The 55,480-nt window shown below is 43.9% G+C and carries 68 protein-coding genes, 2 tRNA genes and 1 pseudogene (1 of these 71 only partly in view); 28 read left to right on the top strand and 43 right to left on the bottom strand.

All coding sequences use genetic code 11. The features are described 5' to 3' along the window. Together CP947_RS06400 and tnpA are read right to left on the bottom strand one after the other, a co-directional pair. On the bottom strand, positions 1-302 hold a 302-nt coding region (locus CP947_RS06400), incomplete at its 3' end, for a helix-turn-helix domain-containing protein (RefSeq protein WP_172425459.1). Then, positions 302-706 (bottom strand): IS200/IS605 family transposase, encoded by a 405-nt coding sequence (tnpA, locus tag CP947_RS06395; RefSeq protein ID WP_096712404.1) that lies wholly within the window; start codon positions 704-706, stop codon positions 302-304. The genes CP947_RS06400 and tnpA, both read right to left, overlap by 1 nt. A 489-nt stretch (positions 707-1,195) precedes the next feature. Between tnpA and CP947_RS06390 the strand changes: the two genes are divergently transcribed. Next, positions 1,196-2,254, top strand: coding sequence for a zinc metalloprotease (locus CP947_RS06390; protein ID WP_096712398.1), 1,059 nt, complete (start codon positions 1,196-1,198; stop codon positions 2,252-2,254). Between the two features lie 64 nt (positions 2,255-2,318). Next, on the top strand, positions 2,319-2,729 hold the full coding sequence (locus tag CP947_RS06385) for a hypothetical protein (RefSeq protein WP_096712397.1): 411 nt from the start codon (positions 2,319-2,321) through the stop codon (positions 2,727-2,729). 230 nt (positions 2,730-2,959) lie between these two features. On the opposite strand, the gene CP947_RS11045 is transcribed toward CP947_RS06385, so the two are convergent. Then, positions 2,960-3,142, bottom strand: a complete 183-nt coding sequence (locus CP947_RS11045; RefSeq protein ID WP_096712396.1) for a U32 family peptidase — start codon at positions 3,140-3,142, stop codon at positions 2,960-2,962. A gap of 324 nt (positions 3,143-3,466) precedes the next feature. Between CP947_RS11045 and CP947_RS06375 the strand changes: the two genes are divergently transcribed. The 5 genes from CP947_RS06375 to CP947_RS06360 all read left to right on the top strand — a co-directional run bounded on the left by CP947_RS06375 (position 3,467) and on the right by CP947_RS06360 (position 5,423). Next, a complete protein-coding gene (locus CP947_RS06375) occupies positions 3,467-3,667 on the top strand; it encodes a hypothetical protein (RefSeq protein ID WP_096712395.1) in 201 nt (66 codons plus the stop codon). After that, positions 3,660-4,121 (top strand): hypothetical protein, encoded by a 462-nt coding sequence (locus CP947_RS06370; protein WP_096712394.1) that lies wholly within the window; start codon positions 3,660-3,662, stop codon positions 4,119-4,121. The genes CP947_RS06375 and CP947_RS06370 overlap by 8 nt, the downstream gene beginning before the upstream one ends. 408 nt (positions 4,122-4,529) lie before the next feature. Continuing rightward, positions 4,530-4,709 (top strand): hypothetical protein, encoded by a 180-nt coding sequence (locus CP947_RS10395; RefSeq protein WP_123151420.1) that lies wholly within the window; start codon positions 4,530-4,532, stop codon positions 4,707-4,709. A gap of 8 nt (positions 4,710-4,717) precedes the next feature. Next, positions 4,718-5,212, top strand: a complete 495-nt coding sequence (locus CP947_RS06365; RefSeq protein ID WP_128754371.1) for a DUF6166 domain-containing protein — start codon at positions 4,718-4,720, stop codon at positions 5,210-5,212. Then, a complete protein-coding gene (locus tag CP947_RS06360; RefSeq protein WP_241645930.1) occupies positions 5,196-5,423 on the top strand; it encodes a hypothetical protein in 228 nt (75 codons plus the stop codon). Before CP947_RS06365 ends, CP947_RS06360 begins: the two co-directional genes overlap by 17 nt. A 118-nt stretch (positions 5,424-5,541) precedes the next feature. Here the strand turns inward: CP947_RS06360 and CP947_RS06355 are convergent, their stop codons facing one another. From CP947_RS06355 to glmU (CP947_RS06335), 5 genes are all read right to left on the bottom strand, one after another. Next, positions 5,542-5,892: a nucleotidyltransferase family protein gene (locus CP947_RS06355; protein WP_096712391.1), complete on the bottom strand. Its 351-nt coding sequence runs from the start codon at positions 5,890-5,892 to the stop codon at positions 5,542-5,544. 156 nt (positions 5,893-6,048) lie between these two features. Next, positions 6,049-7,239, bottom strand: a complete 1,191-nt coding sequence (glmU, locus tag CP947_RS06350; protein WP_096712390.1) for a bifunctional sugar-1-phosphate nucleotidylyltransferase/acetyltransferase — start codon at positions 7,237-7,239, stop codon at positions 6,049-6,051. Continuing rightward, positions 7,236-8,531 carry a phosphoglucosamine mutase gene (gene glmM / locus CP947_RS06345; protein WP_096712389.1) on the bottom strand — a complete coding sequence of 432 codons (1,296 nt, stop codon included), beginning with the start codon at positions 8,529-8,531 and terminating at the stop codon, positions 7,236-7,238. The genes glmU (CP947_RS06350) and glmM overlap by 4 nt, the downstream gene beginning before the upstream one ends. A gap of 13 nt (positions 8,532-8,544) precedes the next feature. Further along, positions 8,545-10,365, bottom strand: coding sequence for a glutamine--fructose-6-phosphate transaminase (isomerizing) (gene glmS / locus CP947_RS06340; RefSeq protein ID WP_096712388.1), 1,821 nt, complete (start codon positions 10,363-10,365; stop codon positions 8,545-8,547). A gap of 9 nt (positions 10,366-10,374) precedes the next feature. Beyond that, a complete protein-coding gene (glmU, locus tag CP947_RS06335) occupies positions 10,375-11,595 on the bottom strand; it encodes a bifunctional sugar-1-phosphate nucleotidylyltransferase/acetyltransferase (protein ID WP_096712387.1) in 1,221 nt (406 codons plus the stop codon). 245 nt (positions 11,596-11,840) lie between these two features. Here glmU (CP947_RS06335) and CP947_RS10775 point away from each other — a divergent pair. Then, positions 11,841-11,956, top strand: a pseudogene (locus CP947_RS10775) (IS5/IS1182 family transposase); the annotation flags it as partial. A gap of 291 nt (positions 11,957-12,247) precedes the next feature. On the opposite strand, the gene CP947_RS06325 reads toward CP947_RS10775, so the two are convergent. Continuing rightward, a tRNA-Gln gene (locus CP947_RS06325) sits at positions 12,248-12,320 on the bottom strand. 135 nt (positions 12,321-12,455) lie between these two features. On the opposite strand from CP947_RS06325, the gene CP947_RS10770 reads away from it, so the two are divergent. Genes CP947_RS10770 through CP947_RS10760 form a run of 3 tightly spaced genes read left to right on the top strand, consistent with a single transcriptional unit; the run spans position 12,456 to position 12,888 of the window. Then, a complete protein-coding gene (locus tag CP947_RS10770; RefSeq protein ID WP_243641492.1) occupies positions 12,456-12,575 on the top strand; it encodes a DUF61 family protein in 120 nt (39 codons plus the stop codon). Continuing rightward, positions 12,568-12,744, top strand: a complete 177-nt coding sequence (locus tag CP947_RS10765) for a DUF61 family protein (protein ID WP_243641491.1) — start codon at positions 12,568-12,570, stop codon at positions 12,742-12,744. The genes CP947_RS10770 and CP947_RS10765 overlap by 8 nt, the downstream gene beginning before the upstream one ends. Before the next feature lie 45 nt (positions 12,745-12,789). Further along, on the top strand, positions 12,790-12,888 hold the full coding sequence (locus CP947_RS10760; protein ID WP_241645933.1) for a DUF61 family protein: 99 nt from the start codon (positions 12,790-12,792) through the stop codon (positions 12,886-12,888). Between the two features lie 11 nt (positions 12,889-12,899). Here the strand turns inward: CP947_RS10760 and CP947_RS06315 are convergent, their stop codons facing one another. The 6 genes from CP947_RS06315 to ilvE form a co-directional block, all read right to left on the bottom strand. Continuing rightward, on the bottom strand, positions 12,900-13,991 hold the full coding sequence (locus tag CP947_RS06315; RefSeq protein ID WP_096712386.1) for an OBG GTPase family GTP-binding protein: 1,092 nt from the start codon (positions 13,989-13,991) through the stop codon (positions 12,900-12,902). Positions 13,992-14,075: 84 nt separating this feature from the next. Then, positions 14,076-15,188, bottom strand: coding sequence for an ABC transporter ATP-binding protein (locus CP947_RS06310; protein ID WP_096712385.1), 1,113 nt, complete (start codon positions 15,186-15,188; stop codon positions 14,076-14,078). Between the two features lie 3 nt (positions 15,189-15,191). After that, a complete protein-coding gene (modB, locus tag CP947_RS06305; protein WP_172425461.1) occupies positions 15,192-15,860 on the bottom strand; it encodes a molybdate ABC transporter permease subunit in 669 nt (222 codons plus the stop codon). 5 nt (positions 15,861-15,865) lie between these two features. Then, the gene (gene modA, locus CP947_RS06300) at positions 15,866-16,657 is read right to left on the bottom strand and encodes a molybdate ABC transporter substrate-binding protein (protein WP_096712383.1); all 792 of its coding nucleotides are present in this window, start codon (positions 16,655-16,657) and stop codon (positions 15,866-15,868) included. 100 nt (positions 16,658-16,757) lie between these two features. Beyond that, positions 16,758-17,954: a molybdopterin molybdotransferase MoeA gene (locus CP947_RS06295; RefSeq protein ID WP_096712382.1), complete on the bottom strand. Its 1,197-nt coding sequence runs from the start codon at positions 17,952-17,954 to the stop codon at positions 16,758-16,760. A gap of 24 nt (positions 17,955-17,978) precedes the next feature. Continuing rightward, positions 17,979-18,857 carry a branched-chain-amino-acid transaminase gene (gene ilvE, locus CP947_RS06290; protein ID WP_096712381.1) on the bottom strand — a complete coding sequence of 293 codons (879 nt, stop codon included), beginning with the start codon at positions 18,855-18,857 and terminating at the stop codon, positions 17,979-17,981. A gap of 142 nt (positions 18,858-18,999) precedes the next feature. On the opposite strand from ilvE, the gene CP947_RS06285 reads away from it, so the two are divergent. The 3 genes from CP947_RS06285 to CP947_RS06280 all read left to right on the top strand — a co-directional run bounded on the left by CP947_RS06285 (position 19,000) and on the right by CP947_RS06280 (position 19,848). After that, positions 19,000-19,074, top strand: a tRNA-Arg gene (locus CP947_RS06285). A 206-nt stretch (positions 19,075-19,280) separates the two neighbouring features. Then, positions 19,281-19,424, top strand: a complete 144-nt coding sequence (locus CP947_RS10540; protein ID WP_165868972.1) for a hypothetical protein — start codon at positions 19,281-19,283, stop codon at positions 19,422-19,424. A gap of 19 nt (positions 19,425-19,443) precedes the next feature. Beyond that, positions 19,444-19,848, top strand: coding sequence for a PaaI family thioesterase (locus CP947_RS06280; RefSeq protein WP_096712380.1), 405 nt, complete (start codon positions 19,444-19,446; stop codon positions 19,846-19,848). Between the two features lie 2 nt (positions 19,849-19,850). Here CP947_RS06280 and CP947_RS06275 read toward each other — a convergent pair whose 3' ends face one another. The 3 genes from CP947_RS06275 to tnpB form a co-directional block, all read right to left on the bottom strand. After that, on the bottom strand, positions 19,851-20,492 hold the full coding sequence (locus CP947_RS06275) for an HAD family hydrolase (RefSeq protein WP_096712379.1): 642 nt from the start codon (positions 20,490-20,492) through the stop codon (positions 19,851-19,853). Between the two features lie 21 nt (positions 20,493-20,513). After that, entirely contained in the window at positions 20,514-20,903 is a 390-nt protein-coding gene (locus CP947_RS06270; RefSeq protein WP_096712378.1) for a response regulator, read from the bottom strand. Positions 20,904-21,030: 127 nt separating this feature from the next. Further along, positions 21,031-22,143, bottom strand: a complete 1,113-nt coding sequence (gene tnpB, locus CP947_RS06265) for an IS200/IS605 family element RNA-guided endonuclease TnpB (protein WP_096712377.1) — start codon at positions 22,141-22,143, stop codon at positions 21,031-21,033. Between the two features lie 229 nt (positions 22,144-22,372). Here tnpB and gpmI point away from each other — a divergent pair, with 229 nt between their 5' ends. After that, a complete protein-coding gene (gpmI, locus tag CP947_RS06260; protein ID WP_096712376.1) occupies positions 22,373-23,917 on the top strand; it encodes a 2,3-bisphosphoglycerate-independent phosphoglycerate mutase in 1,545 nt (514 codons plus the stop codon). Here gpmI and fen read toward each other — a convergent pair. From fen to CP947_RS06245, 3 genes are all read right to left on the bottom strand, one after another. Beyond that, complete coding sequence (fen, locus tag CP947_RS06255) at positions 23,905-24,924, bottom strand: flap endonuclease-1 (RefSeq protein ID WP_096712375.1); 1,020 nt, start codon at positions 24,922-24,924, stop codon at positions 23,905-23,907. The genes gpmI and fen overlap by 13 nt on opposite strands. Continuing rightward, positions 24,925-25,248: a hypothetical protein gene (locus tag CP947_RS06250; protein ID WP_096712374.1), complete on the bottom strand. Its 324-nt coding sequence runs from the start codon at positions 25,246-25,248 to the stop codon at positions 24,925-24,927. Between the two features lie 110 nt (positions 25,249-25,358). Next, positions 25,359-25,682, bottom strand: coding sequence for a hypothetical protein (locus CP947_RS06245; protein ID WP_013038284.1), 324 nt, complete (start codon positions 25,680-25,682; stop codon positions 25,359-25,361). Positions 25,683-25,789: 107 nt separating this feature from the next. Here CP947_RS06245 and CP947_RS06240 point away from each other — a divergent pair, with 107 nt between their 5' ends. Next, positions 25,790-26,689, top strand: a complete 900-nt coding sequence (locus CP947_RS06240; protein WP_096712373.1) for a presenilin family intramembrane aspartyl protease PSH — start codon at positions 25,790-25,792, stop codon at positions 26,687-26,689. Between the two features lie 2 nt (positions 26,690-26,691). Here the strand turns inward: CP947_RS06240 and CP947_RS06235 are convergent, their stop codons facing one another. The 9 genes from CP947_RS06235 to CP947_RS06195 all read right to left on the bottom strand — a co-directional run bounded on the left by CP947_RS06235 (position 26,692) and on the right by CP947_RS06195 (position 35,075). After that, a complete protein-coding gene (locus CP947_RS06235; protein ID WP_096712372.1) occupies positions 26,692-27,144 on the bottom strand; it encodes a carboxymuconolactone decarboxylase family protein in 453 nt (150 codons plus the stop codon). A 15-nt stretch (positions 27,145-27,159) separates the two neighbouring features. Further along, positions 27,160-28,101, bottom strand: a complete 942-nt coding sequence (locus CP947_RS06230) for a methanogenesis marker 7 protein (protein ID WP_096712371.1) — start codon at positions 28,099-28,101, stop codon at positions 27,160-27,162. Continuing rightward, on the bottom strand, positions 28,079-28,690 hold the full coding sequence (locus CP947_RS06225) for a methanogenesis marker 17 protein (protein ID WP_096712370.1): 612 nt from the start codon (positions 28,688-28,690) through the stop codon (positions 28,079-28,081). Before CP947_RS06225 ends, CP947_RS06230 begins: the two co-directional genes overlap by 23 nt. Before the next feature lie 6 nt (positions 28,691-28,696). Further along, positions 28,697-29,941, bottom strand: a complete 1,245-nt coding sequence (locus CP947_RS06220; RefSeq protein WP_096712369.1) for a methanogenesis marker 15 protein — start codon at positions 29,939-29,941, stop codon at positions 28,697-28,699. Further along, the gene (locus CP947_RS06215; RefSeq protein ID WP_096712368.1) at positions 29,938-30,393 is read right to left on the bottom strand and encodes a methanogenesis marker 5 protein; all 456 of its coding nucleotides are present in this window, start codon (positions 30,391-30,393) and stop codon (positions 29,938-29,940) included. Before CP947_RS06215 ends, CP947_RS06220 begins: the two co-directional genes overlap by 4 nt. 9 nt (positions 30,394-30,402) lie before the next feature. Beyond that, positions 30,403-30,837, bottom strand: coding sequence for a methanogenesis marker 6 protein (locus tag CP947_RS06210; protein ID WP_096712367.1), 435 nt, complete (start codon positions 30,835-30,837; stop codon positions 30,403-30,405). After that, entirely contained in the window at positions 30,834-32,396 is a 1,563-nt protein-coding gene (mmp3, locus tag CP947_RS06205; RefSeq protein WP_096712366.1) for a methyl-coenzyme M reductase-associated protein Mmp3, read from the bottom strand. The genes CP947_RS06210 and mmp3 overlap by 4 nt, the downstream gene beginning before the upstream one ends. A 30-nt stretch (positions 32,397-32,426) precedes the next feature. Next, positions 32,427-34,040: a methyl coenzyme M reductase system, component A2 gene (gene atwA / locus CP947_RS06200; RefSeq protein WP_096712365.1), complete on the bottom strand. Its 1,614-nt coding sequence runs from the start codon at positions 34,038-34,040 to the stop codon at positions 32,427-32,429. Between the two features lie 225 nt (positions 34,041-34,265). Next, entirely contained in the window at positions 34,266-35,075 is an 810-nt protein-coding gene (locus tag CP947_RS06195) for an HAD family hydrolase (protein WP_096712364.1), read from the bottom strand. Between the two features lie 293 nt (positions 35,076-35,368). Between CP947_RS06195 and CP947_RS06190 the strand changes: the two genes are divergently transcribed. The 3 genes from CP947_RS06190 to CP947_RS06180 all read left to right on the top strand — a co-directional run bounded on the left by CP947_RS06190 (position 35,369) and on the right by CP947_RS06180 (position 38,296). Beyond that, complete coding sequence (locus CP947_RS06190) at positions 35,369-36,340, top strand: hypothetical protein (RefSeq protein ID WP_096712363.1); 972 nt, start codon at positions 35,369-35,371, stop codon at positions 36,338-36,340. A gap of 152 nt (positions 36,341-36,492) precedes the next feature. After that, positions 36,493-36,897 carry a hypothetical protein gene (locus tag CP947_RS06185; protein WP_128754388.1) on the top strand — a complete coding sequence of 135 codons (405 nt, stop codon included), beginning with the start codon at positions 36,493-36,495 and terminating at the stop codon, positions 36,895-36,897. Beyond that, positions 36,854-38,296, top strand: coding sequence for a hydantoinase/oxoprolinase family protein (locus CP947_RS06180; protein WP_243641490.1), 1,443 nt, complete (start codon positions 36,854-36,856; stop codon positions 38,294-38,296). Before CP947_RS06185 ends, CP947_RS06180 begins: the two co-directional genes overlap by 44 nt. A 218-nt stretch (positions 38,297-38,514) precedes the next feature. Here the strand turns inward: CP947_RS06180 and CP947_RS10535 are convergent, their stop codons facing one another. Then, positions 38,515-38,682 (bottom strand): hypothetical protein, encoded by a 168-nt coding sequence (locus CP947_RS10535; protein WP_164909033.1) that lies wholly within the window; start codon positions 38,680-38,682, stop codon positions 38,515-38,517. Positions 38,683-38,818: 136 nt separating this feature from the next. Between CP947_RS10535 and CP947_RS06175 the strand changes: the two genes are divergently transcribed. Next, complete coding sequence (locus CP947_RS06175) at positions 38,819-39,964, top strand: class II fructose-bisphosphate aldolase (RefSeq protein ID WP_096712361.1); 1,146 nt, start codon at positions 38,819-38,821, stop codon at positions 39,962-39,964. A 6-nt stretch (positions 39,965-39,970) separates the two neighbouring features. Here CP947_RS06175 and CP947_RS06170 read toward each other — a convergent pair whose 3' ends face one another. Together CP947_RS06170 and CP947_RS06165 are read right to left on the bottom strand one after the other, a co-directional pair. After that, positions 39,971-40,336: a DsrE/DsrF/DrsH-like family protein gene (locus CP947_RS06170; protein WP_096712360.1), complete on the bottom strand. Its 366-nt coding sequence runs from the start codon at positions 40,334-40,336 to the stop codon at positions 39,971-39,973. Positions 40,337-40,405: 69 nt separating this feature from the next. Beyond that, positions 40,406-40,657: a DUF167 domain-containing protein gene (locus CP947_RS06165; protein WP_096712359.1), complete on the bottom strand. Its 252-nt coding sequence runs from the start codon at positions 40,655-40,657 to the stop codon at positions 40,406-40,408. A gap of 279 nt (positions 40,658-40,936) precedes the next feature. Here CP947_RS06165 and CP947_RS06160 point away from each other — a divergent pair, with 279 nt between their 5' ends. Further along, entirely contained in the window at positions 40,937-41,674 is a 738-nt protein-coding gene (locus CP947_RS06160; protein ID WP_096712358.1) for an NAD(P)-binding domain-containing protein, read from the top strand. Between the two features lie 71 nt (positions 41,675-41,745). Here the strand turns inward: CP947_RS06160 and CP947_RS06155 are convergent, their stop codons facing one another. The 4 genes from CP947_RS06155 to CP947_RS06140 all read right to left on the bottom strand — a co-directional run bounded on the left by CP947_RS06155 (position 41,746) and on the right by CP947_RS06140 (position 45,936). Continuing rightward, entirely contained in the window at positions 41,746-43,338 is a 1,593-nt protein-coding gene (locus CP947_RS06155; protein WP_096712357.1) for a glutamate synthase-related protein, read from the bottom strand. Between the two features lie 227 nt (positions 43,339-43,565). Further along, positions 43,566-43,940, bottom strand: coding sequence for a hypothetical protein (locus CP947_RS06150; protein WP_253247329.1), 375 nt, complete (start codon positions 43,938-43,940; stop codon positions 43,566-43,568). A 237-nt stretch (positions 43,941-44,177) separates the two neighbouring features. Beyond that, a complete protein-coding gene (locus tag CP947_RS06145) occupies positions 44,178-44,516 on the bottom strand; it encodes a P-II family nitrogen regulator (protein WP_172425458.1) in 339 nt (112 codons plus the stop codon). A 10-nt stretch (positions 44,517-44,526) separates the two neighbouring features. After that, the gene (locus CP947_RS06140) at positions 44,527-45,936 is read right to left on the bottom strand and encodes an ammonium transporter (RefSeq protein ID WP_096712354.1); all 1,410 of its coding nucleotides are present in this window, start codon (positions 45,934-45,936) and stop codon (positions 44,527-44,529) included. A 231-nt stretch (positions 45,937-46,167) separates the two neighbouring features. On the opposite strand from CP947_RS06140, the gene CP947_RS06135 reads away from it, so the two are divergent. Both CP947_RS06135 and CP947_RS06130 read left to right on the top strand, forming a co-directional pair. Next, entirely contained in the window at positions 46,168-46,560 is a 393-nt protein-coding gene (locus CP947_RS06135) for a DUF2178 domain-containing protein (RefSeq protein ID WP_096712353.1), read from the top strand. 18 nt (positions 46,561-46,578) lie between these two features. Continuing rightward, a complete protein-coding gene (locus CP947_RS06130) occupies positions 46,579-46,773 on the top strand; it encodes a helix-turn-helix transcriptional regulator (RefSeq protein ID WP_096712352.1) in 195 nt (64 codons plus the stop codon). Between the two features lie 16 nt (positions 46,774-46,789). Here the strand turns inward: CP947_RS06130 and CP947_RS10530 are convergent, their stop codons facing one another. After that, the gene (locus CP947_RS10530) at positions 46,790-46,927 is read right to left on the bottom strand and encodes a hypothetical protein (protein ID WP_164909035.1); all 138 of its coding nucleotides are present in this window, start codon (positions 46,925-46,927) and stop codon (positions 46,790-46,792) included. A gap of 50 nt (positions 46,928-46,977) precedes the next feature. Next, entirely contained in the window at positions 46,978-47,676 is a 699-nt protein-coding gene (locus tag CP947_RS06125; protein ID WP_096712351.1) for a 4Fe-4S ferredoxin, read from the bottom strand. A gap of 109 nt (positions 47,677-47,785) precedes the next feature. Here CP947_RS06125 and glnA point away from each other — a divergent pair, with 109 nt between their 5' ends. From glnA to CP947_RS06105, 4 genes are all read left to right on the top strand, one after another. Next, positions 47,786-49,114, top strand: coding sequence for a type I glutamate--ammonia ligase (gene glnA / locus CP947_RS06120; RefSeq protein WP_096712350.1), 1,329 nt, complete (start codon positions 47,786-47,788; stop codon positions 49,112-49,114). A 44-nt stretch (positions 49,115-49,158) separates the two neighbouring features. Further along, positions 49,159-49,935 carry a PKD domain-containing protein gene (locus tag CP947_RS10925; RefSeq protein WP_279387829.1) on the top strand — a complete coding sequence of 259 codons (777 nt, stop codon included), beginning with the start codon at positions 49,159-49,161 and terminating at the stop codon, positions 49,933-49,935. A gap of 87 nt (positions 49,936-50,022) precedes the next feature. Next, the gene (locus CP947_RS06110) at positions 50,023-50,775 is read left to right on the top strand and encodes a hypothetical protein (RefSeq protein WP_143745134.1); all 753 of its coding nucleotides are present in this window, start codon (positions 50,023-50,025) and stop codon (positions 50,773-50,775) included. Positions 50,776-50,863: 88 nt separating this feature from the next. Continuing rightward, entirely contained in the window at positions 50,864-51,427 is a 564-nt protein-coding gene (locus CP947_RS06105) for a hypothetical protein (protein WP_096712348.1), read from the top strand. Here the strand turns inward: CP947_RS06105 and CP947_RS06100 are convergent, their stop codons facing one another. The 4 genes from CP947_RS06100 to CP947_RS06085 all read right to left on the bottom strand — a co-directional run bounded on the left by CP947_RS06100 (position 51,428) and on the right by CP947_RS06085 (position 55,382). Further along, positions 51,428-51,718, bottom strand: coding sequence for a DUF1894 domain-containing protein (locus CP947_RS06100; RefSeq protein WP_096712347.1), 291 nt, complete (start codon positions 51,716-51,718; stop codon positions 51,428-51,430). It lies immediately after the preceding gene. After that, positions 51,715-52,713 (bottom strand): phosphoribosylformylglycinamidine cyclo-ligase, encoded by a 999-nt coding sequence (purM, locus tag CP947_RS06095; RefSeq protein ID WP_096712346.1) that lies wholly within the window; start codon positions 52,711-52,713, stop codon positions 51,715-51,717. Before purM ends, CP947_RS06100 begins: the two co-directional genes overlap by 4 nt. A 14-nt stretch (positions 52,714-52,727) precedes the next feature. Then, complete coding sequence (locus CP947_RS06090; RefSeq protein WP_096712345.1) at positions 52,728-54,122, bottom strand: aspartate kinase; 1,395 nt, start codon at positions 54,120-54,122, stop codon at positions 52,728-52,730. A 69-nt stretch (positions 54,123-54,191) separates the two neighbouring features. Beyond that, positions 54,192-55,382: a hypothetical protein gene (locus CP947_RS06085; protein ID WP_096712344.1), complete on the bottom strand. Its 1,191-nt coding sequence runs from the start codon at positions 55,380-55,382 to the stop codon at positions 54,192-54,194. A gap of 85 nt (positions 55,383-55,467) precedes the next feature. Between CP947_RS06085 and CP947_RS06080 the strand changes: the two genes are divergently transcribed. Beyond that, a protein-coding gene (locus tag CP947_RS06080) for a cofactor-independent phosphoglycerate mutase (protein ID WP_096712343.1) crosses the window boundary here: on the top strand, positions 55,468-55,480 show its 5' end (the start). It continues 1,172 nt past the right edge of the window; only the first 13 of its 1,185 coding nucleotides appear in the window; its start codon is at positions 55,468-55,470; the stop codon falls past the right edge of the window.

Below are 55,480 nucleotides of genomic sequence, written 5' to 3'. Positions count from 1 at the left end.
CTTGCTTTTTTATCTCCATTTTTCCGAAGACCAAAGAATGATTTGTAATTGGCATCTAATTTACGCAAAACCATCTGACATGTTTTAGAATAAAGGATCTCTATAATAGGATATTCTTTTTTTATTTGTGGTAAATCATTCTGCTGTTTTGTATATGAAATGGATTTTTTATCATTTTTCCATGAGTCTTTTCTTTCGGATAATGCAATGTTATAAAGATATGTACATGCATTGGATAACTCCCAAAGCATATTCTTTTGTAATTCAGTTGGATGAATTTTGTATTTTTTTGTTAATTGCATTATTTCCCCTGATTATCAACATATCTTTTCAAAACATCCAGCGTAACCTGTCCGGTTGTAGCCAAAAAATATGACCTTGACCAAAAAGCATCTTTCCATAATTTCTCTTTTACTTCTGGAAAATTCCTTCTAATCTCTCTTGATGAAATTGTTTTAATTGAATTGATGTATTTAGGTATATCTAATGTTTGTTTTGCTTTGAATATCACGTGAAAATGGTCTTTATCACATTCAATATTTAGAATTTCCACTTCAAAGTTTGTACTTATATTATATACTATTTTTTTCAAACAATCGACTACAAGAGGATTCCCCAAAGCATCTCTTCTATATTTTACACATTGTACAAAATGATATTGCAGTGAATAAACAGAATGACTACCTGTATCCAGTTTAACAACTATAGATAGTTTATGCAATTATATTATTATAGCACGGCTTTCATCCCCCACCTTACGGAGGAGGACTTCCCGCCTGTTGAGTTAAAATCAGGATGTATCGAGATGTCAACAACTTTCCAACATCGTTCCAGTAAGAAGAAAATGAGGGCAAAGGGGTATGGAATCAATAAAAAGGAATCGTATTAAGGGTATTAGTATGCAATTTTGCCAAGTATGTCAAAGTCATCTATGCTATACAAATGATATATTCTACAAAGTCACTTTTCATTATTGCAGATCATACAGTTGGAGAATATGGTCACAATAGTTATATGGATTGAGAAACATTTTTGCAATGTCACATTATCATAATGTGAAAAGGGGGCCAAACTGAATTTGCAGAGTCGGCTTGGACCCCAAAACGCCCTAAGGCAAGGTTATTGTTAACTTTGATACTGTATAAGGTTTGCGGATCTTGCCTCAGAAGTAATTTGAAGTGAGGTAAAGAAAGAAATGAAAATAAATATGAAATCCGGGATTGGTTCACTACTTGCAGCAATATTGCTTGTGAGTGTGATGGCCATTCCAGCAATGAGTTCAAACAACAGCCAAGCAATTGAGAAGGAAAATGACATTGTTTATACTGAAGCAGAATTACAGTCTTTATACGATAAATATGATATCACGGAAAATGATCTCAAATTTGCAAAAGGTGAGTTGCCTAATTTTTTGGAAGGAACGATTCTGTGCAGTGATAAAAAAGTAGTCGTTACTGAAGACGGAAAACCGCTTGAGAATATGAAGCAAGGCATAGATTACGATATTATATTAACGGAACCTGAAATGCTTGGCATCATTGAAAAAGCGAAAAAAGACTATATTGAAAAATATGGTGTTGATCCAGAGAATCCAAAGATAGATATTGTGAATGATATAGCAATTCCAACTGAAGAAGTGGAAATACTTGTCAAAAATTATTCTATTGAACTAACTGGTTCTCCCATATCATCAATCATTGAAGAAAAGATGCTACGTGTATCTTTTAATCCCAAAGCAGTAGATGACAATGTATATGTGCATATATATCCAGCAGCAGACAATAACCATGAACCAAGTCAATCTTACGTTTCTGACTCCATAGACGCAAGTGGTAGATTTGAAGACTCTGGAAGTAATGTATACACGGTGTGGCATTACAACTGCTGGGACGCGAGTGATATTTCTCCAACAGATAGTTCATCAGCTGCTCTTTCCGATTTAAGACAGGATAGTGCATATATCAGAGACAGTTCCAACGATATTGTTCTTGGATGGGTGGATTACCTTGATAATAATGGCAGAGCATACATAGATGGGCCATACAGTGTTTGTGCAGTATCCGCTTCAGGAGTGGATTGGCCTCATGACAGCATTGTGCAGCATGAAATCTCACACAACTTTGGAGCCTTAGATCAAGGATGGTATGTATATGAACACCCGAAATGTATAATGAACTATATGTGGGCATATTCTGGGACGAACATTTGGTGTTCAGATTGTGAAGATGACGTCCAGTATGGAATAGACCATTAAATAAAGCATCATTAGGCTCTGTAGATAATCTACAGGGTCTTATGATAATTTTAGAAGATCAATTATGCCAACCCAAAAAAAAATAATAGCAGGTGGTTTGATTTGCCTAGTTTTACTCCTGATAGTTACCCTTGCCCCATTGATATTTATAAAAACAGAACCGCTTTATATTGTAGAGAACCATGACGAATATCCTCACAATGCAACTATAACAGTAACTGGCTATAATGGAGAATACACGGAAGTAACAAACTACCAGCTTGACCCCGGACAATCTGCTAGTGGTGAGAAACCAGACTATCTTTTACTGAAATGGTCAATCCCGTTTGTCTCCACCGGAGACTACAGCTATTACATCGAAGCTGAAAACATGTCTGCAACCTATAATTCAACTCCGCATCTCGTAAACGTCGTGATTTTTGAACTTGTCAATGAAAGCGAAAAGTTGAATATCTCAGTCATGGAGTCCTCATAATTGCATACGTTTCAGAATGATATCACAGATTAAAAATGCAGAACTCCTATCAAGTACCGGATAGTGTTTTGTGAAAGGACAAATATGACAAGACAATCCATCGTAATGGACAACGGACATAAAATCAGTTACTAGACCTACGGAACGGGGAGAATACAATCATATTCCTTCACAGCCTTCTGGGAAGCTCCTAGATGTTATACGGAAAATCCGGAGACTAGTAGGTGTTCCTACGGTGTATGAGGACTCAATACTGAAGCATTATACGATGGAAAAACCAGTTGCTTTACACCATATTGTTCCAGCAATTTCACTGACTCAGTGTTGTGTACTATCATCTGGGTACTGGCATGAACGGGCACTTGCGGGAGATGGCTACGGCAGGAGGAAAGGGGAAAGGGGTATGGAATCAATAAAAAGGAATCGTATTAAGGATATTAGTATACAATTTTGCCAAGTATGTCAAACCATCTATGCTATACAAATGATATATTCTACAAAGTCACTTTTTATTAGTGCAGATTATACAGTTGGAGAATATGGTCACAATAGTTATATAGAGTGACAAACAATTTTCCAATGTCACATTATCATAATGTGAAAAGGGGGCCAAACTGAATTTGCAGAGTCGGCTTGGACCCCAAAACGCCCTGAGGCAAGATTGTTGTTGGCTTTGATACAGTTTAAGGTTTGCGGGTCTTGCCTCAGGAGTAAATTAAAAGGAGGTGAAGAAAGAAATGAACAAAACAATAAATCGAACAATGGTAGTATCACTGGTTATCATGTTGATGATACTATTTGCAGGGGTGGGAAGTGCAAACTCAGATTCTGCCTCTATAACAGAGAAAGAAAGACTTGAACTTGCAAATAAATTGTGGGGTACAGATATTACATATGGAGAGTATATTGAACAGTTGTTCCCTGAAGCTTATGATTAAATCTCCAGATGCAACAACAGAGTCATATTATGACATGGAAGTATCTTGGATAAATCCTGCTGCAGAAGGGCCTGATTCTAAACAAACATTCACAGCTACCACTGGACTAACACGAAGTGTTTACTTCGGGGTCGTAAATTCTGAGTTGGACCATGATGGTTCAGAAATTACGTACAAAACCTGGCAACGAATGGTGTTACCTACCCCATATACAAGGATACCAAGTATGTCTGTTCTCACATATTTATGGCGTGATGATGGGGAAGAAGAGACCGTTGGTATTGAATTTGAGTCCGAAAACAATGTTTACGAACTTGAAGCAGAGGATACTTATGATTATTCATCTTCAGCATATTATCGTGTAATTGGCCAGTATTCTGGAGTTTATCCATCAGGCGTTACACAACCAAGTTACAATGGAATATGTTCCACTGACTGGGAATACGTAAGTTGAAAATAATTTCTGAGGTAGATGACTCCTTCTTTTTAATTCTGCAATCAGGAGTCATCCTAATACTAAAAATCAGAACTTATACCAGATTTACTTATAAATATTTTTATTGAATTCTCTGAAATACTGCTGCTGTTAACATGTATATATTAATTGAGCATAGTTCCCATATGAAAATCTTCAATATAATATTTTAGGCTTATTTTTAATTTGTATTACAGGCACAGTAGCAGCCGAATATTCCAATTCTGCAGCAGAGGACCACGAAGCCCTGGTAATTGAAATTGCACAGGAGTTTGAAGCCACCATGGATAATGGAGGGGTATGGTATGAGGGAGCCGATGATAGGTTGGGGCTTATGATCAACCTCCTGTTCGTTCACAGGTCGATTCACTTCTTTCTTGGTTTTATATGATGGGTACAGCTGCAGAACTGGCTCCCCATACAGAAAAGATTTTGATTCAGATGTATTCGGATGAGGAGCCTCTCTATGAAGTGGAGGCATATACTACCGACGTACAATCTCTGCTTAATTATGAGATAGATATGGATGAGTTGCGCTCAAAAGTGGTTGTTAAATCAATTGTATGAGGGATTGTATGGGATTGTTAGACAGGGTTTTGGACATTGTTACAGTTGGTCTTGACAAAATCATTGACGATAAGGCTGTCAATCACAGGAGAGTAATAGAACAGGGTCTTGAAATTAAAGGGAATTGGCAAACCGGGGAAATATTCCTTATGGCAAATCCCCTTACCCCTGAAGTACTGGAAAAAACCGGTAGCGAGTATGAAACCTTTAGCTGGGGAGATACTTCAGAAAAATCCCGGGTGACAGCACTGGCAATCCTGCTGTGGTTTCTGGATGAAAATGAAGCTTATGATTATCTGGATGCCTTTCTTAGAGATTTTGTTGCCAGGTTACCCAGGCAGGATTTCGAACAGAATTTTGGTTATGAGTTCTGGAGAAATGATATACTTTCTAAGCGGGGAAAAAAACTCACTTCAGATAAGTATCATCAGGCAGACCTGCATGGTGGTTACTATATGGGAGACGATGATGCAGATGAGAGAGGCGATGATGGAGAAGATTGAGGATACTATTCAAAATATGAATGAAAGTATAATATCTGTTGGTGAACTGAAAAGGAAGTTGCCCAAACAGATGAATCATAATGCGCTCAAGACCATTATGGAATATCTGGAAGAAAGTAACAAGATTACAGTGAGCATCAAAGGTATTACCTGGATACATAATGGCAACCATAGGCTCAATAAAGTAATATCCAGAGGCCTTGAATTATGAAACCGGTGCCGTATAGTCCGGGTTGACAAGAGGCTGATAGGTACCAATGGCTGCAGGAGAAGGCATCCGGTTCCAAAATGAAAATGGCTATTGTGGAAGTAATACAGAAACAATGGAATTATCCTTCACTATACAATTTCTGCAAATTTTCCTGAACATGAGGAATAATACAGGGACTCAATGAGTTTTCAGTAACCATATCAACTTTTGTCCCGAGCAAATCTTCCAGCTCTTCTTCCATCCTTATGTGATCAATCAAAATTTTCTTTTCAGAAAATCTAACAAGCAGATCAATATCACTACCTTTAGTTTGTTCTCCTCTGGAAAAGGAGCCAAACATTCCCAGAAAAGCAATATCGTTACGTCGGCAAAATGTTATGAGTTGCTCGCCCACACTTCTTTCAGGGTCCAGAGCCTGTGCAAGTTCAAATGGATCGTTTATTCCATGAGAATTTTCTTTGACTTCCATGTTCACTCAATATTTAAGTTACTATAATAGATATATTTTGTCAACTACTTTCCTTCATCACGGAAAGGGCATTATGATCTGTAGTTCTCACAGTCTTGAGAAAGCCTACATATCTCAAAAGAGTAGTCAGATTCATCTCTTCGTTTTGGCACATCATCACTTCACCACTTCCCCCAATCCCGTACACCTACCCGTTTTAAGCACACACCCCACATTGATACAGGTATTGACGCCGGTATGCACATCATCCCCCATTATAACTCCGAGTTTACGCCTACCTGAATCCACTTTTTTCCCCTTGACCATGACCCGGATAGTACGCCCGTCATGTCGGAGATTGGCAACCTTGGTACCGGCTCCGAAATTACAATCCTGCCCGATCACGCTATCGCCCACATAACTGAGGTGCCCGATATTGGTATTATCCATTACCACACAGTTCTTGATCTCCACTGCATTGCCGATACGCACATTATCCTCTATGGCAGTGGACGGCCGGATAAAACAGTTCGGTCCTATATCGCAGTTCTTCCCAATAACCACAGGGCCGATGATGTAGGCACCATTACGGATAACCGTACCTTCCCCCACGACCACTTCACCCTGTAGAGTAGCATTGGGTTCCACTTCTGCCTCAATATTGCCGGCAAGCCCGGACAACACATGCTTGTTGGCAGCAAGCAGATCCCAGGGTCTGCCGATATCGATCCATGCGTCCCTGAACACTTCATAACCCACACTGGCCCCTGCATCGATCAGCATCTGTATGGAATCCGTAATCTCGATCTCCCCGCGAGGTGATTCAGGAGTTTTACGGATATAATCAAAGATTGATTGGGGAAACAGATAGATTCCCGCATTGGCCAGATTGGTCGGGGGTTTTTCGGGTTTTTCCACAATCCGGCTCACTTTATCTCCGGCAGTACAAATAACTCCAAAATTACAGGGGTCATCCACTTCCTTGACCGTCAGGACCGCATCTTCCACTCTGTCGATCAAATTTTTAATCTGGACAGAACTTATCAGCATATCCCCGTTAAGCACGATAAACCTGTCATCCACATATTTTTCAGCACATCCGATGGCATGTCCCGTTCCATTCCGTTCTTCCTGGAGAACGTAATCGATACTCACACCTTTCTGCGAACCGTCGGCGAAATAGTCCTTTATACAATTCTCCATGTAGCCGGTAACTATCACAAATTCCCGGATACCGGCATCCACAGCCTCATCAATGATATGCTCCAGTATGGGTTTGTTCCCGACGGGCAGCATTACCTTGGGTCGCCTGTCCGTTAAAGGACGCATTCTTGTACCCTGCCCCGCTGCCAGAATAACCGCTTTCACTGTATTGCACCCCTTGCAATACTCACAACTCTATCAAATAAATCATCCACATCCTTCCTGGCCTCAGCAGTAATCCGGATCTTGGATTCGGTACCGGAGGGCCGCACAAGTACCCAGCCGTCCTCCAGATCCACCTGAATTCCATCAATGGCAGTAACTTCCCCCATCGCCTCCAGGGATTGTTTTATCTGCTGCATTGCATGTTCCTTCCGGGCCTCAGGACATTCAATCGTACTCCTGAGGGTGGGATAATGAGGCAGATCTGCAACCATCTTTGATAACGATCTGTCTGCAATCAAATTCACAATCCGGGTTGCTGCATAGATACCGTCGGGACAATACGATACATCCGGGAAAATCCAGCTGCCTGAAGGCTCGCCTCCAAAATAAGCACCTGAAGCCTTGATCTGTTCTGCCACATATACATCCCCAACCCTGCAGCGCAGCACCTCGGTATCCCCAAGCGCATCATCCACTATCATGGAAGTATCCACAGGCACCACAACTTTATCCTGTTTGTCCTGCAGGGCAAACAGGGCAAGCAATTCATCCCCCGACACAAAATTACCCTGCTCATCCACAACCATCATCCGATCCGCATCCCCGTCATGCGCAATCCCGATATCCGCCTCAAAAGCAACCACTGCCTTGATAAGTTGACCCAGGTTTTTTTCCACGGGTTCGGGATTGCGTGCCGGGAAATATCCATCTGGCTGGCAGTTCAATGTAATAACCTCGCAACCCAGTTCCCTGAGTAGATAGGGAGTGATCGTACTTCCGGCCCCGCAACCACAATCCACAACCACACGTTTGTGACTGGTATCTGTTTTGCTCAAGATCGCTCTGCAATGCCGTTCAACAAATCCTTCCCTGTACTTCACATTCCCCACTTCATTCCAGGCAACAGCCGAATAATCAGCATTTTCAATGATATGTTCAATCCGTTCTTGCTGCTGCGAATCAAAAGCCACGCCATCGGGATTCCATAACTTGATCCCCACGTCCTCTGCAGGGTTATGGGAAGCCGTAATCATAATCCCGCAATCATAATCCGCAGTGGCAAAAGCCAGAGTGGGCGTACTCATCAAACCCCCCAGGGTAACTTCACAGCCGGTGGCAGACAGCCCTGCGATCAAGGCCTGCTCGATCATATCCACAGCTATACGTGGATCCTTACCGATCACAACCGAATCGGCAACTGTACCCACGGCCATTCCCACATTCAATGCCAGTTCGGGACCGATTACCTTGTTGGCCGGTCCCCTGATTCCCGATGATCCGAAAAGTTTCAAAATACACACTCCTTCATTCCACAGTCACACTTTTGGCCAGATTACGCGGTTTATCGATCTCACAACCCTTTTCCAGGGCGGTATAATAAGCAAACAGCTGCAAAGCCACCGAGGACAGGACGGGTGATAGCAGGGGATTGGTGACAGGTACCGGGATTACAATATCAGCATACTTGCCTATCTCCCGATCCCCGGCATCGGCCACCGCAATCACTTCAGCCCCCCGTGCCTTGACTTCCTTGATATTACTCAACATTTTTTCATAGGTTCGCCCCTTTGTAACGATTGCCACCACGGGCGTGCCGTTCTCCAGCAGTGCCAGGGGTCCGTGTTTCAGTTCGCCTGCAGCATACCCTTCCGCATGGATGTAGGATATTTCCTTGAGTTTCAATGCCGCTTCCAGGGCTGCCGGGTAATTAAGTCCCCTGCCAATGAAATAATAATCCCGGTTGGCCGCATACCGGGCTGCATACTTGCGTATAATATCCCTCTGGTTCAATACCTGCTGCACATTGCCGGGTAGTTCCTTGAGATTTTTGATGATAGCCTTTGCCTCGTCCGGCAAAAGATAATTCCTGCGTCTGCCCAGGTGTACGGCCAGCAGGTACAGCGCTATTAATTGAGCCGTAAACGTTTTGGTCGCAGCCACTCCTATCTCAGGACCTGCATGGGTATACACTACATTATCCGCCTCCCGGGTAATGGTGCTGCCCACCACATTGGTTATCGCGATGGTACTTGATTCATACTGTGCCACATTGCGGATCGCAGCCAGCGTATCGGCCGTCTCTCCGGACTGGGTAATTGCAATTGTAAGGGTATTGCAATCCATCACCGGGTCCCGGTACCGAAACTCCGAGGCGGCACTGACATCGGTATGTATACCGGCCAGTCCTTCAAGCAAATATTTGCCAAACAACCCCGCATTCCAGGAAGTGCCACAGGCAATCATCTCCACCCTGCCAATATTTCTAATCTGTTCATCTGTAAGTTTGAGTTCAGGTAATTGGACATTGCCTTCAAGTTCTGATAACTTGCCTGCAAAGGTCTTCTGAAGGGAACGGGTCTGCTCATGGATCTCCTTGAGCATGAAATGTGCATAACCACTCTTTTCTGCCATCTCCACATCCCAGTCGATCGTGGAAACCTGCTTTTCCAGCAATTGGCCTTCCATATCATAAAACTCCACCTTCTCAGGAGTCAGTTTCACGAGTTCCCGGTCATCCACAAATACCACATTGCGGGTATGAGACATAAAAGCCGTCGCATCAGAGGACGTGAAAAATTCATTCTCTCCCAGACCCACTATCAGGGGACTGTCCTTCCTGGCAGCGATTAGGGTATCCGGATCATTCTTACTCATGACCGCGATCGCATAGGAGCCTTCCAGCACTGCCATGCTTTTGCGTACTGCCTCGAACAGGTCCAGGGAATTACTGTAAAAATGTACCAGATGGGCAATTACCTCGGTATCGGTATCGGATACAAATTCATAACCTTTATCTTCCAGCCATTCCTGCAATTTGAGGTAATTCTCAATAATCCCATTGTGTACGACCACGATATCCGAAGAACAGTGCGGATGAGCATTGACATCATTGGGTATCCCATGTGTGGCCCAACGTGTATGCCCGATCCCGACATTACCTTCGATCTCTGCAGGCAGCACTTTATTAAGTTCATCGATACTGCCGGCAGTCTTGTACGTTTGCAGATCACCGTTTAAGACACTTAACCCTGCAGAATCATAACCCCTGTACTCCAGCCGGCGCAGACAATCCATGATCACCGATGATGCACCGGCCTTTCCCACATATCCTACAATCCCACACATTATATCTCCTCAAAGCACTGTGGAATTTGCAGGCAGATGTCTATCCACCTTTGTACCTGATCTCACGGTACAGTTATTGCCCACAAGGTTGCCTGCCTCCGTAAGGGTCCTTGAACCAAATTTACAGTCATCCCCGATAACCACGCCGCTCTTTTCCACAGGTACAAGTTCATTATCGATCTCGATATTCACATCGTTGTCCGCTTCACAGATGGAGTAGGGACCTAAATTACAGTTAAATCCTATAATACTTTCAGAGATATGACTGTGGGATTCCACACGTACATTATCCATCAGGATACTGTCCTGGATATAGGAAAAGGGGCCCAGCGATACATTATTCCCTATACTGGTGGAAGGCAATATGGTCACCTGGGGTCCGATATCACAGTTATCTCCGATCTTTACCGGTCCTACGATATAGGACCCGGCACGGATGACTGTATTTCCCCCGATCTCCACATTCCCTGTCAGGGTAGCGGTATCATCAATTGTGGCAGTATCCTCGATAGCAGACTCACAACTTGCCAGTAACCTGGCATTGGTATCAAGCAGACCCCAGGCATATACCGAATCCATCCACAGGTTCTTAGTTACAGTGACCCTTACATCCCTGTTCCCTTTCACCATATTCTGCAGGGTATGGGTTATCTCATATTCCCCTCTCCCGGATATCTCGGTATTCTCTATCTCTGCAACAATATCCCGGTTAAAGATATAGATACCGGTATTTATCATATGACTTATCTGCCGTTTGGGTTTTTCAAAGATGCCTTTTACCTTTCCCGCAGCACTCATGACCACTCCATATCCACATACCTTCTCCCGGGGAGTGGTAAGCACGGTGGCATCCCCTGCATGATTTGCGATTAGTTTACTGATAGTCTCTTTTTCAATTATGTTATCCCCATTGAGTACCAGGAATGATCCATTACCATCTCCCAGTGCAGGGATGGCCAGACCGATCGCATGAGCGGTACCCAGCTGGGAAGTCTGGTCCACATAAGTAATCCTTGCCCCGAAATCATTCCCGTCTCCAAAATAATTCATCACCTTCTCCTTCTCATAACCGACAACAAGCACTAGATCCTCGATCCCGTTATCCACAAGCGCGGATATTACGTATTCCAGGATAGGACGATTGGCTACCGGTAACATGACCTTTGAGCGGGTGTTTGTGAGGGGTGTACATCTGACACCTTCCCCTGCGGCAAGAACAATGGCTTTCATGGAATTAACATGAAACGTGAAAGAATTTATAGGTTATCTTTGGGGAGTGGATTGCCCCTGAAGGAAATCATGGACTTCGTTCTAATATTGTCATGAAAGTGAGTCTTTCCAATTGAAAGTATAGAGATTTCTGATTAACTCCTCCCCTCACTCAAACTAAATAACAATATTTATATCCAAACAAGATAAATTTAATCATACGAGTACTTTCAGTAATTTCACCCTGAAACACAGAATATGACCGTTTGATAGCTGCTGGTGAAAACTATCTGAAATAGATAAGTTGATCGACTGGAAACCATTTCGTCCCATACTGGAATCAATGTATATCAACAGGACAGACAAAGGTGGTCGACCTGAAATGGTTTTATCGGAATCCTTGTGTATGACGGTGTCGCAGTCTTCAATGTACCGTACCTTGGAAAACAACACAACCATAAAAGACACACGATCTTAAACTCTTTAAGAATACTATCCATAGAGTCCCTATAAGGGAACATAAAGGCTTATTGTGGCTTTTCTGAAGGCTTACCGGTATTAAACTCATTCACCACATGTAATATAGGCTATATGGCCTTCTGTATAGTTAAACTTTGTAAAAATGATATTAGAAATAATTATTAAACGTTTAGGACTTTCCAAAATATTTTTATAGTCCCGCCCGGATTCGAACCAGGGTCTTCGGCTCCAAAGGCCGAAAGGATTGACCACTACCCTACGGGACTGCTACTGCTCACTGTGATAATCGCATAATCCTACTTAATTTTTATGTAAGGGGACCGGCTTATTTCCTGATATAAGGTTTAATTTGGGGCTATTCTGCCCGGCAGTTGCCAGCAGGTCATTGTTTTGGGGGATACATGACGGAAGATTGCCCGACTCGCTATAACCCGGTATTTGCCCGCTGGATGAAAGGGGAAATGGGCAAGATCAACAGGGCAATAGTGGCGCAGAGAAAGACCCTGGCCCGGTTTGCTTGAAAAAGAGGTGCCACACTCCAGAATCCGGGCAGGGGACAGGTACGTATTCGACAGACAGGTAATCGGGATGCTGGGAGAGGAACTGCCCTCAGAATTGCATGACAGGCTGAAACTTCCCATCCTCTTTTTCTTTGATTTGCCGTGTGGAAGACAGTTGCTTTTCCAATGACAGATATGCCCTCAGGGCCCTGCAAATACCCCCGGAAAGGGGGAAATGTACCGCATGCGTCAGGGAAAAGTCTGGGTTGGCAAAAGTATGGCCTACTCGATCATGCGCAAATATCCAACTGCCATCCAGATAACAATGGGATGAAAAAAATAAGTTCATGTCTGTATGATCACGGTCAGGATATCCTCATCCTCGAGCACATGGTCCAGCCCTGCACGCTGGCCCGGGTGTTTGGCCGATTCACCCCATACCTGGGCATACCTGAACTTATCCCGGAAATCACGATGCAGGTGATCACACACATCACCCACCGTGCTTCTTTTACGGATGATAAGCGGCTCCTCCATATCCGCAGCCTCACCCTGGGGTTTGAGGTATATTCGTATGAAATCCAGGGAATTGAAGATCATATCCTTTACCTCTTCCAGATGAGTGCCCTCATTGGCAGAGATCAGCAGGGAATCCGGGAACTTTTCCCTTACTTTAGCCAGGATATTTTCATCCGCCAGGTCCACCTTATTGATGACGGTCACATCGGGAATATAGACACGGTTGCCCATTATCACATCGATCAGCTGGTCCACATCTATATCATCCCTGATAAGCACATGAGCATTGTGTATCTTGTAATCATCCAGGATTGCCTTGATAAGATCCTCCGAAATATCAAGGTCGAGAGTGCTGCTCACAGTAATTCCACCGCGATCCTTCCTCTTGATCACGACATCAGGCGGGTGCTGGCCCAGCCGGATACCGGCATCGTACAGCTCCTTCGTGAGAACCTCAAAGTGTTCTGTCTGGAAAACATCAAGCATGAAAACTACCAGATCACTGTTACGCACAACTGCGATAACTTCCTTCCCCCGGCCACGCCCGCTGGCCGCACCCCTGACAAGCCCCGGTACATCCAGGATCTGTATGGCTGCACCTTTGTGTTCCATTATACCGGGAATCACGTCCAGGGTTGTGAATTCATAAGCACCAATTTCAGAGTTTGCCCCGGTAAGCCGGTTCAGGAGAGTGGATTTACCAACTGAAGGAAAACCTACCAGTGTAACCGTAGCATTTCCTGATTTACGTACTCCGTAACCTTCCCCCCCTGATTTGGCAGAAGCTTTCTTCTGGAGATCCTCACGCAAACGGGCAATCTTGGCCTTCAGTTTACCTACATGATGAGATGTTGCTTTGTTATAAGGAGTGTCTCGAATCTCTTTTTCAATATTGGCAATTTCATCCTCGACGCTCATCGCCACCTACCACTACTTCAATGTTAAAAAGACTTTCCCGTTGCTGCAATCCCATAAATTTTGTGTTGATTTTATCCGCTGTATTCAACCTGCAGGCTCCTCCAAGGCAAACACAAGTACATCCCTGGGATCGATTTCCACCAGGCATTCCGAACCCGGCCCGATATCCAGTTTCCCGAAGTTGCGGTTATCCATCTCCGACAGCAACACTGATCCACCTCCCGGAATATCCACAGCTACAACCCTGCTTGCCCCCCTGTTGACAACACTGTGCACAGTCGTGGAAAAAACATTGCACCCGCTAATATCCTCGCGGGCCGGATGGAGATGCACATTCTCCGGCCGCACACCCCAGGAATAGCTGCTATCCGCATCAACATTCGTTGTGGTGGTTATTGAGATCGAATCCGTATTCAGAACAAATCCATACTCAGACTTGCCTGCAAAATCGGCATCGAAAATATTCGATACACCCACAAGTTCTGCCACATGCCTGTTGCACGGATTATAGAAAACGTCCTCAGGCCTGCCTTCCTGATGCACCGAACCCTCATGTAATACCACTACTTTGTCAGCCAGCGTAAAGGCTTCAACCGGATTGTGAGTGATGAACAACACAGGGATATCCAGTGTCTCCTGAATACTGTGTATCCTCTCCCGCAGGCGCATCCGGACTACCATGTCAAGCGCTGAAAAAGGTTCATCCAGCAGTAATATATCAGGATTGGGGGCCAGGGCACGGGCCAGGGCAACTCGCTGTTTCTGCCCTCCCGATAGCCGGGAAGGATACTCGTTTTGCAGACCCGTTATGTGCATAAGTCCCAGCATCTCATGTAACCTTTGCTCTTTTGCAGCATCCGACTTGCCTTTTAACCCGTAAGTGATATTTTTGGCCACGCTCATATGCGGAAAAAGGGCATAATTCTGGAAAACATAGCCCGGCCTGCGATCCTGGGGAGACAGGTTCTTTTTTAACTCACTGTCAAAGTATACCTTGCCGTTAACTTCAATAAACCCCATATCGGGCTTCCCCAAACCTGCAATACACCTCAAGGTTGTGGTTTTCCCCGAACCGGAACGCCCAAAGAGGACAACCAGTTCATTTGAAGCAGTAAAATTTACATCCAGATTAAAATCCGGTGCATCCTCCTGGCCTGAATATCGCTTTTTTATATCAACCCGAATATTACCACTCATGCTTCACACCTTCCACCTGTTAACAAGTTTTGCCGTTGCAGCCATGGAAACAAGTGACATAATTACAAGGATTACAACAAGAATATTTGCAAGGCTGTCATTTCCTGACTGGAAGGCAGTGTAAATAGAAAGCGACATGGTATTTGTTTTTCCGGGAATGTTACCTGCAACCATAAGGGTTGCACCGAATTCCCCCACAGCTCTTGCAAAGCTCAACACCAGCCCTGCAATAATTCCTTTTTTCGCAAGGGGCAGGGTTACAAAAAGGGCGGTTTCCAGTTCACTGTGGCCCAGCGTATAAGCCACATATTCAAGTTCCCGATCCACACTTCCTATCGCAGCAGACGTGGTTTTAACCATCAATGGCAGGGACACCACAAATGCCGCGATAACGGCTGCCTGCCATGTGAAAAGAATACCAAACCCCGTCATTTCAAAAAGAGATTGCCCCAGCACACCATTCTTACCGAGCAATATGACAAGCAAGTACCCGGTTACCGTGGGAGGCAATACAAGGGGCAGGGTCACCAGAATGTCCACAAGGTTTTTGCCCGTAAAATCGCGGCGTGCCAGCAGGTACGAAATGAGCAGGCCCACCAGAACCACCAGTATCGTTGACAGGGTGGCTATCTTCAGGGTTATGTATAAGGGAAAAATAGCCTGCTCAAGCACAAAACTCACTCTACCTTAAATCCATACTCTTCCAGAATACGCTTACCCTCTGGCCCTGTTACAAAATCAATGAATTTTTGGGATGCTTCCTTTGCCTCAGAATCTGCCAGGATTGCCACCGGATAACTTATATCGGCATCCACCGGCACCTCTTCTACAATCCTAATTTTGTCAGAAGTTTGTGCATCTGTCATATATACAAATCCTGCATCCACTTCCCCGCGTTCCACATACACAAGGACCTGTTTCACATTTTCCGCAAATATTGTCTTGCCTTCAATAGCCTTCCAGAGTCCTGCCTCTTCAAGCCCCTGTTTTGCATAACGTCCCACCGGCGCAGTTTCAGGATTGCCCAGGGCGATCTTTGTGATCTCCTCTGAGTCCAGATCCTCAAGATTTTCGATCTGGTTTGTACCTGCTGGTACTATCAGAACAAGACTATTGCGGGCAAAATCCCGTCTTGAATCCGCAACTATCATATTCTTCATATCCAGAATATCCATGTGTTTTTGGGATGCTGAAGCAAAAACATCGATCGGTGCTCCCGCCTCAATCTGCATCCTCAGGGAACCCGAACCTGCAAGATTGAGATTAACCTTTATATCAGGATTATCAGCCTCGAAATCTTTTACTATCTCACGGTAACTTTCCGTCAAACTGGCAGCCGCAGATACCGTGATTTCCTCACTGTCAGCTTCCTGCGCGGATGATGCAGTGGAATTGGCCAGATATATACCGACCACAGCTAAGACTGCTATTGTTGCTACCAGAAGTATTATCTGATTATTTCGTTTCATTCAACCACCTTATGCTTCAAGAGATATGTATGGGGAAACATATCGGTGCATTGATACACATGCAATAAATAAGTTTCTTTAAGAGACAATGAAGCCAGGATCAATTCTCAAAGAAAGTGACTTCTACCTCATTCCCGGCTTTCACAAAGGTGATTTGCGGTTCGATTACAATGAAACCATCGGCCTTTGCCAGTGTTGTTATTGAAGCAGAGGTTTTATCCACCGAATAGGCACAACCATCAATTACTTCCACACAGTGGTATTCCAGCCTGTTATCAGAATACACGTCATCCATAAGGGTTGCTTTCATCCGTTGTCTTTCAGGAGCAGAAATCCCCAGCCCCTTTCTTACAAGCAAGGACACGATCTCATTGAATACCATCAGGGATGCTGTGGGATTACCGGGCAATCCAATCACGGGAATATTCCTGACTGATGCTATAATTACCGGTTTGCCGGGTTTGAACTTTAAACCATGCATCCGGATTTGCCCTTCTTCTTCCATTAATCGGTACATGAAATCATCCGAACCCGCCGATGTGCTGCCGGTTGTCAATACTACATCACATTCAGAAACTGCCTCTAAAAGGAGAGAACGGGCTTTCTCAGGTTCATCCCTTACTATACCATAGGCTACAGGAGTTGCCGACAAACGTCTGATTGCGGTTGACAGTGTATAGGAATTGGCATCATATATTCTGCCTGGCCCGAGGGGATTGCCAGGCTCGGTCAATTCATTCCCGGTAGATATAATGCCCACTATCAGATTTTTCACAATTGTATTATTGATGCCCAGCGCTGCAAGAATACCAATCTTTGCAGGAGACAACATTTGTCCTGCTTCAAGAACAGTCTCTCCCTTGGAAATATCAGTGCCTGCATCAAGGATGTGTTGACCTTGCCGCACCTTACTGTGGATACACACTTTCCCTTCTGCAAGGGTGGTATCTTCCACCATAACAACAGAATCACTTTCCTGTGGAATCGGTGCCCCGGTGGAAATTTCCACAGCTTCACCTTTTCCAAGGGACAGGATATCCCCCCTGCCCGCAGGTACATAATCTTTCAGCAACAGACATGCACCCGGCGCTGGTACATCTTTGGCACGGATAGCATAACCATCCTTGAGTGCCTTGGCAAAGGGTGGAACATTGATGTCAGATACTATATTTTCTGCAAGTATGCGACCATCGGCACGTTCAAGTGAAACATGTTCCTCTCCGCAATCGACGGACAGAGAGGCCAGAATTTGTCTGGCTTCATCCAGCGATGTTAGGTGATTGAGTATTTTGCGCATCTTAATTTATGCAACCTTCAATAGTTATTCATATATCGCAGTACCGGTAGTACCTGTGATCTCTTCGAAAGCCTTTACCATTTCCCCGGTTATGGGCCCGGGTTTTCCATCTCCGATGAGCCTTCCGTCAACCTTTGTAATGGGGGCGGCTTCTGCAGCAGTACCGGTTACAAAAACTTCATCTGCTGTGAATAAATCAAAGAACCCTACATTTACCTCAAGTACCTCATAACCCCTTTCCACAAGTAACTCAATAGCTGTTGCACGGGTAATACCCTTCAGATTGGAAATTGTTGGAGGAGTATAGACTTTGCCATTCTTTATGATAAATATATTATCCCCGGAACCTTCGCAGATATAGCCGTTGCTGTCCAGGAATATCGCTTCGTCCCCCCCCTTGGCATTGGCTTCGATCTTTGCCAGAATATTATTCAGGTAGTTCAGAGACTTGATATTAGGAGAGAGGGCATCGGGAGCATTGCGCCGGGTTGCTACCATAACTGCTTTCAAACCAACTTCATAGAGATCTCCGTACATTGCCCCCCATTCCTGGGTAATGATGAATATATTGGGAGTTTTGCACTTGCGAGGATCAAGACCGAGGTCCCCTACACCACGGGATACGATGGGCCTTATGTATGCATCACTGAGATTATTTTTCCTCAGGGTTTCTAGGATTGCCTGACTCATCTCTTCCCTGCTGAGAGGAATTTCCATTGCGATAGCCTTTGCAGAATCAAATAAACGATCTACATGCTCTTTTAACTTGAATACCCTGCCGTTGTATGCCCTGATCCCTTCAAAGACACCGTCACCATAGAGGAAACCATGGTCATAGACAGAAGTGGTTGCTTCGGATTTGGGGACATAATCACCGTTATAATAAACCAGAACTTCACTCATTTTCAGCCCTCTTAATATGACTTATCAGTATTAAGGTGGACAAATGTAATCATAATATATATGAATATTTGCAAACTCATATCCAACAGTTGACAAAAGGCTTTTATGCACCAAATCCTATTTCATGTCGCTTCACTATCCTGGGCCCGTGGCTTAGCCAGGATATAGCACCGGGCTTCTAACCCGGTGGTCGTGGGTTCAAATCCCACCGGGTCCGCATCAACTTTTTTTACTGTTATCGGTTGAGTTATCAATTCCTCTGGTTATAGTCGATATTGCTGATAACAGCAAGAATGAAACTATTGTAATCTTCATGTTTTAATTCAAGGAGAAGAATAACATGATCCTACTGAAAAATGGTACAAAAACCAGATTGAAAAGATCGATGACGCTGAACTCAAGGGAGTTGAGCTGAATACTGTGATGGATAGAAATGTCTGCTGCGGTAAAAAGGCTACAAAAAAGAAGCGTCTGGGTTACATACATATACCTGCTGATATGGAATTGACTAATGTCAGGGGATACAACATCGAAGAGGGAACACTGAAAATCTGGATCCAGTTATAATTTAAAGGGAGTGTGAAATATGAAAGATGCAGAAGAATTGCTAAAAAAAGACCAGTTTGCCCGGTATATCGGAATCGAATTGATGGAAGTTTCAAAGGGATATGCAAAAGCTTCCATGAAAATAGAAGACAAGCACAAAAACGGTGTCGGTACAGTACAGGGAGGTGCCATATTCACCCTTGCAGACTTCACATTTGCCGCAGCAGCAAACTCCCATGGCCGAGTGGCTGTTGCCATCAATGCCAACATAAGCTATCCAAAGGCGGCAATTGAGGGAATCCTTAAAGCAGAAGCTTTCGAAACATCCCTGAATCCCAAAATTGCAACCTATACAGTAACGGTCACAGATGAAAGGGGAGACACTGTTGCCCGTTTCGAAGGGCTTGCATACCGGAAAAGAAACCTAATTGAAGATATTATCTGAACTTATTCCAGGGATAAAAGGTACTGTGCCAAATCTTCGTGATTTTCAAATACCCTATCTGCTTTCTCCAGTTTATCCGGGGAGACATAAGTAGGGACAGCCACACAATACATCCCTGCCCTTTTAGCCGCTTCTACACCTTTTGTTGCATTCTCCACCACAACACAATCCTTGGGATCCACTTCAAGCATACGCGCAGCTTTTAAGAATGGCTCCGGATCGGGTTTACCCTTGCTGACATCCTCCCCATTGATGACCGCATCAAAGATGCCCGGAAAAAAATCATCCACTATATGCCTGACAATTGACCTGTCGGCACCCGTAACCATGGATATCAGAAAATGACCCTTTAGCTGTGGCAGAATCGCACGTATTTGGTCAAAGGGCCTGAAACTGGCCGTGCGTTTAAATTCCTCCTGATATTGTGCAAGAAGGCCTTCAATATCCATAGATTGAGGATCGATGTTTTTGTGTTTTAATATGTAAGTTACAATGTCAACTGTTCTGGAACCTTCCATGTCATAGATGGTTTGCTCATCAAGATGTATTCCCACAGCACCGAATACCCGGTTAATTGTTTTAACATGGTGGGGCATTGAGTCTATGAGAATGCCATCCATATCGAAAATCAAAGCTTTCACCATGTATTAAAATACTCCGTTATATCAGGAATCAGCAGATAGGTCATTTTTGTGCAGAGCAATCTCAATATTGGTATGGATATCCTCTACTTTGAAAGGTTTGGATATATAGCCGGCAGGGTGTGTTAATTTAGCCCTTTCAAGGGTATCTTCATCAGTATAAGCAGTTAGGTATATTACAGGAATGTCAAAATTTTTCCTGATATAATCTCCTGCTACAATCCCGTCGTCTTCTCCTTTCAGCAAAATATCCATCAAAACCAGATCCGGATAAAAAAGATCGGCTTTGCGTATAGCATCCTCTGCAGAAGATGCCGTACAGGGAATGGAATAGCCTAAAGATTCAAGTTTGCTTTTAATTCCCATAGCAACTATATTTTCATCCTCAACTATCATTATTTGTGCATTTTTCATAAAGGACCTTCATGAATTTACAGCTTATATAGTGAACTGCCACCCTATGAATAGGGTGGCTTCCTGCTTCATTCTTTGAACTTATGTTCACAAGTCCACAGGCTCTCCCCGTAGTTCCTACGGTGCTTCAAATACCTATCAAATTCTGTTTATTTAAGGCAAACTTCTTAATGTTAATTGCAGCATTGACATCTCTGTCATGGGATGCACCACAATCAGGACATTGCCATTTACGGTCTGCAAGTGTAATGTTTTTGTTATGATACCCACATACATTACAGATTTTCGTACTTGGCTCGAACTGTCCAATGCGTAGTATGGTTTTACCATACCATTCTGCTTTATATTCCAATTTAGTTACAAAAGAACTCCATGATACATCACTAATGGATTGTGCAAGACAATGATTTTTCAACATTCCAGATACGTTTAATGTTTCCAGTGCAATAGCTTGGTTTTCGCTAATTAATCTGGAAGTTAATTTATGCTGGAAATCATTTCTCTGATTTGCTATTTTCTCATGAAGTTTTGCTATCTGCTGTTTTGCTTTACCTCTATTTTTTGAACCTTTTTGTTTTCGTGAGAGACGCTTTTGTAATACCTTCAGTCTTTTTATTGAGTTATTAAGATGCCTGTGGTTATCTATTTTTTCACCATTAGACATGATGGCAAAATCTTTGATTCCAACATCAATACCAACCGTACTATTTTCATCAAAATCCTGTTTATCAGGTAATTTTTTATTGTCATCTACAAGAATGCTGATGAAATATTTGCCAGACGGTATCTTTGATACTGTTGCAGTTTTATATTTTCCCTCAAAATATCTATGTAACTTTGTTTTCACCCATCCAATTTTAGGTAATTTCACTTTATTCTTCTCAAAATCCACTTTATAATGTTGTGGAATTGAAAAGGATTGCACTGGATTTTTCTTTGATTTAAATTTGGGAAAACCTTTTTTCTCACGGAAAAACCTGGTAAAAGCATTATCCAGATTTAGGGTAGCACCACGCAAAGATTGTGAATTGACTTCTTTCAACCATTCCATATCTTTATACAATGTTGGAATTGTTTTATTCAATGTGAATCTGGAAATTGCTTTTCCGTCTTGTTCATAAGTTTTAATTTTCTGTTCTAACGCCCAATTATAGATTACCCTCACACAACCAAAATGCTTACTGAACATTTCTTCTTGCTGTTTTGCAGGATACATTCTATATTTGTAGGCTTTCAACATGCATATCCACGTGTGCCTTTGACACTATTTATACTTTGTGCCAAAACCACAAAAAGACGCATTCATCTCCTATCTCTCAGAAGGAGTCTTCTGCTTATTCAGGTAATTCATCCACCGTTTGAAAACGGTGGTCTTCTTACTCTATCATGATAAAGCTTGATGGTTCATATATTGCCATTAAATCATACATTCCTGACCCCTTATATAGCATAAAAGCTTGAGTGAAAGCATGACACTGGACCAAAAACCTCTCTTGTTAATGATACTGGATGGATGGGGATACTCACCCACATTAAAAGGAAATGCTGTAGCACAGGCCAACACCCCTGTCCTTGACAGGTTAGAAAAAGAAAACCCCACCTGCCTTTTGCAGGCTGCAGGCGAATCTGTGGGCCTTCCACAGGGACAGATGGGAAACTCCGAAGTGGGCCATCTCAACATCGGTGCAGGCAGAATTGTCTATCAGGACCTGACCCGGATAAATCTGGCAATCAAAAATGGAGAGATCTTCAAAAACCCGGTCCTGCTTGATGCCTTCAGGAATGTCCAGGAAAAAAATTCAAAACTGCATATCATGGGCCTGTTTTCCCGTGGAGGGGTCCACAGCCACATAGAACACATGCGTGCCCTGATAGAGCTGGCTAAAAGGGAAGGCTTAAGTGAAGTATTCATCCATACTTTCCTGGATGGCAGGGATGTAGCCCCCAGAGCCGCCCTTGAGGATATGAAAGAGCATGAAGTATTCTGCAGGGAAAATGGTATCGCAAAGACTGCCAGTGTATCCGGCAGATACTATGCAATGGATCGTGACAAACGGTGGGAGCGTACCCGACTTGCCTATGATGCCCTGACACAGGGTGTAGGAATAACTGCTCAAGATCCTGTGGAAGCGGTACAGCTTGCCTACGACAGGGGGGAAAATGACGAATTTGTCAAACCCACTGTTATACAGGAGAAGGGCAAACCTGTAGCCACGATTGAGGATAACGATTCTGTGATCATGTTCAATTTCCGCCCGGACAGGGCAAGGCAGCTTACCTATGCATTTGTGGAAGATGGATTCGAAGGCTTCGAGAGGATAAAGCATCCACAGGTGCACTATGTCTGCATGACGCAGTATGATGAAAAATTGGACGTACCTGTTGCCTATCCCCCCAAAGAGATAAAAAATACACTGGGCGAAGTGTTGAGCAGGGAAAATATGTCCCAGTTGCGTATCGCTGAAACTGAAAAGTATGCTCATGTCACCTTTTTCTTCAATGGTGGAGTGGAAAAGAAATTCAAAGGAGAAGAAAGATGTCTCATCCCCTCACCAGGGGTTGCAACCTATGATCTTAAACCTGAAATGAGTGCCTATGAAGTTGCTGAAGAACTCACCGAAAAGATCGAATCAGCAAACTATGATGTGATCATACTCAATTTTGCCAACATGGACATGGTGGGGCATACCGGTTTCTTTGAACCGACGGTCAAAGCCGTAGAGGCTGTGGATGAATGTGTGGGAAAAGTAATAACTAAAATACAACAAAAAGGCGGTGAAGCATTGATAACCGCCGACCACGGAAATGCGGAACAAATGGAAGAAGCCCATGGAGACCAGCCCCATACCGCCCACACAAGCAATCCGGTTAAATGCATATGTATCTCAGAAAGACAAAATATTGAAATGAGAAACGGAATCCTTGCCGATGTTGCACCGACTGTCCTGCAAATGCTTGCAATAAAACAACCCGAAGAAATGACAGGTAAATCCCTGATTGTTCAAAACCATTGATCCAGGGTTTGCTGACTTCGCTGTTTGCCGGCTTTTTCAAGCCGATCTACAGCTTTGAGAACTCGCTCCTCAGAGAAATCGTGCTGTTTGCAAAGGAAATCCACTATTTTTTCCTTTTGTGGAGGTTTCCATTTCAGTTCATAAGCATCAGTTACAGGCGGATTCAGGAAAAAATCGATCTTTGCATCAAGCTCATCAATGGCTTCACCCCTGTGCTCCAGAACCTTATGAATACTGCCATGTTGTTTTATTAATTTAAGGGCGGTTTTGGGGCCAACTTTCTTCAGCCCTTTATTGTAATCAGTACCCACACACAGGGCAATACCGATCAGTTGCTGACGGTCTATATCCAGTAACTTGATGTTTTGCATAAGATCAATAGATTCGGGTTCTACATCAATGTAAACATTCTTGCCCGGCAATTTGCGTTTACCCGTAATTGTAAGATTGCGCACTACCCGCAGAGCACCGAAAAGCAGGGAATCATAGTCCTGGGAGGCACTATAATCTGCATCACCTTTGTTCACCATATAGGCTGTCTGCGCTTCCCCTTCAGAAGGAGCCTGTACACAGGGAATTCCCATGAAATCCAGAAGTTGCATCGAATCCTCCACTATACGGGTATCTACCTTTGAAGAAGCCTGTGCATATTTGTAGGCTTCCTCTGACAGGCCTTTTTCTTTTGCTTCATCCCATTTTGTACGGGCCTCTTCCCTGGACTTGTTACGCTGGCTAATTGTATCTGCCTTGAAATCAGGAGGTTTGCCATCAAAAACAAAAACAGGTTTTATACCGGCTTCAAAAAGGTTTGTCATCCTGTACAGGATACCGGAAAGATGGGATGTGATATTGCCCCTGGAATCCTTCAGGGGGGTACCGTCACGTTGCCTGATGATACTCAAAAACTGGTAAAGGGTATTATATCCATCAATCGCCACAGTCCTGTGAGCAAGATCATCCAATCCAACCTGTCTTTTTTCCAGTATGTCACCTATATCTACACCCATTCAGTGTCCTCTTACATTGGTTTGATGAAGTTGAATATCCGTATCGAGGCGTATATCAAGCACTGAGTCATAATCGGCTTTCATCCGCCCTACCTTCAGTACATTACCTGCCCTTTCAAGGAGAGTTGTTCTGGAAACCTGTAACTGATGACCATCCTTCTTGTCACCTTTATGGACTACCAGCACATCATTTCCTTCAACAGCAGTTTTACCTGTCCTGGAGAGCATATTCCTGATTACCTGCTCAAATTCCGAATATATCAGAATTTCTGAATTTTTCCCGGATTTTTTTATGACACCAATTGGTTTAAGATTAATTTGCATTGAGCCCACCCACCATTATGAAACTTGTTGATAATTGCCCATACAAACCATCACATTAATATTGTTTTCGGCATATGTCGATGATTAAAAATAATGAAGAATAGAAAAGATTAACGATAATTTCTTCTGTTAAAGGTTTCCATGGCATCATCCACCACATTGGTGACAGTATCTATTTTTTTACCCATGTTATCTTCAACACTCTGAATATTAATCCGAAGAGAGCGTTCTCTTAGATCGAGCTGCTCCTCAATCTTACGCATCCGCATATCTAGGGAAAGGAGCATCGCTGCAAGAGCTCCTACCATTACAATGGCAGCAAGAACGATCAATGAGTTAGCCGGACTGTATTTGAACCTGCCCAGCCATACATATGTCAACACAAAAGCTGATACAACCATAACGATAGAAAAAACAATGTCCCTTGTTTCCATGGTAAGACCTCTATTTTACTTAATCCATGTTACTACTTAAGTATTACATAAACTTAATTAATGGATATTGCATTAGGTTCTGTATCATACAAACAGGATGAGAAAATTTGAGCGAGGATGAAAACGGAATCAAGGAATACTTCCCGATGATTGTAATGGCCGGCTTCATACTGGTCATCCAGATCATTGCACTTACCCTTGCACAACCAATGAACGATCTGGGTATGCAGGCAGTAGATAACCCCCAATCCGCAACCAATTCCATATACTACATAATTGCAATTCTCATATTCACCCTGTTTTTACTTTTCGCCATCAAGAAAGAAATACAATGGGTAATCCAGATGATTATCCTTGTTGCTGTTGCTTCTACCATGTATTACGGATTCTATCCCCTCTTCCACCTTACAGGATTGGGAGGAGAAGGTCCGGTAATCGGAGGGCTGTTAATGGCAACTGTTTTCACCATCCTGCTTTACTTCCATCCTGAATGGTACATAATAGATTTTGTAGGAATCATTGTGGGAGCAGCGGCAAGTTCAATATTTGGAATATCATTTGGCATTTTGCCTGCAATTGTGCTGCTGGGTCTGCTTGCAGCCTACGATGCAATCTCGGTGTATAAGACAAAACATATGATTGCTCTTGCAGAAGGCGTGATGGACCTGAAACTGCCAATCCTGTTTGTTATACCCAAAAAAAGAAATTACTCATTTATTGAGGACACCCCCTCAACAGAAGGGGAAAAAGAAGCCTTCTACATGGGATTGGGTGATGCTATAATGCCAACAATAATAGTCGTTTCTGCAAATGTATTCCTTCCCCATGAAGGCTTCATAGGAGTTCCCGCCATTGGAGCAATGATCGGCACCCTTATCGGATTTTTTGCCCTGACAATCCTGGTCATGAAGGGGAAACCCCAGGCAGGCCTACCATTTTTAAATAGCGGGGCAATTCTGGGTTATGTGGCTGGTGCCTTAATAGCCGGGATGCCCCTTCTGGGATAAAATTACCTGTCCGAACCTGTGATGTTGCATGAATCGCAGTCACTGTCACAGGAAGGAGAGTTACCATTTCCCTCGTCATCAAGGGCCCGTGTGCCTTCTGCAAGCACCGAGGCATTGGATAGAGCGCCGCCTATAAGAATAGCATCAAATATCTGCTCCCTTGTCAAACCAAGCCTGCGGGCAACCCTGATATGCATCTTGAGACAATGGTCACATCTCAGTGCAGAAGCAACACCCACACAGATAAGTTCGATTGTCTCTGGATCAAGTCTTTCAAACTCCCGCATTATAGAATTATCATACATTACTTTAGGGATTAACAGCTCCGGCATATCTTTCATGAAATTGAGTATATAGGGTACTTCCCCATATCGTTCCTCAACTGTTGAAAGCACATCGGAAACCGCTTCATCTTCATCCTTTTCAAGAATTTCCTTGATATTTTCCAGATCCATTGCAAACCCTCTTTATCATATAGTAAAGCCGGTCTCTGAGCGACGACGTATCTTTATGAGAATGTAATCCTTCATTTTTGAAGGCATGATATTTGCCACATCAGAGAGAGAAACATCCTCATCCAGATCCAGCTGTTCCAGCTTTTCGTGGAATTGATCAAAGGGAAGTTTTACCCTCATGCCATCCAGTTGAAGGGTTATGGGGGCAGGAGTTAACACATCATTAATTTCAGGCACCTGCTCTTTAATCTCCTTCATAACTCGTGCAGGCAATACTGCAAGAGGATCCCTGGATATTTCCTCACGCAGTTTATCCACAACTTCCCCGACAGTTTTATTCAATACATCAAGGCTGTCAATTTCACCTTCATTACGCAGCCTGTGAGATACACGTCCGATGCCTCCAACATAGACATCGGCTCCTTCTACATCGTCAGTACTGAGATCCGGCCCACCTGTAGCCACGATAGGAACATCAACACCCGAGAAAAGTTTGGGTTTCTTATTCATTATACAGTCACTGAAATTACCAAAACTGTAAACGGCAATATCATGTTCGTTGATCAGCTTTCTTTCATAATCCTGAGAAAGAGCCACTCTTCGGCCCATACCACGTGCAAGTCCCAGCATATTGGTATTAGCACCATCCCTGCGCAGATGTTCGGCAACGTCACATGCCGAATGAGGAAGGTGATGATAGGCAAGGGTTGGGGACACTACAGCGATTTCGGTACCTGTTAAGGGAGCTCGCGTGAGTTTGCCCAGTATATTCTTTGCAAGTTCTTCCATCAGGGGGACATCTTTACGGGGAATCAGCATCACAAGATTAATTTCCGTGGCAGCCGGCGTACTCTGTACAAGATAGCCGCCCAGGTCTTCCAGGAGTTCAATAATCAGGCCGTGTTTGTGCACACCACCTTCATAAACGTAGGGTTCAAGCACTGCTGCCACTGGCATCATCTCCTTTTAGTTCTTTCAGCATCGTGTGTGCTTCATCAATCCATTCTTTTTGCATCGTATCCTCGGAGGCCACAAATATGAAATTATTACCGTTCAAGGAATGATAACGTACCCTGAAACCTTCAGGAGCAACCCTGATAGCCATATCCGCCAGATTGGACTTGAGTGTGCGCCGCGGGTCATCCACAACAAGATTTTCGAGAGAGCCTATCTCCTCCTCCGGATTATCCACAAACAGGGAAATAGTCCACCTGTCCGGTTGCTCAAGGCTGTCACGTCCATAGCGATCCCAGAGAATCTGCAACAGGCGTGGAAGATGTTTTTCTACAGAGATAGTAATCAAAATTTCTCCTTCATGGTCCCCTTTTTGTATTTCAGCAAAATCTTTCAATATTACCTGTGGAAGAACACCACGCACAACTGCCACCAGCTGGAAAAGGGAATCTTCGGGCCTTATTGCTACTTTGATTTTTGCGATTCTGCCTGCCATGCCCAGATCGGAGATTATATCTGATACAATCTTTCGATAAGGTGGGGCTTCCTCTTCAACTGTGGTTTCAACCACAAACTTTTCAAGGGTTGCCAATTCAAATCACTCCTTATCCACAAAACCGGAAACAAGCAATGCAGCACCCACTGCACCGATGTCTTGGGCATGTGGAGGAACAACGACATCGATCTTGAGCAGTTCTTTCAGAGCTTTGGGTACACCTGCGATCAGGGATGAACCACCCACTAGGATAAGAGGTTCTTTAACTTCAATTTCCTGAAGCTGCTGTTCAAATATTTGTTCCACAACACTGTGGCAGGCAGCAGCAGCCACATCTTCGGGCGTAGCTCCCTTAGCAAGGGAATTAACCAGAGACTGGATTCCGAAAACAATACAGTAACTGTTCATTTCTACATTTTTCTGCATTCCCTTGATTGCAAGATCCCCTAGTTCCGTGATATCCACACCCAGTCTCTTGGAAGTCATTTCGAGGAATCTGCCCGAAGCACCGGCACAAACACCTCCCATGGTGAACATGCCGGGAATACCATCCTGTACAGAAATGGCCTTATTATCCATTCCACCAATATCAATTACAGTGGCATCGCCCTGCTGTGCCTTTGCAAGGTAAACTGCGCCCTTGGAATTTACCGTGATTTCTTCCTGCATAAGGTCGGCATTGAAGTGATCGCCTATAAGGAAACGTCCGTAGCCTGTTGTACCAATTGCCTGCAGGTCCTCCCTCTTCACACCAGCCTGGTCCAGTGCCTGCCGAAGGGCTTTTTCAGCACTTTCAAGCACTTTGATGGTGGGCACCCAGCCTTCACCGATTATCTCATCATCCCTCATAACCACAGCTTTGGTAGTGGTTGAACCAGAATCAATACCTGCAGTCAATCCTTCCTGATTCTCCCTTGCAAGTAAATGTTTGCTCTTTGCAATGGTTGTCAGGGCTTCCATACGTGTCAGCAGGGTAGCTGCAGTCGTTCGCTCGGTAAAGGAATAACTAATAACCGGCAGACCTGAATCTTCAAATATATAACGACGCACTTCATTACGAACAATCGCAGCTTCAGCGCATCGGAAACAGGTAGCAACAAATACACCGTCCACCTTCGCCACGCCTTCTACTACGGCTTTTGCCCTGGCCATCATGAGACGCAGATCAGGACTTGCAACTTCCAGTCCGAATTCCTGCCCTATGGTATCCAGAGATGACACATCCATCTCCGGATAGACAAGTTCAGCATTCAAGGAAGATGCTGCCGATTCCAGTTCCTTCTGGACCCCTGCATATTCAGAACCGCATGAAACCAGTGCTATCTTTACTTTATCAGAATTACTCATTCTTCATCCTCCTCGTTAGGCAGGGAATTCAGGAATTCAGCAATCTGGTATACAAAATCTTTACCTTCTTCTTCGGTGCGAGGATATTTGACTTCAAGACGGGGGATGTCCTTTTGGCGTGCAAGGAACTTAGTAAGTTCATTGGTACGTGCACAGCCCATGCAACCAAAAGCAGATGCCGAATCCAGCACTATGATCGCAGCTTCGGCTTCATCAATCAGGGGACCCACTATGGACATGCGGCCCCTCACACCGGCAGGAACTTCCACTGCAGCATATTTCAAACCAAGTTTGGGATCTTCGGGAGTAATATTTATCGGCGGAGAATCTATTCCTACTGTAGTGATTTTTTCCCGGATCTTCTCCATCATTGCAAGGGGTTTATGGCCAAACCTTTCAACAAGATCAGAAAGGATAAGGCTGTTTGTGGGATAGATGAAAATTTTTGCCAATGTGTCACCTCATAATTCGGATTCAATAATATCTTTAAGTTTGGATGGTGAAATTTTGTCAGGAGATTCTTCCTTTTCAGACGGATTATATGTTTCATACTCATCAAGAGCTCTGCTGATGATAGGCAATGATGCGACTTCGGTTCTCAGGTAATGAAACCCCGGTCTTGGCCCTCCGCCTCTGGAAGCCCTGCAGCGACGTTCATCACCTGGTGGGAAACCCCTCTGTTTCACAAAAACATGATTCGGATCAAGCGCCCTTACTTCGGCTACTACCTTTTCCACGGAATCACGCGGACCTGTTACCATTGTGCCGAAACAGGTTTCCTTAATGGTAATATCTACATCGGACTCATAAATTTTCATCGCAGCATCAGAAGGAAGCACACTTTCTGAGTCTATCACCACGATCTTTGTAATCTCATCAACATCCTCCCCGCTCATTCAATCTCCTCCTTGTTACTTTCCAGAACGTACATGGTATCCTTTTCGGTTAATGCCTTGAATTTCTCGGGCTCAAGGATTTTTCCTATTATATTGGTACTTGAAAATTTCTCTCCGGTGGGACCAAACAGATCGTCATCCTCTGTTTTAACTCCCACAATACCCATTCTTTTAGCGGCCTGGTTAGTAATCCCAATCTCAAAAGCTTTGGTTTTGTCCACAAGCACGTTTTCCGGCAATATTTCCTTATATTTTTCAGCGGACTTTGCGGCTTTAAACAGGTATGTATCTTCATATATCATCATCACAGGCAGTGTACCTATAGGCCTGAAGGTAAGATCTACTGCGTGCCTGAAGAAATCCACGCTTTTAGGAGCGAGTTCATCATACAGTTCAACACGAATAACAAGGGAATCCGGTGCCCCGGTTGCAATTACTTTTTTTGCCAGCAGGATATCGATAGTACTGGAGGGGTTTAATTTCACAATATTAGCATCGTCTTCTTTATACCCTTCACGTACCAGTTCAACTCCCAGTCCTTCAAGATGTTTTTCAGCTTCTTTAAAGCCCATGCCAAGTATATTGATGGGAGCAGGGTCCGTCTTTACAAATATAGAGTGACCCTTGCCTGCCATATGGATCAGTTCAATACCTTGTTGTATATGGCCAATTACAGAATGTACAACACTGGCAGTTCTTTCATCACGGGAGATGAACACTTTACCGGTACCATAACCTGCAGTTCGTACCCATACCGCACCATCCTTTCGTGCTTCAAAGTTTTCAAATGAGCAGATCTCACCTTTTAAACTAGTGTCACTTATAAAAGAACTGGATTCATAATCAACTTCGAAAAACCCATCCTTGATTAATCCAAAGAAAAATTCAGCTCCTTCAGGGGATTCAAGAGCAAGTTCTACCATTATAAAGGTAAAGAGACCATCACCGTCCTCCAGGATTGTGTTAGTATCATCTGTGACCAGGTGTTTTGCAGATTCCTGCCATTCTATTACGGGTTCAATTTCAAGAATGCGATCTGAACGCTCAAAACTGGTCAGAAGTTTCTTACCGCCCACGACCTTGGCAAAAGGACCATCTTCAGGTGCACCGTAGTCTGCAGAATGCTCTGCAAGGGAAAAAAGAAGATGGAAATTAGAAGGATTATATCCCCCAGCTGAAAATGCTACATCATATTTATCCAGCTTTGTGAGATTTCTTTCCGGTTTCAGAGATTCCGAAAATGGGCCAAAGGCTGTGGCATCCTTGCTACCCCAGCGCAGGGAAATTCCTTCATATTGCCTGAAATCTTCCATCCACCTGCGGGCAGAAGCGGAAAGATGATCAATTATTTCAAGGCGTAATTCTCCTTTTGTGGTCTTGACCCGATACTCCCTTACACTTTCAGAGCGGACACTTTCCGACTTTTTGAGAATGCCCACGGATGCACCTATTTTGTATGGTGCCTCTGCTGTGTCGATGGCTGATTGTACTGTAGCACCATCCGGGAGAGATAACTTCTCGCCGTTAACAAGCACTTGAATCGTCCCTAATTCCTCCAATCACTACATAGAGAGCGCTTAATAATAAAGTTACTGTTGAGGAACTTCCTCAAGTTCCTTTTCAGTAAGCTGGGATAGAACCGCTTCTGGTTCTCCTATATCAACTATCTTTGAATCCCTCATTAGTGCTACACGGTCACAGATATCATTAAGGAAATCCATATCATGTGACACGATCACAAATGTATTGCCCATCTCTTCCCTTGCCTTTAGGATGGATTTGGTTACCTCGGTCCTTGTGATCGGATCCATTGTGCCGGTTGGTTCATCCATTAAAATGATATTTGGCTCTTTCATTAAAATCTGGGCCAGAGCAACCCTGTGCCTCTCTCCTTCACTAATCTCATCGCCCATCTTAGGGAGGATGGATTTGGCTTTGTTTTCAGTAAAACCGGTTGTCACAAGGGTATTGATAGCCTTCCTGGTAGCAAGTTCATAGGGAAGATCAACCCCGATTGATTCAGTCAGATTATCAATGATTGTCCTGTGTGTGTACAGACCATATTCCTGATGCAGGATACCCATGTAGCGAACCGCACGACCCCTGTTGTCAGCTCCGGGTTCCCTCATATTCACCCACTCATCACCAACGCGAACATGCACAGCCCCGCTTGTTGGTTGTACATTGCCCATGAGCATTTCAGAAGTCGTGGTCTTCCCTGCGCCACTGGTACCTGCAAGCCCGAATATCTCTCCTTCCTTCACATTAAAGCTCACACCGCCTACGGCATAGACCACACCTCTTGAAACGGAGATGTATTTTTTAACGAGGTTCTCCACCCTGATGATGTCCTCGCCTACATTGGCTTTTTTCCATTCTCCAATATCAGTAACCATTTTCATAAAGTCGCGGGAGACATCACAGGCATCACCTTCACATACAATTTCCCCTTCCTCGAGGAGAATTGCCCTATCGGCCAGGTCTTCAATGACATCCGACCAGTGAGAAGTGATTACCATTGTCATGTTGTGGGATGAAACAGTATCCTCTATAACATCATGTACAACTTTTGCTGTCCTGGGGTCTAGGGTTCCTGTAGGTTCGTCGGCAAGCAGCAGCATGGGATCTCTCACAAGCTGGCGCGCAAGAACTACCCTCTGTTTCTCCCCACCACTTAAATCACGGGCCACGTGCATCATCCTGTGAGAAAGACGGACTTCTTCCAGCAGTTCTACGGCACGTTCCATCGCATCGGGGCCACTATAACCAATTTCTGTCAGGGAATTTACTACATTGGCAATTACCCTGTCATCACCATAAAGGGCAAAGGTCCTCTGGAGCATAATCGCAACTCTACGGGATACTGCCCTGCGTTCATTATTATGAATACCAAGTTTTGCAAAATCCGCTTCGAAGGCTCCAAATTTACCGTTCTCGCAATGCGAACAGGCCTTCCCCACCATACTGGGCGGTTCTATATAACCACATTTTTCACAGCGTGCAACGTGATAGATTATTGAACCTGTGATTTCATTTAATTCCTCTGCACCACGAAGCGCATGCATCAATACAGTTTTACCGGAACCGCTTTTCCCCAGGATTCCGACAACTTCACCTTCATTTATGTTGAGATTGATATTTTTTAAGACCGCTGCACCATTATAAGAAATGGTAAGGTCTTTGATCTCGATGAATAATGACATTTGAGTCCCTCCAACATGGATATTATCAGACCTGTTTTGAGATTATACAGTCGTATATGTACTTAACTTTTTGCACGGTATGCACAAAACCATAAACCTGTGAGCAGGCCCAACATAACCAAAAATTTAAATCTGGTATTTTATATCTGGATTGCATTGAACACTACATAAACGTAACGCATAATTATATCGCTGTTAACTTCTGAAAAACTGCTTCCGGTAGCGTTAAGATGAAATTGCCTCATCTGCAAATCTGACAACCTCGGAAATATTGCCCACCACTACATCAGCAGATTCCTGCAATCTTGAAGGGCGGGAGTCACCCTGCTGAACTGTAAGAATTCCTATATCAGCGGACCTTAATGCCAGCATATCATTCATCCCGTCGCCCACCATAATGACTTTATCGTATTGTTTTTTGAGATCCTTAACTATCCTTTCCTTGTCAAAAGTAGAAGCGATATCAAAAACCCCGTCAATAGGAACACCTATGCAGCGGGAGAGCCTGCTCAGGTTTTTCATGCTATCTCCTGAGGCAATATAAAGACCCGCTCCCCTCTGATGAAGAGCTTGCAAAGTATCCTTGCTTTCAGGATAAAGGCGCCCTCCGGTACTAACCACATAGGTTACTGACTGCTCAACAACATCTACTATAAACCCACACGCCAGGTAAAATATATTGGGACAACGAGTCTTTACCCTGCAAAATACTTCCTGGACATCCCCGAGCACCAAATCGCTTTGCTGGACGATTTTTGAGATTTCCGAAGGGGATACCTCTCCATTGGAACAACTCACATCCAGCTCTACGTGTTCTTTTTCCATGAAATCCGAAATTAACCGGTGGGGTTGGGCCTCCAGTATCATTTCCATGTCGGCATGAAGCACTACGAGTGCCCTGCCTTTGCGACCTGCCACCAGCATCGTGCTTTCTATATCTTCCAGCATTGCTCCATCGGAAATGTCCCTGGCAACCCGGTACATATGCAACAATGTTCCCGCACTGTCAAAGACCACTGCCAGTTTGTTTTCCATACTGGATAAAGCGAGAGAAGCCGATTAATATTTTTCGTCCGATTGCCTAATAGTTGTGTGACTTATAGGATTAAAGAGACTGGATTAATCTAAATGATTAATATAAATGCATGTGATGAAATTATACCTGCACAAACAATAAGTATCATGCAGATATTATATATTTACAATGTGGAGTTCCAATGAATGTTAACCAACCAGAACCCCACATCGGCCCAGAGGCAGAGCTAGTTTGCTCTTTACATTATATAAACATAGCTTTGCCTCTGGAGTAAAATCAAAGAGGTAAATCGATGAAAACAAGTGTTAAATTTGGCATAGGTGCAATGCTTGCAGCAATATTGCTGTTAAACTTGGTTTTTGTACCAGCTGTGTGTGCAGATTCAAGCACATCTGACAAAGTACAGATGCCAAAAGAACTAAAACAATGGATAATGGAAACCCAAAAGGATGAAGAAACTAAACTTTGGATGAAAGAACAGACTGAACAATGGATGCAGAACCATACTTTGAATGTCACTTCAACCAAGACATACACGTACAAAGACGGATTGATTGAAATCAAAGAGACCTACACCGGCAGAGAACTGAAAAAGAATCTAGGAATCAATAAGTTCGAAAAGATGGAAAAACTTAAAGTTCCTGAAAATGCCGAAAAAGCGCTGTCATTAAATGGTGAAACTTTTGCTCTTACCGAAGGGAACCAAAGAATCACTGTAACTGAAAAAACAGTGGTAATGACTACGGAAACTGACCCATTTGAATGGTGGGACATAGGGTATGAATACCCGCAATACACGTGGTCTGAATACTACGGTGTATATACCAGAGCTGATCCGATTAATCTGGCATGGGAAGGAACCAATATGAACACAATAAAGGGAAAAATATTGGATGAAGGTTGGGTTAGCGTAGCTTATCCATATGAGCATAACCAGTATGTATCTGATCCGCAATATGATTGGGTTTTAGACGAAGGTGTGGCAGACGATAAAACAGGTTTGCTTACTGAGCGCTATCATGTTAGATTATTTGATCTTTCCACTCAAGATATTGTTGGAAATGCACATCGTGACAGCCTGCCACTCCATGAAGTGATTGAATTTGAAACTGCTGAAGACCTGGTTGCTGGTTTCTTTGATAATGATGTTTCTAACTGGTGGGTACTTTATGATTATGAGGAACTCGACAATGAAGAAGGAACTCCAAATCAGGAACCATTCTGTGACGGAGAAGCGACCTGTATATTTAAGGTCGGAAGTTAAAACTGTAAAGGCTGCGCTATAAATAGAAGGTGATTTGATCACCTTCTTATTTTTGAGGAAATTATATGGATTTACAGAAATATACAAAATATATTCAGAATACTACATTAATATATTCAATAATTTTATCAGTATTGATAGTCATATTTTTTATGAACATCGATGCATTCGAGCACGCACTTGAAGAAACAACAGGCAATAAAATAGCACTTGGTGAAATGGTTTTTCTTTTGCCTGTTATACCGATTATTTATGGATGGGTCACAAAAGAGAAGGTGGGAGGGATTGTAGTAGGAGTGGTACCAATAACCAGCCTTATGATTTACGGGCATCTTTCAGGAATAAGTACTCACCCTCAAACTTACAGTTTGAGTTATATCCTTAAAGTGATCGCTTATATCGGGGCTCTGGATGTATTGGGAGGAGGCGCCGGCTTCCTGGCTTCAGAAAGGAAGACAGGGTATCTTCTCGTTGCAATCGGTTTAAGTATCGTGTGGGTACTGGTAATTTTCAGTGGTATGTGCACACGAGCTTTCTCAGGACCTGGGTGCCTTTGAGAGAGCAACGACTGCTTTTTTCAATGCTCAGCTGTTGCCCATTACAGAAAGATTCATGTCCACTGTGGAAAAGGATGTAACTTCCAGGGGAATCAGTCCAAAGATATTCATGCTCAAATGTGACGGTTCTGTAATTGGTATCAAGAGTGCACTGGAAAAGCCGATTGAATCTATTTTCTCGGGACCCGCGGGAAGCCTTGTAGGAGCTTCCTTTTTGACAGGAAATGATTCATGTGCTGTTATTGATGTGGGAGGTACAAGTACCGATATTTCCGTTATAAAAGACGGCGTTCCTGAAATGAGTGAGATGGGGGCAGTTGTCGGGGGATGGAAGACCCGTGTCAAAGCCATCAAGATGGAAACATCTGCAATGGGTGGTGACAGTCACATTTGGATAAAGGATGGTAAGTTGAATATCGGACCGCGACGTGTAATTCCCCTCTGCAGAGCAGCGGATCTCTATCCCGATTTCCTGGAACTTCTCAAGATCAATCCCATGCCATCCAAAACTTTGATCGGCATGAATTTCCAGCCCACAACTTTCTTTACACGTACCGAATATGAAGCTATGGGCCTTAATGACCTGGAGCAGGAATTGCTTGATTCCATTTCAAGCAGCCCCACTTCGCTGAGGGAGTTACGCAGCCGCATGGGCAGGTATCCCTCAACCAGGGTTCTGGATAGCCTTATTCAGAAAAGGCTTGTGCAGTGTATTGGTTTTACACCCACGGACGCTTTGCATGTACTGGGAGATTACACCGTCCGCAATGTGGAGGCAGCTGAGGTAGGTGCTGGATATCTGGGTTCCCTGTGTAAAAGGACCGGGAATGAATTTGCCAAATATGTCAAGGAAACCTTTGCCAAGAATATGGCCTCAGACCTGATTTCCTTTTTCCTGGAAGGCATTCCAGGAGAAGAGATTCGTAAAATATTCGATATAGATTGTCCTACAAAGTTTAAGGTTGATATCCCGGTTGTTCTTATCGGTGGACCCGTGGTTGCTTATAAGGACATACTTGGAAGTATTATTGATGCCGAGATTATTGTGCCAAAATATTCAGATGTCGGTAATGCCACAGGTGCCCTTGCAGCCAAAGGTGTAAGAAGGGTTGATTTCCTTATCAGGCCTGCTTCCATGGCAGCCCCTGATTGGGAATACTATGTATTTTCCGAAAAAGGGCGACAGAGTTTCTATGAGTATAAAGATGCTATAAAATACGCCAGGGAAACAGGACAATCCATGGTCATGCAATACATGGAAGACGCCGGATTGGACCCGGATCATGTGGAAATTGACGTCAAGAAGGATGAGATTGTGCCACAAGGTTGGGATTTCCCAATGGAAACCAAAATCAGGATTATGGGAGTTGGTACCCGCCTGATAGATGAAGAGGCCTGAAAAGGCCTCTTTTTTCCTTCAGAAGGTTGATATACTATTGGATACTACCCTTTTCTCGGGGGTATATCTATGCATTTTTGCAAAGATAGAAATAAGAAATTGAACAGGGAATGCTTTTTGGTCGCAATTCTTGTTTTGATCGTTATCTTCCTTTTGGGATTTGTAATATATAAACTGGTGATCCAGCCTATGCTCGCTGGTTTCTGAGAGGTTCACTCTCACTTGTTCATTTTTTCTCTTTCCAGATTCAAGATCCTGCGGATTACCAGTTTTTTCTTTCCCAGACCCGCATCGGGTTTTTCCGGATAGTTCTCCTTTACATATTCATAGAGTTCGGCAGACGTCATTTTTTCAAGTTTGTCCTTGAGTTTAAGCAATTCTTCCATCTTTCTCCTCCTGTCGTTTTTTGTGAGAAATTCTAGTTTTTCTATTTATTCCTTATGGTGTGTATTCCCGGACAGAAATCATTATGAATTGCAAGGTACATGTAGGTACCATAAAACAGAATGAGGTTTAAAAGATATGAGTGAATCCAAATATGAACCGTTGCCAAGTTCCTATTTATTTAACAGTTTGCTGGATAAAGATACCATAATACTCGCTGCAAATCCGCGTATCTCTCTTGTTATGCGTGGGATTATGAAGGCAGCCAAAGATGCAGATGCTCCCCTGATAGTAGAACTCGCCCGTTCTGAATCCGATCTGGACGGTGGTTATTCAGGTATGACCCCGGCTGAATTTTCAAAAAGATGCAAAAAAACCGCCAATGAAGTTGGTCTGGATGTATGGTCTCTGCATGCAGATCATATTGGAATCAAAAAAGGTACTCCTGAGGATATTGAATCCACAAGGCAACTTGTAAGTGGGCAGATTGATGCGGGATATACCTCTTTTGCAATCGATGCTTCCCATCTTTTCAATTTCCAGGGTGGCAATCTCCGGGAAGAACTCTCCCGGAATATTGATGCAACTACAGAGATTGCCCATCATATCCAGGATAAAATGGATGGTCGTAAGTACGGGCTTGAAGTTGAGGTTGGTGAAATAGGCCGAGAGGATGAAAACGGCAGGGTACTTACCAAACCTGAAGAAGCCGTAACCTTCATCAAAGCGCTTAATGAAAACGGTGTATATCCACATGTGATCGCAATCGCAAACGGTAGTGCCCATGGGAACACCTATGACACAAATGGAAATCTTATCCAGCAGGTTTCAGTTGATATAGAGCAGACCATTGCGGTTGCTGATGCCCTGAAAGAGAATGGCTTTAGTGTCAGGATTGCCCAGCACGGGATTACCGGTACTCCCAGGGAACTCATTTACGAGCATTTCCCTCACGGGGATATACTGAAGGGCAATGTTGCCACATTTTTCCAGAATATTGTATGGGAAGTGTTCAGGATATATGAACCTGAGCTTTTCAGTGACATCCGGAAATGGACTATTGAGAATTTCCGCAGTAAAGCTCCCGAAAAGGGTGATAATGAGATATTCGGCAAATTCAGCAAATATGCAGTAAAGCAGTTCTTTGACCGCATAGATGCTGTTGATGAGAACACAAGGCGTGTCATTGATGCAAAGGTCTATGCTGAGACCCTCATGTTCCTCGGGGCCTTCAAGGCTGTAGGTACTGCCCAGCAGGTCAGGGATTATATCAAATCCCTGTAATCTTTTTTAAAGCGTAATAATAAGTTGTTGTTTCTGGCTAAATTCCAGAATGGTATCAGCAATAGCTTCAGGTTCGACCATCTCGATGCCCGGTATCATTTCTTCATATTTGAGCCCTACAAGTGAAGAACCAAGTTTGCAACACATAAAGTTCACACCCAGATTCATACATTCATCGATTTTCTGGTCGTATTCCAGTGCTCCTGCTTTATTCTTCTTGGCAAGCATTACTCCCATGGGACCAAAGAGGACTATATTTACATTCAGGCCCTGTTCACTGTAGTGCTTTGCAAATCTAAGGGTCTCCAGTGGACCGGTACTTTCGTAAATCATGCTTTTTAGCAGGATCAGGACATTTGTAACTTTGTGCATATTATTTTCTCACAGGTATTGCTCCAGAACATCTTCTGCTGCTTTTGGGCCCACATTTTCAAGATATACCTACTTTTTGGTAGTTTTTGCACCGGATACAATGGTTATGGAGGAGCTTTTTATTTTAAATATATGACTGAGCTCTTGTATAAGCTGGTCGTTGGCTCTTCCCTTTTGTGCGGGTTCGGTTAATTTGCCCTCTACCCTTTTGCGCCAGATATTATAACCAGAAGGAACTACCAGTTTGCTGGAGCCGGGATTTATTTCAAAATCAATTATACAACCATTCCCCTTTGTATGTATGGCATCCCGGATAGGCATATTATTCCATCAACTATATTTTGTGGAGAGCGATGCTGTAACCCGACGCACTAACTCCAGGATATCATCCTATGGAATATCCGCTGTCCATCCCGGTTACCCTCGTGACAGGCGTAATGTCACACCGTCTCCTTTTTGTAGCGTACTGAGGTTGTCTGTACACTCATCGAATGGCTTGTGCCATATTCTTGTGCAAGGACCTTACAATACGCAAATAGGAGTACCGGGATTCTCCGTTATATATCTGACGTCTGACAACCAATAGGTATAAACGTTATTATGAGAGATGAAAGGTTCATGAAAATAGCGATACTGGGCGGCACGGGACATATCGGCAAAGGATTTGCTCTGCGATGGAGCCAGAAGCACGATATCATCATTGGCTCAAGAAATGCAGAAAGAGCGTCTTCAGCTGCAAAAGAGTACAGGCGTATGCTGGAAGGTCTTGGAAAGAAAGGCTCCTTTGAAGGTTTAGATAATAAAACAGCTGCGCAAATGGCCGATGTCGTATTGCTTGCAATAAAGTATCGTCATGTTTCATCAGTTATTGAAACTATTACTCCCGTGCTTCATGACCAGATTGTGGTTTCTGTGGTTGTTCCTATGGAAAAGGACAGCTGCTGTATCGTTCCAGATGCAAAACATATGGAAGTCGATGTACGGGATTCTGCATACAATGCGGAATATTTCTGCTATACACAACCTGCCGGTGGCAGTGCCGCCGAGGAAATTGCACAACTCCTCCCCCAAGACATTCGACTGGTATCGGGTTTTCACAATGTTCCTGCCAAACATCTTGAAGACCTCTCTCTTGAGCTGGATTATGATATTGCTATCTGTGGGAATGATATGGCTTCAAAAGAAGTTATCTGCAAACTCACAGATGATATACCAAATTTGAGATCATTGGATGCAGGCCCTCTTGAGGCTTCTTCCATGATCGAATCTCTCACTCCTCTGCTGATAAACATAGCAGCCAGGAACAATATGGATGATGTGGGAGTAAAGTTCATTTAAAGCTGGCAGCATGCAAAGCTGCTCTCTTATATATTTTTTTAAAAAAGGAAGTAAAATAAGGGTATTTACCCTTATTCGTCCAGAATCTGTTCTGCTACGTCTCTGTAGGCATTCATGACATAATCGATGCCTGAGACTTCTGCGGCTTCTTCTGTAAGAGCCATTACGTCTTTGCGGGACAGCGTGTTGATGTTAAATCTACGTGAACCGGCCATGAGCTGCTGCAGACCGACTTTGAGTTTTTCTCCGTAGGAGTAGATACCCATTGCACCGAGTGGGATGTCCTTGACATCTTCACCATAGCGTTCTTCCAGGTCTTCGTAGTGGACAAAGATTTCCTCTGGACGGTGGCCGAATTCGGAGACGGTTTTTGGCAGGTTATCTTCATCGAGCCATTTGCCGATGTTCTTACCGACCATTCCTGGTATCATGAGACCACGGCCCATGCATACTGCCTTGAAGTATGGGGAACCCATTGCAAGTGCTTTGTAGATACCATCTTCACTGGAGAATCCACCGGCCATTGCAAGGTCGGGTACTCTTTCGCCTTTGTTGTTGAGTTTTTCTGCGAACTCATATACAAGGGACTGGAGATAGAACGTTGGGATACCCCATTCTTCCATCATTGGCCAGGGGCTCATACCTGTACCACCTGGTGCACCATCGAAGGTGAGCAGGTCGATCTTTGCTTCGGAAGAGTATTTGAGTGCCATTGCGGCTTCAACCATGGAGTAGGCACCGGTCTTTAAGGTGATACGGTCATAGCCGATGGATCTGAGACGGTCAACTTCTTCGAGGAAGCCTTCCTTGTCAACAAAACCAAGTCTTGAGTGGCGTTCGAATTCTCTGATTGCACCGACCTTGTAAGCTTCCTGGACGGCTGCATTTTCGGGGTCAGGGGTTACGATGTAGCCACGTCTTTTGAGTTCAAGTGCACGGTCAAGGTCACGGACCTTTATTTCTCCACCGATACATTTGGCTCCCTGTCCCCATTTGAGTTCAAGGGTGTCCATTTCGTGTTTGCTGGAGATGTATTCTGCAACACCGAGTTTGGTGTCTTCTACGTTCATCTGGACAAGCATTTCACCGTAGCCTTCGTGGAACTTGTTGTAGGCTGCGATCCTTCTGTCCATTTCCGGTGACTCGGTGACCAGACCGTTGTTGTCACGTTTGAGTTCCGGGTCGATTCCGCACACGTTTTCACCACATACAAGGGTGATTCCGGTGATTGCTGCACCAACGGCGAACTCGTTCCAGTTTTTCCTTGCGATGTCGGTGGAACCGAGGGCACCGGTGAATGCGGGCAGCCTCATTTTTACTTTTTTGTTCCATCCGTATTCGGTTTCGGTGTCTACGTTGGGGAACCTTGCGGTTTCGGGGCTGGCTTCCATTCCCTCAGGGAGACCAACTGCACCCACTGCATATCCCTGTATGTTAAGGTGAGAATAGTCTACAGGATATTCCTTGTCTGCACCGGCAGTTATTTCTCCGAAAGGCCCTGGATAAAGGACTTCACGTCCCCTGAATGATGATTTGAATATTTCACAGTTACCACGGCATCCATCTACACAGCGTGTGCAGATTCCGGACATCGGGGAAACACTTTTGGACCTGTTGAAAGTCCTTGTTGCTTCATTTGCATTTGGTTGTCTAAGATTGCCCATCTTTAATTACTCCTTAATGTATGAATGTGACTTTTGTCACTAATAACTAATCGTTTACCGTATCGGTTCTATTTATAGTTTGCTCAGGGTCAGAGCTTGCCATAAAGTACCCTACGTTGTAGTCAAATAACCTATTTCCTGATCAAAACACCAACTCGGAAAATGTCTTTTGGGCTCTGTAGAAATAACAATTTATAAAAAAGTAATAGGGACCCTGCAGGTAGCATTTAAATATGTAGGATGCCCAGGTCCAGGACAAGAGATAAAACGATTGCAAGCACGGAAAATACCGAGATAATCAGATAGTTTGAACTTTCTTTGGAAACCGAGAGGCTCCAGAGCAGATAATTAAGCCCTTCAATATCTTTTTCCGAGAGATTTTGCTGGTTTTGGACCTTTTTTAGCAGTTCAAGGTCATTGATTACACTGAACCTGCGCTTTGCTATATGGTATCTGTGCATGAAAAACCAAAGGTATCCTGCAACTCCGAGATACCAGATCACTTTTGCATAGAATGCGCTGTAGTGGTCGGCTATTATTATAACCCTGAGGAGAATTGCGGATACGAGTCCTACCCAAAAATAGAGTTTGATAACGGACATGCCATATCCCCGAGGGACCTCGAAGTGTACATTTTTGGGGTTGAGTTTTGATAATAATTCGGATTCTGACATTATGGATACCTACTAATAGTGGAGTTGTTTCAAATAAATGTTAGAATCTCTAAAATATTCTAACTCGTCTTACATATTCTGGTACAGTTCAACTGATATGATCTGTTTTCTTATTTTTTAGCCTCTTTGGAACTTCAAAAAAAGAAAAATGAGAAAGGGATGCCTTCAGAGTGCATCCCCGTCTTTTTCCCCGGTACGGATCCTGACCACGGATTTTACCGGGTATATGAAGATTTTTCCGTCCCCGATTTCTCCGGTGGAAGCTGTTTTCCGGATAAGCTCGACAACTTCATCGATTTCATCTTCAGACAGCACGATCTCTATTTTGGTCTTGGGAAGGAGGTCTACACAGTATTTCCTTCCTCTCCACTGCTGCACCATCCCTTTTTGCTGCCCTCTTCCTTTAACCTCGGTCACAGTGAGGCTTGCAAATCCTGCTTCCTCAAGAGAATCTTTTACTTCATGTAATTTAGTGGGTTTTATGATTGCTTCTACCTTGTACATTCCAATCACCTCAGTCCTCTATTAACTGGTGTTCAGGGTATGCCCTAATGTCGTGTTCGGCGATATCCAGGCCCATGATTTCTATCTCTTCAGGAACCCGCAGTCCGATAACCAAGTCAATTATCTTGAAGATTACATATGATACCCCCAGGCCCCATACGATGCTCAGGATTACTCCTGTTGCCTGGATTGCAAGTAACCCGACACCGCCTCCGTAGAGCAATCCCGGAACTTCAGCTGCATAGGCTGCATCTGCAAGGATCCCGTTTCCTATCCCTATTGAGAAGAGTCCTACTGAGAGCAGGCCCCAGCTTCCGCAGTACCCGTGCACTGCGATGGCACCTACAGGGTCGTCTACTTTGAGGACATTTTCGTTGAACATGACCCCTGCGTAGATAATAATTCCTGCAATAATTCCGATCACGATAGATGCTCCGTTGGAGACAGATCCACAGGGAGCGGTAATTGCAACAAGCCCTCCCAGAAGTCCGTTTGCGGTAAGGGACGGGTCAGGCTTTCCGGTTTTCATCCAGGTGATCAACATTACCATGACCGCTCCGGCGGCGGCTGAAAGGAAGGTGTTGACAACAACGAGATTCATGTAAGGGTCGTTTCCGTCAAGTGTACTTCCTCCGTTGAATCCTATCCAGCCAAGGGCAAGGATCAAAGTCCCCATGAAAGCGTAGGTCAGGTTGTGACCCGGAATAGCAAGGGGTTTTCCGTTCCTGAACTTGCCAATCCTTGCTCCGACAAGGAGCACTCCAGCCAGAGCAGCGTATCCGCCAATGGAGTGTACTACCCCTGATCCGGCAAAGTCGTGGTGTGCAACCCCGATAGCCTTTACGATCGGGCTTTCAGCCCCGGTCAGGAGTGCTGCATCAGCTCCGCTCCAGACCCAGTGTCCGTATACGGGGTATATAATGGCGACCATCAGAATACAATAGACCAGATAAGCCTTAAAACCGGTCCTCTCAGCCATTGCTCCTGATACAATCGTTGCTCCGGTCGCTGCAAAGACCATCTGGAAGAACCAGCCGTTGAAAGTCGCATTATCGACCCCCATAAGGAGGAACTGGTCAGTCCCTATCAGGCCTGCGGCATCAGCACCGTACATAACTCCCCAACCCACAGCCCAGTAGACCAAAATGCCGAGGGTAATGGTCATGAAGTTTTTCATGAGGATGTTTGCCGTGTTCTTACTTCTGGTAAGTCCGATTTCTACCAATGAGAACCCGGTATGCATGAAGAATACAAGGGCACTTGCTACCAGTAGCCAGACAAAAGTAAGTGCTGTCTGCACGTCATTGATTGCCTGCGCATTTTCTTCTGCCGTAACAGCTGCTCCTGGTGATGACAATGCAATAAGTATCACACAGGTTAGTATCATTAATTTTCCAAACTTTTCCATATTTTTTAACATACTTCTCATTCACCTCTCTATTAGGAAACCGGTAACTGACTGTAGACTTCATATTATATAAGTTTTACTAGTAAAAGGGTTGCCTAATATGGTCGATCGAGTAATGTGTTCAATTTGATCATGAACGGTTCACATTTCGCTCAAAATATACATGACAATATGTAGCAATAACATGCCTTTATGAAAAGTTATATGTACAAAATGTAATGTATACTTCACATAGCGAGTTATATGCAAGTCAAAGAAACAGATATGTTAATTGTTGGATTCATATTGTTCCTGATAGGTTCAGGTATTCACATTTTTGAGCCGGACCGGATCATAAATCCGAGCGGGGCAGGTGGGGCTTTCATAGGTGCGGGAGTTGCATTATTCCTGGTCACTCTTCGTGAAATTCGCCTCAAAAACAAGGGAAACGTAGTTGAAGATGAAAGAATTCTTCATATTGCTGAGAAAACCAGCCATAAAACCCTGGTCATACTCATTATCCTCGAAGGTATACTGATGGCATTGCTGGGGGTTACAGCATTCGATATCCAGGCCTATCCTGTTGTGTCCCTGTTGTTTGCTATAACAATGCTATCCTATGCGGGATTTTACTATTGGTATAAAAGACAAATGTAATTTTAGGATGGATGTTGAATGAAAAATACCCTAAAGGTCTGGAGAGCAAAGAAGGATATTACTCAGGAACACCTTGCCAGGGAAATGGAGGTGACAAGGCAAACCATCAATGCCATAGAACGAGGCAAATACGATCCAAGCATAAAACTGGCGTTCAAGATGGCACGATTCTTCGAATGTTCAATTGAAGATATCTTTCTTTACGAAGAATGATGTTAATATCAATCTCTTAACATTTACATTTTTCAGGTTTTTCCATATTACTTAACATTCCATTAATTCCCATGTCACTGATTTTTTCTTTTTGGTATGCCATTTTCACATGGAACTTTAACCTGACATTTGTCACATCCATATCCGGGTCCATATTTTTAGCGATATTATCTATAATTTAGAGCAACGTGTATAGTCTTTCCTTCAAAAGTGATCGCTTTTGGGGGGGCAATTAGAGATACAGGCTCCGCACATGGAACAATAATCATAAATTCCCTGATAGTCCCTTTTTGTAGGCTCATGTTCCATGTTCGTGATAAGGCTTGTAAAAGTCCCTGCTACTCCTTTCTTAGTAATCAGAGTTTTCGATAAACCAAAGGTGCCCAATCCAGCAACATAAGCTACGTGTCTTTGTGACCAATTACTTCCAAAGTCACTGTTATCAAGGGATCTATTGATATCAAGCCAGATGTCTATTATCTCTTCAAAACAATCCTCAATACCAGGCGCAACGCACAAATATCCCTTCTGGGTAAGAATTTCTTTTATGTACAGGGAAAGTTTGTCGATAGCCTTTTTACCTTCACGCCTAACATGAAGCCATTCTTTTGACGGCTCCCTCATATTTCGACGATTGCCTGCTTTTACCTGCTTTGAATATGGCAAAAAAATCGATATGACAGTCTTAGCATCTTCCATCCACTCTTGAGGTGGAATAAAACGACCGTGTGTTATCTTCTCGTCGATTTTGAATTTTTCATATAACTCATCGTTTGCACTGGCATATCCAATAATGGGTTTATCAAATAATTTCAGTCCTACTACCGATTCATCTGCGGCCTCTTCTTTAGATACATGGTTTATTTCCGGGTCCAGAATAAAATCCTCTACGATTTTCTCCAAAATTATCCCAATCTCTCCTGTATAATCTCTCAAACCAAAAACATGATATATAATACAATTCCTAAAAAACACATTCATATAGTTCGTACAAAGCTATTAAGGCGATTTAATGAACATTAAGAGCAAGGAAGACGTATACAACGAGATAGAGAACAATAATGTCAAATTCATCAGACTACAGTTCACTGATATCCAGGGTGTGGTCAAAGATGTGGAAATTCCTGTCACGCAGGTTAAAAAAGCCCTTGAAACAGGTATTTCTTTTGACGGTTCATCAATCGAAGGATTTGTGAGAATAGACGAATCCGATATGGTACTAAGACCGGATGTGAGGTCTTTTGCCCTGCTCCCCTGGGATCAGGGAAAAGGAGTTGTAGCCCGTATGGTCTGTGATATCTGCAAACCGGACGGCTCCCCTTTTGAAGGTGATCCCAGGTACGTCCTGCGCAGAGTCCTGAAGGAAGCCCATGATCTGGGATTTTCTTTCAATGTGGGTCCTGAACTGGAATTTTTCCTCTTCCAGATTGAAAATGGTAAGGCAACCACCAAACCCCACGATTTCGGACGCTATTTTGAATTTGCTCCTGCAGACCTTGCAGAGGATATACGCAGGGAGATTGTTCTCGGCTTGATTGATCTTGGTTTCAATATAGAGGCGGCACATCACGAAGTTGCCTTCGGACAACATGAGATCGATTTCAAATATGATGATGCTCTCTCGACTGCTGACAATGTGGTGACCTTCCGATACGTTACACGTACTATAGCAAAACTCAATGGACTACATGCAACTTTTATGCCTAAACCTCTCACTTCTGAAAACGGCTCTGGGATGCATGTCAATCTGTCCCTTTCCAAGGATGGTAAGAATGCTTTCTTTGATCCGCAGGATGAGGAAGAATTGGACAAAATCGCCTATCATTTCATCGGTGGGGTCCTGGAACACATTAAAGGTATCACTGCAATTTCCAATCCGTTGGTGAATTCCTACAAACGCCTAGTGCCGGGTTATGAAGCACCGGTGTATATAACCTGGTCCGGTCCAAACCGCAGTTCCCTTGTCAGGATTCCTGCTGCCAGGGGCCAGAGTACCCGTGTGGAATTGAGGAGTCCCGATCCGTCCTGTAATCCCTATCTGACTTTTGCGGCTATCCTGGCTGCAGGTTTGAAAGGTATCAAAGAGGAGATCGATCCCGGAGAAACCACTGATGTGAATATTTATGATCTCACTCCCAAGGGTCTTGCTGACAGGAACATCGATACCCTGCCTCCAACCCTCCTGGATGCGGCCAACCATCTGGCAAAGGACGAGTTCCTCAGGGATGCATTGGGAGAACATGTGCATGAGAACCTGTTGCGTATTGCCTATGCAGAGTGGGATGCCTACAAATTACAGGTTCATGACTGGGAAACCAATCGGTATCTCAATGCGGTATAATATATAAGATAGATTAATATATTCATGGTATCATAACCCACACCATGATAAAACGGCTGCGGGATTTTTCCAGAAAAGATGATGCGGTCATTGAGGTGTTCAGTGAAATACTGCTGACCGGCATCATCGTTCTTGCAATCGCGGCAGTCGCTGCTTTTGTTTTATCTTCTCTTGATGGACCCGATAACGTCAGGGTGGACATCGACCACTGGGTCGATAAGGATACCGACACCCTCTATTTTCGCCACAGTGGAGGCGAAACTGTTGATGTGGAAAACCTTGAACTTGTGGTCAATGTCAATGGTTCCTATGAAACCCTGACTTCAGAGCAGATCCGGGCCAATTACGATTCGGACGAATGGGCTCTGGGGGATGTAATAGAGATTAATACTTCTACACAGTTCAATTACGACATCACCGATGACAGGGTGCCTACCAAACTGGTCCATACCGCTTCCAGTCTGGTAATCTATGATGCCTATGGGTCCATAGGGGACAGTGGAGTTGGTGGTAATGGAGACGGCGATGGTGGTGACTTAAGTGCTGATTTCACTGCAAATCCTGTTAGTGGCAATGCACCACTTACCGTTAACTTCATTGATAATTCAACAGGGAATTCAGCATTCTGGTTATGGAATTTTGGTGATGGCAACACTTCAACAAATCAGAATCCTTTACATACTTATGTGAGTCAAGGAACATATGATGTAACATTAACAGTAACTAATGAAGATGGAATTGACGACTCAATAACAAAAACGAATTATATAGATGTAACCGAAGAACAAACTCCTGAATTTGGAGAATTTATTACGGATTAGAATGTCTTTGTTTACGGTACCCTTCTGAAATTTAAAGGAAATAGAATCAATGGTCCTGGTGCAACCATTGTATTGAATGGTGGTGATTTGTTATCGAGTGACATTAATGATGGGGCTTCAATTGGGGTTTCGAATATATATGTTGATGGTGATGTTGATTTTAATGGTGGTAGTGCAGGGCTTGGTTCCCAGAGTATTCCTGGTTCAATCAATATAACAGGGGATTTAAAGTTATGGAGTGGCACTCGTGATATATATGGTGATGTTTACGTCAGTGGGGATTTCGAATTGAAAGATGCTAAAATCCATGGAAATGTCTATGTGAATGGTAATCTTACATTAGATTGGACACCTTCTCTTTCTGAAGATTCATATATTTATTATACCGGGGAAATTGATCATCCAGACAATTATAATCAGCAAATTCTTGACAAATGTATAAAACAAAACTCAGTTCCAGAACCAGTGATGCCAGAGTATGCTATGCCTAATGTAAAATCTGATGAATGGTATAACAACAGTGGATATGTTTCTGGAGGAGATTTAGCAGACAACATCAAGATATTTGCAGATAGCTATTCAAATTCTCCTCAAGGTGTTTGGAGTGCTGAAAATATTATTATCGTTGCCTCTGAGGGAGACATATCACTTACTAACTTTAACAGTGGGCCAGTCAGCGGAGTGCTCTTTGCTCCCAAAGGCAAGGTGATATTTAAAGGAAGTCACTTTAAAGGGATTGTTATTGCACGTGATGGGTTTGAAGTAACTAGTGGGGGGTCTGAGGTTACTTTCAAGAATATCGACCAATATATTACTGACCCGGAGGATTATCCATTCTGATCCTAGGATAAGTAAAAAATTTAAGATCAGTTGTGTTACATTTTTGCACCCGCCACAATTATAATCTCCCGCCACAAATCAAACTTCCATGACCGATGTAATGCTGCTCTGGGATACTCCCATTCTTTTTGAAAAGTTGTTCAAGGAACACGGTTATGAATGCCTGCGGGTGGACGGCAATTCGCTGGGCACTCCTTTTTTGCCTGCGTCAAAGTGTCTGATGGTGCCCACTGGTTTTGCCAATCCGGCCTATACGAAGGTGGCGAAAGGTATCGAGAACAAAGGCGACAAGATAGCCAATTTTGTGAAAAGGGGCGGTGTGCTTGTGGTATTCGGGGCCTGTATGCCGGAATATGAATATGAATGGCTGCCCTTTGAACTGTCCTATGTGGAAGAGCACATGCAATCCCCGCTGGAGGTTGTGGATGATTCTATGCCCTGTATTATTGGAGAACCGCAGGAGCCGGTGGAATGCGATGGTTACTTTTCACGGACCGATGGGGAAGTGATTCTTAAAGATGAGCAGGGCCGGGCTGTGATGGTGAAAAAAGAGTTCGGTGAGGGTTTGATCATTGCCACGACTGTCCATGAATTCCCTTCTGCGGATTTCCTGGGATGTGCGGTGGATCAGGGCAAGAATACCAGATTGTAATTACTGGTAATTTCCCTGCCTCAATTTTTCAATTTCTTCCTGTGCATCATCCAGTTTGAGGACGAACAGTCCCTTGCAGGGTTTGACGTACTGGAAATAAATAGAATTGCCCTTGACGCCTATGGGTATGGTCTTGCCGCCTTTAAGCATAACTCCGGCCAGGCTATAGCCACCCGGCACGTGGTAGACCTCGTCACAGTTCTCACGAATGAATTCCTCACTTTTCTTGACGGATGCGCCCTTTAGCAGGATCTCATAGGGAAGGTCACTGATACATGCCATGTTGATCATTCAATAATAAGGTCTTTTACACGGATATCTTTTTCCGTAATCCTGCCCACAATTTTCCCGTTGACTATTTCTGCAACGTTTTTAGCCTCATGTGGCGGGACAATAAGCAGAAAGCCCATCCCCATATTGAAGGTGCGGTACATCTCCAGTTCCTCGACATTGCCCTTTTTCTGGAGGAAACGGAAGATCTCGGGTGGCTCGATAGGGTCTGTGAAATCAAATCCCAGTTCGCTTACCCTGCGCAACTTCAGCAGGCCGCTGCCGGTAATGTGTGCCAGGCCGTGTACCTCGCACTTATGGATTGCATCGAGCACTTCCATGTATATCCGTGTGGGGGTTAGCAGTTCCTCGCCGATGGTGCGGGAGCTATCATAGGGCAGGGGGTCATGATAGGAATAATCGGAATTCCCAATGATCTTCCTGACAAGGGTATAGCCGTTGCTGTGGACCCCGCTACTGGGAACACCCACAAGCACGTCACCCTCTGTTACTTTCTCCCCGGTAATGATGGCATCCTTGTCCACCATTCCCAGACATGTACCTGCCAGGTCAAATCCTTTGATTATCTCGGGAAGAGTTGCGGTCTCCCCGCCTACAATGGACATTCTGGAAATCTCGGCACCTTTTGCAAGCCCTTCGCCGATCTGCCGTGCGAATTCGTCGGAATGTTTCTCGATTGCCAGGTAATCCACAAAACTGACAGGTTCGGCGCCAATGGCAATCAGGTCATTGACATTCATGGCAATACAGTCAATCCCCACGGTGTCCCATTTTTTCATCTCATTTGCAATCAGCACCTTGGAGCCCACGCCATCGGTGGCCATTGCCAGAGCGAAATCCCCGAAATCCATCAGGCCGGCGTAATGCCCGATGCTTGTAATCGGGGCTCCCAATCCTTCTCTGCTGTATGTCATACCTCCTGTGAGATTGCTTATGGTGGATTCTTCCTGATGGATGTCAACTCCTGAATCAGCGTAGGTAAGTTTTTTGTCCAATTTATCCCTCTGTTTTAATTTCCAAGTTCAAACTCATGGTTTAACAGGCGTACTGCCTCTTCAGCTTCATCGGAACTGACCACGAATGAAATGTTGTGCTGGGAAGATCCCTGGCTGATCATGATAACATTTATTTTTTCCCTGCCCAGTGTGCTGAATACCCTGCCTGCCACACCCGGGATGCCATCCATTCCGGCACCTACAACCGCTACCACACAGATATTCCTGTCGCAGGCCACATCTCCTATTACATCCCGGTTTATCTCGGATTTCAGGGCAGCTACAGCATTTTCCAGATGAGCCTCATCCACAACGAATGACATGTTTGCTTCCGAGGAACTCTGGCTTATCATTATGATGTTCACCCCAGCATTGGCGAGTGTGGAAAATACTCTGGCAGCTGTACCGATTGCACCCACCATGCCGGCCCCAGAGATGTTTATTGCGGCTACCGATCGTATTAGGGTCACGGCTTTTACTACATCCTTGCGCAGTCGCTGGTCTGAAACAATCAATGTTCCTTCAAATTCAGGATCAAATGTATTTTTCACCCGTACGGGTATTCCATGCTTGATCGCAGGTTCAATTGTACGGGGATGGAGTACCTTTGCGCCGAAATAGGAGAGTTCCATTGCTTCAATATAGGATATCTGGGGTATCGGACGTGCATCAGGGACAATCCGGGGATCACTGGTCATTATGCCGTGAACTTCTTTCCATAACCATATCTCATCAGCCTCTATAGCAGCCCCTATTATCGAAGCAGTGAAATCAGATCCACTGCGTCCCAGGGTAGTAATAATTCTTTCTTCATTCTCTGCGATAAAACCGGTAACTATAGGAACATGTGTTGCAACAACCCTTTTCAGGATGTTTCCAACATTTTCATATGTTTTCTCGAAAGGTCTGGCACAACCATATTCACTATTGGTTACAATGCCTGCCTCTCCACCGGTAAATGATCTGGAATTAATTCCCTGACTTTGCACAGCTCCGCTAACAACAGGAGCTGCAAGACGTTCCCCATAGGAGGATATGTAATCTATGGAACGCGGGGAGAGTTCCCCCAGATAACAGATACCAATGAGTGCTTTTTCGAGTTCATCAATAAGAGCATCGATCGTGCGGATTGTTTCATCGGCAATCCTGGCATCATCGATGGCTATCTCAATTGCATCGTAGTGTTTCTTGGCAAGCTCTGCCATAAATTCCTTTACCCGGGATACTTTGCCTTTATGGGACGCATCAATACCTATTTCCATCAGCCCGTCGGTGACTCCACCAAGGGCCGAGGTCACTGCCACGATTTCGTGGCCCTGTTCCCTGTAGTCTTTCAGTAATTCTGCGACATGGCGAATCTTTTTCCCATTTTCAATGGATGTCCCACCGAATTTCATTACATATCTCATATTAGTATCACGTTATTGATGATTTGTAAAATTCTGGCTGTTATAGGGAAGAAGCGCATATAAATATTGTCACCTCCTCCTGCAACACACCCATGCTCCCAGAAGTATGAATATAGCAAAAAATGCGCCAGGTGCAGGAGTTTTTTCCAGGGTATTGGCAGTTTCATAGATCTTGTCCACAGCCTCTGATGCACTTGAAGTCACATTTTTTGCCTTCTCAATGATAGCTGCGGCGCCATTTCCCGGGCTTTCTTCTTTTGCTATGTCCCCCACAATCAACAGCGCAGACTCGGATACCACCATTCCTTCGGATGTTATTGCTTTTGCCTTGATATTGTACTCCCCGGTGCTTAATCTGTCGGTAACTGCGTCGTAGGTATCTTCATATACTTCTTTTCTCTGGTCAATGAGATTTCCATCTACATAGATCTCGACTTTGTCTGCATAACCATCAAGGGTGTAACTTATGATGGCTTTTTCATTTGCCGGACTTTTTTCAGGGACTTCTATTTTGATTTCCAGTCCTTCCCCCATTACCTTATCGGTTTTTTGAATAACTTTTTTTAGGATTACATGATCCGAATCCGTAGTTTCAAATATTGTATCAATTTCTCCCATAAAAATAGTCCTCAGACGATCTCCATTTTTGCGTGTATAGGCAAAAACATCCCCCTCACCAAGGTCTTCTGTCATTTTTACAATGTTGCCGTTTTTACGAAGTGTGATAGTTACGGTTTTATCGTCAAGATCTGTTGCCTTGATGGTGTAATCTTCTTTAAGTTCTGTTTCTTTTCCGATAATCATGGACAACGACTTGTTCGACTTATCTGATTTTTCCGATATCAAATAGTCATCAGGAGCAATTTCTGGATCGATATACTGTTTGATTATGATCTCGGAATATGTTTCGCCGTCCTTTTCTTCAGTATCCTGCAGGCTGACATTGAATATCAGGTAGTCAGTTTCTTCATCATCCTCATCTTCTATTGTCTTCAGATATCTGAAAGGCTTATTTTCTTTGACAATTCCCTGTTCTACCTTTTTCTCATCAACGTAAACTTCTATGAGCAAATCTCCATTTTCACTGTTTATATCAATTACATTGATGGAATAACCCTGATCCAGTACGATGCTGTCTCCTGCTCCCACCGTGATTTCAGCATGCTGGATTTGTTCCTCTATTTCTTCTGCAGCACTGGCAAAACCACAGAAGATTATGAATACACAAATGACGGCAGTTGCAAAACGTATATATTTCATTAGTCCTCACCCTTGTATGATTATATTTTTAATTGTCTTATGAATAATTGGCAGTTTTGTATTTAAAAAGATGGCAGGTGTTTGTATGAAACATATTG

This window comes from Methanohalophilus euhalobius, assembly GCF_900215215.1.
Classification (GTDB): Archaea; Halobacteriota; Methanosarcinia; order Methanosarcinales; family Methanosarcinaceae; genus Methanohalophilus; species Methanohalophilus euhalobius.
This window is presented reverse-complemented; position numbering and strand designations above follow the sequence as displayed.

Bases quoted from the DNA above. Each gene is read 5' to 3' on its own strand.
- CP947_RS06390 (WP_096712398.1), top strand. From the start codon at position 1,196: ATGAAAATAAATATGAAATCCGGGATTGGTTCACTACTTGCAGCAATA.
- CP947_RS06385 (WP_096712397.1), top strand. From the start codon at position 2,319: ATGCCAACCCAAAAAAAAATAATAGCAGGTGGTTTGATTTGCCTAGTT.
- CP947_RS06375 (WP_096712395.1), top strand. From the start codon at position 3,467: ATGAACAAAACAATAAATCGAACAATGGTAGTATCACTGGTTATCATG.
- CP947_RS06370 (WP_096712394.1), top strand. From the start codon at position 3,660: ATGATTAAATCTCCAGATGCAACAACAGAGTCATATTATGACATGGAA.
- CP947_RS10395 (WP_123151420.1), top strand. From the start codon at position 4,530: ATGATGGGTACAGCTGCAGAACTGGCTCCCCATACAGAAAAGATTTTG.
- CP947_RS06365 (WP_128754371.1), top strand. From the start codon at position 4,718: ATGGGATTGTTAGACAGGGTTTTGGACATTGTTACAGTTGGTCTTGAC.
- CP947_RS06360 (WP_241645930.1), top strand. From the start codon at position 5,196: ATGATGGAGAAGATTGAGGATACTATTCAAAATATGAATGAAAGTATA.
- CP947_RS06355 (WP_096712391.1), bottom strand. From the start codon at position 5,892: ATGGAAGTCAAAGAAAATTCTCATGGAATAAACGATCCATTTGAACTT.
- glmS (WP_096712388.1), bottom strand. From the start codon at position 10,365: ATGTGTGGGATTGTAGGATATGTGGGAAAGGCCGGTGCATCATCGGTG.
- glmU (WP_096712387.1), bottom strand. From the start codon at position 11,595: ATGAAAGCCATTGTTCTTGCCGCAGGGGAAGGTGTCAGATGTACACCC.
- CP947_RS10770 (WP_243641492.1), top strand. From the start codon at position 12,456: ATGACGGAAGATTGCCCGACTCGCTATAACCCGGTATTTGCCCGCTGG.
- CP947_RS10760 (WP_241645933.1), top strand. From the start codon at position 12,790: ATGTACCGCATGCGTCAGGGAAAAGTCTGGGTTGGCAAAAGTATGGCC.
- CP947_RS06315 (WP_096712386.1), bottom strand. From the start codon at position 13,991: ATGAGCGTCGAGGATGAAATTGCCAATATTGAAAAAGAGATTCGAGAC.
- CP947_RS06310 (WP_096712385.1), bottom strand. From the start codon at position 15,188: ATGAGTGGTAATATTCGGGTTGATATAAAAAAGCGATATTCAGGCCAG.
- modA (WP_096712383.1), bottom strand. From the start codon at position 16,657: ATGAAACGAAATAATCAGATAATACTTCTGGTAGCAACAATAGCAGTC.
- CP947_RS06295 (WP_096712382.1), bottom strand. From the start codon at position 17,954: ATGCGCAAAATACTCAATCACCTAACATCGCTGGATGAAGCCAGACAA.
- ilvE (WP_096712381.1), bottom strand. From the start codon at position 18,857: ATGAGTGAAGTTCTGGTTTATTATAACGGTGATTATGTCCCCAAATCC.
- CP947_RS10540 (WP_165868972.1), top strand. From the start codon at position 19,281: ATGGATAGAAATGTCTGCTGCGGTAAAAAGGCTACAAAAAAGAAGCGT.
- CP947_RS06280 (WP_096712380.1), top strand. From the start codon at position 19,444: ATGAAAGATGCAGAAGAATTGCTAAAAAAAGACCAGTTTGCCCGGTAT.
- CP947_RS06275 (WP_096712379.1), bottom strand. From the start codon at position 20,492: ATGGTGAAAGCTTTGATTTTCGATATGGATGGCATTCTCATAGACTCA.
- CP947_RS06270 (WP_096712378.1), bottom strand. From the start codon at position 20,903: ATGAAAAATGCACAAATAATGATAGTTGAGGATGAAAATATAGTTGCT.
- tnpB (WP_096712377.1), bottom strand. From the start codon at position 22,143: ATGTTGAAAGCCTACAAATATAGAATGTATCCTGCAAAACAGCAAGAA.
- gpmI (WP_096712376.1), top strand. From the start codon at position 22,373: ATGACACTGGACCAAAAACCTCTCTTGTTAATGATACTGGATGGATGG.
- fen (WP_096712375.1), bottom strand. From the start codon at position 24,924: ATGGGTGTAGATATAGGTGACATACTGGAAAAAAGACAGGTTGGATTG.
- CP947_RS06250 (WP_096712374.1), bottom strand. From the start codon at position 25,248: ATGCAAATTAATCTTAAACCAATTGGTGTCATAAAAAAATCCGGGAAA.
- CP947_RS06245 (WP_013038284.1), bottom strand. From the start codon at position 25,682: ATGGAAACAAGGGACATTGTTTTTTCTATCGTTATGGTTGTATCAGCT.
- CP947_RS06235 (WP_096712372.1), bottom strand. From the start codon at position 27,144: ATGGATCTGGAAAATATCAAGGAAATTCTTGAAAAGGATGAAGATGAA.
- CP947_RS06230 (WP_096712371.1), bottom strand. From the start codon at position 28,101: ATGCCAGTGGCAGCAGTGCTTGAACCCTACGTTTATGAAGGTGGTGTG.
- CP947_RS06220 (WP_096712369.1), bottom strand. From the start codon at position 29,941: ATGAGTAATTCTGATAAAGTAAAGATAGCACTGGTTTCATGCGGTTCT.
- CP947_RS06210 (WP_096712367.1), bottom strand. From the start codon at position 30,837: ATGAGCGGGGAGGATGTTGATGAGATTACAAAGATCGTGGTGATAGAC.
- atwA (WP_096712365.1), bottom strand. From the start codon at position 34,040: ATGTCATTATTCATCGAGATCAAAGACCTTACCATTTCTTATAATGGT.
- CP947_RS06195 (WP_096712364.1), bottom strand. From the start codon at position 35,075: ATGGAAAACAAACTGGCAGTGGTCTTTGACAGTGCGGGAACATTGTTG.
- CP947_RS06190 (WP_096712363.1), top strand. From the start codon at position 35,369: ATGAAAACAAGTGTTAAATTTGGCATAGGTGCAATGCTTGCAGCAATA.
- CP947_RS06185 (WP_128754388.1), top strand. From the start codon at position 36,493: ATGAACATCGATGCATTCGAGCACGCACTTGAAGAAACAACAGGCAAT.
- CP947_RS10535 (WP_164909033.1), bottom strand. From the start codon at position 38,682: ATGGAAGAATTGCTTAAACTCAAGGACAAACTTGAAAAAATGACGTCT.
- CP947_RS06175 (WP_096712361.1), top strand. From the start codon at position 38,819: ATGAGTGAATCCAAATATGAACCGTTGCCAAGTTCCTATTTATTTAAC.
- CP947_RS06170 (WP_096712360.1), bottom strand. From the start codon at position 40,336: ATGCACAAAGTTACAAATGTCCTGATCCTGCTAAAAAGCATGATTTAC.
- CP947_RS06165 (WP_096712359.1), bottom strand. From the start codon at position 40,657: ATGCCTATCCGGGATGCCATACATACAAAGGGGAATGGTTGTATAATT.
- CP947_RS06160 (WP_096712358.1), top strand. From the start codon at position 40,937: ATGAGAGATGAAAGGTTCATGAAAATAGCGATACTGGGCGGCACGGGA.
- CP947_RS06155 (WP_096712357.1), bottom strand. From the start codon at position 43,338: ATGGGCAATCTTAGACAACCAAATGCAAATGAAGCAACAAGGACTTTC.
- CP947_RS06150 (WP_253247329.1), bottom strand. From the start codon at position 43,940: ATGTCCGTTATCAAACTCTATTTTTGGGTAGGACTCGTATCCGCAATT.
- CP947_RS06145 (WP_172425458.1), bottom strand. From the start codon at position 44,516: ATGTACAAGGTAGAAGCAATCATAAAACCCACTAAATTACATGAAGTA.
- CP947_RS06140 (WP_096712354.1), bottom strand. From the start codon at position 45,936: ATGTTAAAAAATATGGAAAAGTTTGGAAAATTAATGATACTAACCTGT.
- CP947_RS06135 (WP_096712353.1), top strand. From the start codon at position 46,168: ATGCAAGTCAAAGAAACAGATATGTTAATTGTTGGATTCATATTGTTC.
- CP947_RS06130 (WP_096712352.1), top strand. From the start codon at position 46,579: ATGAAAAATACCCTAAAGGTCTGGAGAGCAAAGAAGGATATTACTCAG.
- CP947_RS10530 (WP_164909035.1), bottom strand. From the start codon at position 46,927: ATGGACCCGGATATGGATGTGACAAATGTCAGGTTAAAGTTCCATGTG.
- glnA (WP_096712350.1), top strand. From the start codon at position 47,786: ATGAACATTAAGAGCAAGGAAGACGTATACAACGAGATAGAGAACAAT.
- CP947_RS10925 (WP_279387829.1), top strand. From the start codon at position 49,159: ATGATAAAACGGCTGCGGGATTTTTCCAGAAAAGATGATGCGGTCATT.
- CP947_RS06105 (WP_096712348.1), top strand. From the start codon at position 50,864: ATGACCGATGTAATGCTGCTCTGGGATACTCCCATTCTTTTTGAAAAG.
- CP947_RS06100 (WP_096712347.1), bottom strand. From the start codon at position 51,718: ATGATCAACATGGCATGTATCAGTGACCTTCCCTATGAGATCCTGCTA.
- CP947_RS06090 (WP_096712345.1), bottom strand. From the start codon at position 54,122: ATGAGATATGTAATGAAATTCGGTGGGACATCCATTGAAAATGGGAAA.
- CP947_RS06085 (WP_096712344.1), bottom strand. From the start codon at position 55,382: ATGAAATATATACGTTTTGCAACTGCCGTCATTTGTGTATTCATAATC.